Annotated in this window: 55 protein-coding genes and 2 pseudogenes (1 of these 57 only partly in view); 17 read left to right on the top strand and 40 right to left on the bottom strand. The window is 64.2% G+C overall.

Features of this window, described 5'->3' with window-relative positions; translation table 11 throughout:
- A protein-coding gene (locus tag GWG65_RS19330) for an amidohydrolase family protein (protein WP_275197123.1) crosses the window boundary here: on the top strand, positions 1-1161 show its 3' portion. Its footprint begins 114 nt before the window's first position; only the last 1161 of its 1275 coding nucleotides appear in the window; the start codon falls outside the window, past its left edge; the stop codon is at positions 1159-1161.
- Here GWG65_RS19330 and GWG65_RS19325 read toward each other — a convergent pair.
- From GWG65_RS19325 to GWG65_RS19295, 7 genes are all read right to left on the bottom strand, one after another.
- A complete protein-coding gene (locus GWG65_RS19325) occupies positions 1145-2068 on the bottom strand; it encodes a DUF1932 domain-containing protein (RefSeq protein ID WP_275197239.1) in 924 nt (307 codons plus the stop codon). The genes GWG65_RS19330 and GWG65_RS19325 overlap by 17 nt on opposite strands.
- Positions 2065-2934, bottom strand: coding sequence for a hypothetical protein (locus tag GWG65_RS19320; protein ID WP_275197122.1), 870 nt, complete (start codon positions 2932-2934; stop codon positions 2065-2067). The genes GWG65_RS19325 and GWG65_RS19320 overlap by 4 nt, the downstream gene beginning before the upstream one ends.
- A gap of 27 nt (positions 2935-2961) precedes the next feature.
- A complete protein-coding gene (locus GWG65_RS19315) occupies positions 2962-3645 on the bottom strand; it encodes a 4-carboxy-4-hydroxy-2-oxoadipate aldolase/oxaloacetate decarboxylase (RefSeq protein WP_275197121.1) in 684 nt (227 codons plus the stop codon).
- Positions 3642-4355 carry a PIG-L deacetylase family protein gene (locus tag GWG65_RS19310; protein ID WP_275197120.1) on the bottom strand — a complete coding sequence of 238 codons (714 nt, stop codon included), beginning with the start codon at positions 4353-4355 and terminating at the stop codon, positions 3642-3644. The genes GWG65_RS19315 and GWG65_RS19310 overlap by 4 nt, the downstream gene beginning before the upstream one ends.
- Positions 4356-4422: 67 nt before the next feature.
- A complete protein-coding gene (gene dctA, locus GWG65_RS19305; protein WP_275197119.1) occupies positions 4423-5724 on the bottom strand; it encodes a C4-dicarboxylate transporter DctA in 1302 nt (433 codons plus the stop codon).
- Positions 5721-6599: an amidohydrolase family protein gene (locus tag GWG65_RS19300; protein WP_275197118.1), complete on the bottom strand. Its 879-nt coding sequence runs from the start codon at positions 6597-6599 to the stop codon at positions 5721-5723. Before GWG65_RS19300 ends, dctA begins: the two co-directional genes overlap by 4 nt.
- A gap of 152 nt (positions 6600-6751) precedes the next feature.
- Positions 6752-7462, bottom strand: a complete 711-nt coding sequence (locus GWG65_RS19295) for a TetR/AcrR family transcriptional regulator (protein ID WP_275197117.1) — start codon at positions 7460-7462, stop codon at positions 6752-6754.
- Between the two features lie 113 nt (positions 7463-7575).
- Between GWG65_RS19295 and GWG65_RS19290 the strand changes: the two are divergent.
- Both GWG65_RS19290 and GWG65_RS19285 read left to right on the top strand, forming a co-directional pair.
- Positions 7576-7773 (top strand): annotated as a pseudogene (locus tag GWG65_RS19290) (tripartite tricarboxylate transporter substrate binding protein); the annotation flags it as partial.
- A gap of 110 nt (positions 7774-7883) precedes the next feature.
- A complete protein-coding gene (locus GWG65_RS19285) occupies positions 7884-9128 on the top strand; it encodes a DUF763 domain-containing protein (RefSeq protein WP_275197116.1) in 1245 nt (414 codons plus the stop codon).
- A gap of 35 nt (positions 9129-9163) precedes the next feature.
- On the opposite strand, the gene GWG65_RS19280 is transcribed toward GWG65_RS19285, so the two are convergent.
- The 8 genes from GWG65_RS19280 to GWG65_RS19245 form a co-directional block, all read right to left on the bottom strand.
- A complete protein-coding gene (locus GWG65_RS19280) occupies positions 9164-9409 on the bottom strand; it encodes a hypothetical protein (RefSeq protein WP_275197115.1) in 246 nt (81 codons plus the stop codon).
- 31 nt (positions 9410-9440) lie between these two features.
- Positions 9441-9704: a hypothetical protein gene (locus GWG65_RS19275; RefSeq protein ID WP_275197114.1), complete on the bottom strand. Its 264-nt coding sequence runs from the start codon at positions 9702-9704 to the stop codon at positions 9441-9443.
- A 1-nt stretch (position 9705) separates the two neighbouring features.
- On the bottom strand, positions 9706-10041 hold the full coding sequence (locus GWG65_RS19270) for a hypothetical protein (RefSeq protein ID WP_275197247.1): 336 nt from the start codon (positions 10039-10041) through the stop codon (positions 9706-9708).
- Positions 9947-10144, bottom strand: a complete 198-nt coding sequence (locus GWG65_RS19265; RefSeq protein ID WP_275197113.1) for a hypothetical protein — start codon at positions 10142-10144, stop codon at positions 9947-9949. The genes GWG65_RS19270 and GWG65_RS19265 overlap by 95 nt, the downstream gene beginning before the upstream one ends.
- Positions 10145-10154: 10 nt before the next feature.
- A complete protein-coding gene (locus tag GWG65_RS19260) occupies positions 10155-10340 on the bottom strand; it encodes a hypothetical protein (protein ID WP_275197112.1) in 186 nt (61 codons plus the stop codon).
- 136 nt (positions 10341-10476) lie between these two features.
- Complete coding sequence (locus GWG65_RS19255) at positions 10477-11748, bottom strand: cytochrome P450 (RefSeq protein ID WP_275197111.1); 1272 nt, start codon at positions 11746-11748, stop codon at positions 10477-10479.
- Positions 11749-11862: 114 nt separating this feature from the next.
- A complete protein-coding gene (locus tag GWG65_RS19250; protein ID WP_275197110.1) occupies positions 11863-12189 on the bottom strand; it encodes a hypothetical protein in 327 nt (108 codons plus the stop codon).
- Positions 12190-12373: 184 nt separating this feature from the next.
- Positions 12374-13147 carry a ferredoxin--NADP reductase gene (locus GWG65_RS19245; RefSeq protein WP_275197109.1) on the bottom strand — a complete coding sequence of 258 codons (774 nt, stop codon included), beginning with the start codon at positions 13145-13147 and terminating at the stop codon, positions 12374-12376.
- 158 nt (positions 13148-13305) lie between these two features.
- Here GWG65_RS19245 and GWG65_RS19240 point away from each other — a divergent pair, with 158 nt between their 5' ends.
- A complete protein-coding gene (locus GWG65_RS19240) occupies positions 13306-14502 on the top strand; it encodes an amidohydrolase family protein (protein ID WP_275197108.1) in 1197 nt (398 codons plus the stop codon).
- A 184-nt stretch (positions 14503-14686) separates the two neighbouring features.
- Here the strand turns inward: GWG65_RS19240 and GWG65_RS19235 are convergent, their stop codons facing one another.
- The 8 genes from GWG65_RS19235 to GWG65_RS19200 all read right to left on the bottom strand — a co-directional run bounded on the left by GWG65_RS19235 (position 14687) and on the right by GWG65_RS19200 (position 22922).
- Positions 14687-15142 carry a MarR family winged helix-turn-helix transcriptional regulator gene (locus tag GWG65_RS19235; RefSeq protein WP_275197107.1) on the bottom strand — a complete coding sequence of 152 codons (456 nt, stop codon included), beginning with the start codon at positions 15140-15142 and terminating at the stop codon, positions 14687-14689.
- Positions 15143-15158: 16 nt separating this feature from the next.
- Positions 15159-15863 carry an ABC transporter ATP-binding protein gene (locus tag GWG65_RS19230; protein ID WP_275197106.1) on the bottom strand — a complete coding sequence of 235 codons (705 nt, stop codon included), beginning with the start codon at positions 15861-15863 and terminating at the stop codon, positions 15159-15161.
- On the bottom strand, positions 15860-16651 hold the full coding sequence (locus GWG65_RS19225; RefSeq protein ID WP_275197105.1) for an ABC transporter ATP-binding protein: 792 nt from the start codon (positions 16649-16651) through the stop codon (positions 15860-15862). Before GWG65_RS19225 ends, GWG65_RS19230 begins: the two co-directional genes overlap by 4 nt.
- The gene (locus tag GWG65_RS19220) at positions 16648-18537 is read right to left on the bottom strand and encodes an ABC transporter permease (protein ID WP_275197104.1); all 1890 of its coding nucleotides are present in this window, start codon (positions 18535-18537) and stop codon (positions 16648-16650) included. The genes GWG65_RS19225 and GWG65_RS19220 overlap by 4 nt, the downstream gene beginning before the upstream one ends.
- A 178-nt stretch (positions 18538-18715) precedes the next feature.
- A complete protein-coding gene (locus GWG65_RS19215; RefSeq protein ID WP_275197103.1) occupies positions 18716-19918 on the bottom strand; it encodes an ABC transporter substrate-binding protein in 1203 nt (400 codons plus the stop codon).
- A gap of 39 nt (positions 19919-19957) precedes the next feature.
- Positions 19958-20542: an amino acid synthesis family protein gene (locus tag GWG65_RS19210; RefSeq protein ID WP_275197102.1), complete on the bottom strand. Its 585-nt coding sequence runs from the start codon at positions 20540-20542 to the stop codon at positions 19958-19960.
- Positions 20543-20568: 26 nt separating this feature from the next.
- Complete coding sequence (locus GWG65_RS19205) at positions 20569-21468, bottom strand: UPF0280 family protein (protein WP_275197101.1); 900 nt, start codon at positions 21466-21468, stop codon at positions 20569-20571.
- Complete coding sequence (locus GWG65_RS19200) at positions 21465-22922, bottom strand: 6-hydroxynicotinate reductase (RefSeq protein ID WP_275197100.1); 1458 nt, start codon at positions 22920-22922, stop codon at positions 21465-21467. Before GWG65_RS19200 ends, GWG65_RS19205 begins: the two co-directional genes overlap by 4 nt.
- A gap of 266 nt (positions 22923-23188) precedes the next feature.
- Between GWG65_RS19200 and GWG65_RS19195 the strand changes: the two genes are divergently transcribed.
- Positions 23189-23671, top strand: a complete 483-nt coding sequence (locus GWG65_RS19195) for a (2Fe-2S)-binding protein (protein ID WP_275197099.1) — start codon at positions 23189-23191, stop codon at positions 23669-23671.
- Positions 23671-27198 (top strand): molybdopterin cofactor-binding domain-containing protein, encoded by a 3528-nt coding sequence (locus GWG65_RS19190; protein ID WP_275197098.1) that lies wholly within the window; start codon positions 23671-23673, stop codon positions 27196-27198. Before GWG65_RS19195 ends, GWG65_RS19190 begins: the two co-directional genes overlap by 1 nt.
- Here the strand turns inward: GWG65_RS19190 and GWG65_RS19185 are convergent.
- Positions 27195-28163: a catechol 2,3-dioxygenase gene (locus GWG65_RS19185; protein WP_275197097.1), complete on the bottom strand. Its 969-nt coding sequence runs from the start codon at positions 28161-28163 to the stop codon at positions 27195-27197. The two genes, GWG65_RS19190 and GWG65_RS19185, sit on opposite strands and share 4 nt — an antisense overlap.
- A gap of 445 nt (positions 28164-28608) precedes the next feature.
- Here GWG65_RS19185 and GWG65_RS19180 point away from each other — a divergent pair, with 445 nt between their 5' ends.
- The 3 genes from GWG65_RS19180 (at position 28609) to GWG65_RS19170 (ending at position 32268) form a co-directional block, all read left to right on the top strand.
- A complete protein-coding gene (locus tag GWG65_RS19180; protein WP_275197096.1) occupies positions 28609-30348 on the top strand; it encodes a DUF87 domain-containing protein in 1740 nt (579 codons plus the stop codon).
- A gap of 206 nt (positions 30349-30554) precedes the next feature.
- On the top strand, positions 30555-31136 hold the full coding sequence (locus GWG65_RS19175; protein WP_275197238.1) for a peroxidase-related enzyme: 582 nt from the start codon (positions 30555-30557) through the stop codon (positions 31134-31136).
- A gap of 199 nt (positions 31137-31335) precedes the next feature.
- Entirely contained in the window at positions 31336-32268 is a 933-nt protein-coding gene (locus GWG65_RS19170; RefSeq protein ID WP_275197095.1) for a hypothetical protein, read from the top strand.
- Between the two features lie 80 nt (positions 32269-32348).
- On the opposite strand, the gene GWG65_RS19165 is transcribed toward GWG65_RS19170, so the two are convergent.
- Together GWG65_RS19165 and GWG65_RS19160 are read right to left on the bottom strand one after the other, a co-directional pair.
- The gene (locus tag GWG65_RS19165; RefSeq protein ID WP_275197094.1) at positions 32349-32516 is read right to left on the bottom strand and encodes a hypothetical protein; all 168 of its coding nucleotides are present in this window, start codon (positions 32514-32516) and stop codon (positions 32349-32351) included.
- 267 nt (positions 32517-32783) lie between these two features.
- Positions 32784-33407 (bottom strand): ParB-like protein, encoded by a 624-nt coding sequence (locus GWG65_RS19160; RefSeq protein WP_275197093.1) that lies wholly within the window; start codon positions 33405-33407, stop codon positions 32784-32786.
- Between the two features lie 314 nt (positions 33408-33721).
- Here GWG65_RS19160 and GWG65_RS19155 point away from each other — a divergent pair, with 314 nt between their 5' ends.
- The 6 genes from GWG65_RS19155 (at position 33722) to GWG65_RS19130 (ending at position 38493) form a co-directional block, all read left to right on the top strand.
- On the top strand, positions 33722-34063 hold the full coding sequence (locus GWG65_RS19155; protein ID WP_275197092.1) for a hypothetical protein: 342 nt from the start codon (positions 33722-33724) through the stop codon (positions 34061-34063).
- Between the two features lie 222 nt (positions 34064-34285).
- The gene (locus GWG65_RS19150; RefSeq protein ID WP_007592476.1) at positions 34286-34573 is read left to right on the top strand and encodes an acyl carrier protein; all 288 of its coding nucleotides are present in this window, start codon (positions 34286-34288) and stop codon (positions 34571-34573) included.
- Positions 34574-34583: 10 nt separating this feature from the next.
- Complete coding sequence (locus GWG65_RS19145; RefSeq protein ID WP_275197091.1) at positions 34584-35054, top strand: 3-hydroxyacyl-ACP dehydratase FabZ family protein; 471 nt, start codon at positions 34584-34586, stop codon at positions 35052-35054.
- Complete coding sequence (locus GWG65_RS19140) at positions 35051-36259, top strand: beta-ketoacyl-ACP synthase (protein WP_275197090.1); 1209 nt, start codon at positions 35051-35053, stop codon at positions 36257-36259. The genes GWG65_RS19145 and GWG65_RS19140 overlap by 4 nt, the downstream gene beginning before the upstream one ends.
- Before the next feature lie 15 nt (positions 36260-36274).
- Positions 36275-37552 carry a beta-ketoacyl-ACP synthase gene (locus tag GWG65_RS19135; RefSeq protein ID WP_148743204.1) on the top strand — a complete coding sequence of 426 codons (1278 nt, stop codon included), beginning with the start codon at positions 36275-36277 and terminating at the stop codon, positions 37550-37552.
- Positions 37553-37560: 8 nt separating this feature from the next.
- A complete protein-coding gene (locus GWG65_RS19130; protein WP_275197089.1) occupies positions 37561-38493 on the top strand; it encodes a lipid A biosynthesis lauroyl acyltransferase in 933 nt (310 codons plus the stop codon).
- A gap of 99 nt (positions 38494-38592) precedes the next feature.
- Here the strand turns inward: GWG65_RS19130 and GWG65_RS19125 are convergent, their stop codons facing one another.
- The 8 genes from GWG65_RS19125 to GWG65_RS19090 all read right to left on the bottom strand — a co-directional run bounded on the left by GWG65_RS19125 (position 38593) and on the right by GWG65_RS19090 (position 48599).
- Complete coding sequence (locus GWG65_RS19125) at positions 38593-39705, bottom strand: polyamine ABC transporter substrate-binding protein (RefSeq protein ID WP_275197088.1); 1113 nt, start codon at positions 39703-39705, stop codon at positions 38593-38595.
- 3 nt (positions 39706-39708) lie between these two features.
- Entirely contained in the window at positions 39709-40905 is a 1197-nt protein-coding gene (locus GWG65_RS19120; protein ID WP_275197087.1) for an aminotransferase, read from the bottom strand.
- An 8-nt stretch (positions 40906-40913) separates the two neighbouring features.
- The gene (locus tag GWG65_RS19115; RefSeq protein ID WP_008139644.1) at positions 40914-41240 is read right to left on the bottom strand and encodes a rhodanese-like domain-containing protein; all 327 of its coding nucleotides are present in this window, start codon (positions 41238-41240) and stop codon (positions 40914-40916) included.
- A 356-nt stretch (positions 41241-41596) separates the two neighbouring features.
- Positions 41597-43525 (bottom strand): potassium transporter Kup, encoded by a 1929-nt coding sequence (locus tag GWG65_RS19110; protein ID WP_275197086.1) that lies wholly within the window; start codon positions 43523-43525, stop codon positions 41597-41599.
- 140 nt (positions 43526-43665) lie between these two features.
- Complete coding sequence (locus tag GWG65_RS19105) at positions 43666-45564, bottom strand: potassium transporter Kup (RefSeq protein ID WP_275197237.1); 1899 nt, start codon at positions 45562-45564, stop codon at positions 43666-43668.
- Between the two features lie 270 nt (positions 45565-45834).
- Positions 45835-46665 (bottom strand): flagellar motor protein MotB, encoded by an 831-nt coding sequence (locus GWG65_RS19100; protein WP_148743199.1) that lies wholly within the window; start codon positions 46663-46665, stop codon positions 45835-45837.
- A 23-nt stretch (positions 46666-46688) separates the two neighbouring features.
- On the bottom strand, positions 46689-47462 hold the full coding sequence (locus GWG65_RS19095) for a MotA/TolQ/ExbB proton channel family protein (RefSeq protein ID WP_148743198.1): 774 nt from the start codon (positions 47460-47462) through the stop codon (positions 46689-46691).
- Between the two features lie 312 nt (positions 47463-47774).
- On the bottom strand, positions 47775-48599 hold the full coding sequence (locus GWG65_RS19090) for an SDR family NAD(P)-dependent oxidoreductase (RefSeq protein WP_275197085.1): 825 nt from the start codon (positions 48597-48599) through the stop codon (positions 47775-47777).
- 95 nt (positions 48600-48694) lie between these two features.
- On the opposite strand from GWG65_RS19090, the gene GWG65_RS19085 reads away from it, so the two are divergent.
- A complete protein-coding gene (locus tag GWG65_RS19085) occupies positions 48695-48988 on the top strand; it encodes a hypothetical protein (protein WP_275197084.1) in 294 nt (97 codons plus the stop codon).
- A gap of 13 nt (positions 48989-49001) precedes the next feature.
- On the opposite strand, the gene GWG65_RS19080 is transcribed toward GWG65_RS19085, so the two are convergent.
- The 4 genes and pseudogenes from GWG65_RS19080 to GWG65_RS19065 form a co-directional block, all read right to left on the bottom strand.
- Entirely contained in the window at positions 49002-49721 is a 720-nt protein-coding gene (locus GWG65_RS19080; protein ID WP_275197083.1) for an RraA family protein, read from the bottom strand.
- A gap of 126 nt (positions 49722-49847) precedes the next feature.
- Complete coding sequence (locus tag GWG65_RS19075; RefSeq protein WP_275197082.1) at positions 49848-50729, bottom strand: phosphatidylcholine/phosphatidylserine synthase; 882 nt, start codon at positions 50727-50729, stop codon at positions 49848-49850.
- Between the two features lie 87 nt (positions 50730-50816).
- Positions 50817-51542: pseudogene (locus GWG65_RS19070) on the bottom strand (phosphatidylserine decarboxylase); the annotation flags it as partial.
- Positions 51543-51599: 57 nt separating this feature from the next.
- On the bottom strand, positions 51600-53555 hold the full coding sequence (locus GWG65_RS19065) for an ABC transporter ATP-binding protein/permease (protein WP_275197081.1): 1956 nt from the start codon (positions 53553-53555) through the stop codon (positions 51600-51602).
- Between the two features lie 202 nt (positions 53556-53757).
- Here GWG65_RS19065 and GWG65_RS19060 point away from each other — a divergent pair, with 202 nt between their 5' ends.
- Positions 53758-54363 carry a TIGR00730 family Rossman fold protein gene (locus tag GWG65_RS19060; RefSeq protein ID WP_275197080.1) on the top strand — a complete coding sequence of 202 codons (606 nt, stop codon included), beginning with the start codon at positions 53758-53760 and terminating at the stop codon, positions 54361-54363.
- Positions 54364-54367: 4 nt separating this feature from the next.
- On the opposite strand, the gene GWG65_RS19055 is transcribed toward GWG65_RS19060, so the two are convergent.
- Both GWG65_RS19055 and cimA read right to left on the bottom strand, forming a co-directional pair.
- Complete coding sequence (locus tag GWG65_RS19055) at positions 54368-54745, bottom strand: VOC family protein (protein ID WP_275197079.1); 378 nt, start codon at positions 54743-54745, stop codon at positions 54368-54370.
- A 185-nt stretch (positions 54746-54930) separates the two neighbouring features.
- Positions 54931-56538 carry a citramalate synthase gene (cimA, locus tag GWG65_RS19050; RefSeq protein WP_275197078.1) on the bottom strand — a complete coding sequence of 536 codons (1608 nt, stop codon included), beginning with the start codon at positions 56536-56538 and terminating at the stop codon, positions 54931-54933.
- Between the last annotated feature and the right edge of the window lie 69 nt (positions 56539-56607).

Genomic DNA, 56607 nt, shown 5'->3' with positions numbered 1-56607 from the left:
CTCGCCTGCGAGGCTGTCGAAGTCGATATCGGCGGCCGGCTGGCCCTGCCCGGGTTCGTCGACAGCCATATCCATCTCGACAAGGCCTGCCTGCTCGGCCGCTGCGGGCACAATCTCGGCAGCGTCTCGGAAGCCATCCGCGCCGTCGCCGGGATGAAGCGGGATTTCACCGTTGAGGACGTCTACACACGCGGCGCCAAAGTGCTCGAGCGTGCTATCGTGCACGGCACGACGCGCATGCGCACCCATGTCGAGATCGATCCGCGGATCGGCTTGCGCGGCTTCCAAGCGGTCAAGGCGCTCAAGCGCGACTACGCCTGGGCGATCGACCTGTCGCTCTGCGTCTTCCCGCAGGAGGGCCTGACCAACGATCCCGGCAGCGATGAGCTCCTGGTCCAGGCGCTGCGCGACGGTGGCGAGACGATCGGTGGCTGCCCCTACACGGACACCGATCCGAACGCCCATCTCGCGCGTGTCTTCGATCTTGCACAAGAATTCGACGTCGATGTCGATCTGCATCTCGACTTCGATCTCGATCCGTCATGGTGGCACCTCGACGAGGTCTGCCGGCAGACCGAGCGGCGCAACTATCAGGGGCGCGTCGCGATCGGCCACGCCACAAAACTTTCGGCGCTGCCACCGGAGCGGCTGAAAGCCGCCACCGCCCAATTGGCGAAAGCTGGCGTCGCCGTCACCGTGCTGCCCGCAACCGATCTCTATTTGATGGGACGCGAAGCCACCTACAATGCGCCGCGCGGGCTGACTCTCGCCCACAAGCTCGTCGATAACGGCGTGCTGTGCTCGGTCGCTACCAACAACGTGCTGAATCCCTTCACGCCGTTCGGCGATGCCTCGCTGCTGCGGATGGCGAACTTCTACGCCAATGTCGCGCATGCCTCGGTCCGCGATTTCGACACCTGCCTCGACCTCGTGACCGAGCTGCCGGCGCGGCTGATGAACCTGACAGATTACGGAATCGAGGTCGGAAAGCCCGCCGATCTCATCGTGCTCGATACCGAGGACAGCCGCTTCGCCATCGCGGCGCTGCCTGAAATCCTGATGGGGTTCAAGAGCGGCCGGAAGATCTTCGAGCGGCATCAAGCCGTGCTGTTTCCGCCGTCCGAGTCAGGTAAGGCGCGGGCCGTCATCCCTCACGCTTGATCCTGGCCAGGATCCGGTCCGCTTCGGTACGCCAATCGGCGCTGCGGGCAAACTCCTTTGTCCCCCTCACGCCGAACAGACCCTCGTCGGCGAGGTCGGCCACCCAGGCCTGCCGTTCGGCCGTGCCTTGCGCGGACCACGGCGTCAGCCCGGCCTCGCGAACAGTCTCCGCGACTTCGCGTACCTCTTCGGCACGGCGGCGGCCGTGCTCGATCACGCGCTGGAAGAAATAGGCGCCCTGCTTCTCCCAGTCGATCGCGGGAAAAGTTTCCGCGAGTGAGGCCAGCACCGCGTCCTCGACGCCGTACGCACGTGCGGTGGTGAAGCTTTCGATGACCATGGCCTCAAGGCCCTTGATCATGATGCTGCGGCACATCTTTACCGCAGATGATACGCCAAGCTTGTCACTGGCAACCTTGGCCGAGAAACCGATCGCGTTCAGAAACGGCTCGAGCTCCCGCGCGCCGGGACCGCCGAGCAGCAGCGGCACCTTGATGCGATATGGCGGCACGGACGTCAACACCGCGCCCTCGACATAGCGGCCGCCGGCATCGTCAACCAGCGCGGCGGCGCGCTGCTTGGCGCCGGGAGAGGCCGAGTTGAAATCGAGGAACCACGTGCCCTGGTTGATCGCCGCAGCGCAGGCCTTTGCCACCGGCACGGTCTGGCTGGCAGTGACGGCAGACACGATGCAATCGGATCTCGCGGTGAGCTCGGCATGAGACGCCGCCAGCGCCACGTCGAACTTCGCCGCATGATCCCTCAGCGGCGCGTCCTGCTCGCCGCCGAGCTTGATGTCATAGGCTGCGACCTTGATGTCCTGCTGCCGCAGATCCTCTGCCAGAATCCTGCCGACCTCGCCATAGCCGACCAATCCTATCTGCCATCGCCTGGGATCCGACATCAGTTCAGTCCTCGTGTCGTCTCGTCGAAGAGTTCTTCAACGTCATATCGGCGCGGAATCAGCGCCTGCTGGAACGCATATTGGACGATCAGCTCCAGCGGCTTCCTGTTTGCTTCGACGCCGAACGGGACGAGGTCGGGCGTTGCCGGGAGCCCGGCCTGCATCTTGTTCTGCTTGAGAAGATCATAAACATCTGCGACCACGTCGGGATGCGATTTCGCGAGTTGCTCGGTCACGACCACGAGATGGTTGACCGGAACGACGCCGCGGCGGGCGTACCATTTCGTCGCCTCCGCCGCCGGATCGGGAAACAACGGTTTCAGGCGTGCATCGTTCGAGGTCTCGCCAAGGACGGCGTCGAGCTCACCGTCGATCAGCATTTGCAGGATCTTCCTGTCCTTCGGCGCACGCTCGGTGGTGTCGACATATTCGGCGACATGCGGATCCTCGAACGTGACCCAGCGGATGTTGTCGAGATTGACGCCGTAGTCGTTGGCGAGGATGCCTCTGATCCAGGCACCCGTCGTCGTCGTGAACGAGCGAATGCCGACGCGCTTGCCTTCGAGATCTGACGGCCCGAGCGTTCCCTGCGCGGGATTGTAGAGCGCGTAAGCGTGCTGAAAGCGGCCGAGCATGGTCGCCGGCAGCAGCACCAGCGGCTTGCCGTGCGCCTTCGCCATCAGATAAGTGACGATTGCCATCTCGCAGACGTCGAAGGCCTGCTCGCGCACCATCGGCTTGAACGCGGTGTTGGTCGGCGTGTACTCGATGAAGTCGAGCTTGAAACGGTCGGAGCGGAGCTCGCCGCTCTTCACCGCCTGGACATGGGGGTGGCTGCCGAGCACGGTCTTCAGCTTGAGACGATCCATCCGCCCGCTCCGCTTCTGTTCTGTCGCTCAGACATCCTCGGGATTGTCGACATAGACGAGCCCGGCCTTCGCCAGCGCCTCGCGCATGCCGTACATGTCGAGGCCGAGTTCGCCCGAGCCAAGCCGCTTGCGCTTGCCGCCTTCGTCGGCATTGCGCTTTTTCGCCTTCTCGGCGACCTCGGCGGCATATCGCTTCGGCACTACCACGACGCCGTCATCATCGGCCACGATGATGTCTCCGGGATCGACGTTGACTCCGGCACAGACCACGGGAACGTTGACCGAGCCGAGCGTGGCCTTGACCGTGCCCTTGGCCGAGATCGCGCGCGACCATACCGGGAACTTCATCTCGTGCAGCGCTTTGACGTCGCGGCAGCCGGCATCGATGATCAGGCCCTGCACGCCGCGCGCCCTCAGCGAGGTCGCAAGCAATTCGCCGAACATGCCGTCGGTGTTGTCGGTGGTGCAGCCGACGACCAGAATGTCGCCCTTCCTGCACTGCTCGACCGCGACATGGATCATCCAGTTGTCACCGGGCTGCGCCAGCACGGTGACCGCGGGACCGGCAATCGCCGCGCCCGGCCAGACCGGCCGCAAGTACGGCTTCATCAGCCCGATGCGGCCATAGGCCTCATGCACGGTCGAGACGCCGTACTCCGCCATTCCGGCGGGATCGGCTCGCTCAATGTTGCGAACGACGACCGGCTTCATTTCAGGATCTCCTCGACGGTCGGGAACAGACGGTGATAGGCCTCGCCATAGGTCATGGGCACGCCGGTGTTGCGGCTGCCCTGGATGCCACGATTAAGCGCGACACGCTCGTAATAGCCCCAGAGATGCTTTTGCGCGGCCAGAATCTGGAACGCTTCGTATTTCTCCTTCCAGACCTCGTCGATCTTGAGGATCAGGTTCGGCTTGAAGTTGCACATCTCCGGCTGGTGCGGCTCGAACAGGAACACCGGGGGCGCGGAATATTTGTACTGCGCGCCAGGCTTGTGGCCCATCGCCTGCGCGACCACGCGGGTCTCCTGCGCGAAATGCGCTGCGTTCGGGTGGTCGAAATTGTAGGGATCTTCCAGCGCATGCGTCAGCACGAAGCTCGGATTGAGCTCGCGGTAGATATCGACCATGCGGTCGAAATGCGCCTCGTTCAGCTTCAACGGATAATCGCCGCAGTCGAAGAATTCGATCTCGGCGCCGAGCAGTTTTGCGGCCCGCTCCGCTTCGTCCTTGCGCCCGGCCTTGACCGACGCCGATGTCGCGCCCGCCTCCTTCCAGGCAAACTGGCTCTCGCCGCGCTCGCCGAAGGACATGCACACGATCTTCATGCGATAGCCCTTCTTCGCGTGCAGCGCGATGGCTCCTCCAGCGCGCCAGACGAAGTCACCCGGATGTGCCGTGATTACGAGACCGGTCTTCATGAGACAAACTCCCCTCTTTCGTTCGCAAGCATCATAGGCTGCCTGCGCCATGCAGGAAGCCAATTCATCAGGCCGCGGCTACCGCGGGTTCCTCGCCATCGAGCACGCGCTTCAAGCGCTCGCCGTCGAGCGCGCCTTCCCATTTGGCAATCGCAATCGTCGCCACCGCGTTCCCGATCAAATTGGTTGGCGTCAGTCCCTGCGACATCAGGCGGTGAATACCGAGCACCAGCGCAACGCTCGTCACCGGAATAGTGCCGGTGGCCGACAGCGTCGCCGCCAGCACAACAAAGGCGGCGCCTGCAATTCCTGCCGCGCCCTTGGAGGTCACCAGCAGGATCAGCAGCAATTCGATCTGCTCGGCGAACCCGAGCGGCGTGTTGGTCGCCTGCGCCAGGAACACCGAGGCCGCAGCAAGATATAGGCAGGTGCCGTCGAGATTGAAGGAATAGCCGGTCGGAATCACCAGCCCGACCACACTCTTCTCGCAGCCGGCCTTCTCCAGCTTGGTCAGCATGCGCGGCAGCACGGTTTCCGACGACGTTGTGGCGATGCAGATCAGAAGCTCTTCCCAGATATAGCGGATCAACTTGAGCAGGCTGAAGCCACACAACCGCGCGACCGGGCCGAGTGCCACGATGATGAAGATCATGCAGGTGAGATAGAAGCCGCCCAGCAGCTTGCCGAGCGAGGCCAGAGAGCCGACGCCGAACTTGCCGACCGTAAACGCAATGGCGCCGAACGCGCCGATCGGCGCCGCCCACATCACGAAGCCGACGACGGCGAACACCATCCTGGCGGCGATGTCGATTAGATTGACCAGCGGCGCCGCGCGTTCGCCGAGCTGTACCAGCGCAAAGCCGCACAGCACCGAGATGAACAGGACCTGGAGGATGTTGCCTTCAGCGAAGGCGCCGACGAAGGTGGCGGGAACGATGTTCATCAAGAATGGCACGAAGCCGATGGCGCCGGTCTGCTTGACGTAGGGCTCGATCGCGCTGGCGTTGATGCTGGCGGGATCGATGTTCATGCCGACGCCGGGCTTCAGCACGTTGACAGCGACAAGGCCGATCACCAGCGCGATCGCGGTCATGATTTCGAAATAGATGATCGCCTTGACCGCGACGCGGCCCACCCGCGCCATGTCGGCCATATGCGCAATGCCGTGCACGACGGTGCAGAAGATGATCGGCGCGATCAGCATCCGGATCGACTTGATGAAGGCGTCGCCGAGCGGCTGCATCCTGGCGCCTGTCTCGGGACTGGCGATCCCAAGCACGATGCCGGCTGCCATGGCGATGAGCACCTGGATCCAGAGCTCCTTCCACCAGGCGCGGCCGCGCGGCTTGTCGATCGCGAGCGCCGTCATCGGTCGAACTCGAACAGGTGCGCCGGATTATCGACGAGGATCTTCTGCTGGAATTCAGGCTCCGGCGCGAACAGCGGAATCAGGTCGACGAGATCGCCGTCATTCGGCATCGCCTTGACGTTGGGATGCGGCCAGTCGGTGCCCCAGATGACGCGATCGACCGCGGTCTCTATGATTTTGCGGGCAAACGGCACCGCATCCGTGAAGGGCGGACCGGCCGAGGACACGCGCTCGGAGCCGCAGATCTTGACCCAGCACTTCTCGTCGCGCCGCATCAGTTCGATCAGGATCTTGAACGGAAGCTGATCGAGCCCTTCAGATGCTTTCACCCGCCCCATATGGTCGATCGTGTAGCTCAGCGGCAGCTTGGCCAGCATGTCGGCATAATCAGGCAGATCGATCGCATCGAAATGCAGGTCGATGTGCCAGCCGAGCGGAGCGACCATCGCGATCACCCGGTCGAACACGCCCTTGTCGGGCACGCCGCCGAGGTGACGGACGAAATTGAAGCGGCAGCCGCGGAAACCACCCTCGTGCAGATCGCGAAGCCCGCGCTCGGTGATGGTGTCGTCGATATTGGCGACCGCGCGGTAGGCGCCGTAGCTCTGCGCGATGGCATCGAGCGCCACGGTATTGTCGGTGCCATGCACGCTGGCATTGACGATGACGGCGCGCTCCACGCCCAGCTTTGCGTGCAGCGCCCTGAAATCCTCGAGCGGCGCGTCGGGCGGCGTGTAGGAGCGATCCGGTGCATAGGGATATTTCGCGCCTGGCCCGAAGATATGGCAATGCGCGTCGCAGGACAGTTTTGGCAGCTTGAATCTCGGCCTGCGCGTGTTCGGGTCGGGCGGTGGAATGGTGGGCGTGTACATCATTTGGACGCCTGCCCGCACGCGTCCATTACCCATGCGGCTCCGGCCAACCCGGTCAAGAGATGCAAGCACGCCCGCCTGTTCATTTCCTCAACACCCCGTCACATGGACCGTTTGCGAGCGGAAACGCTGACGCGCCCCCTCGACGGTTTCTTTCAAGTCTTCGTGGTTGCGACCGTGCGCCGGCGCGTTGGCGCGGCCTGATCGAGCGCCGGCGCCTGGAACGCAGCGACGGTTGCCTGCACCAACTGCTCGATGGCATTGGCGGGATCGCCGCCATCGGCCTCGCCGCGCGACAGGCGCGAGACGCGCTCCGGCGTCACCAGCGAATAATAGAGCGCGCCAAGCAAGAAATGGCTGCGCCAGACGATGTCGGTGCGCGGAACATGCGGCAGACTGTCGTGGATCGCATCGATGAAGGCGTGGCTGGTGTCGTCAAAAGTCTGCGCGATGATTTTCCGCGCGACCTCGTTGCCTTCCGCCGACATCACCGCGCGAAGCCGCGTGAAGCGCGCCCCACCGCCGGCAAGATCGCTGCCCGAGGTGAATGCCGGCACCACATAGGCTCGCACGATCGCTTCCAGTCGATCCTGGAGATCGCGCACACGCCTGGCGGCGGTGAGAAGCTCCGAGCGGCGGAGATTCATCGGCCCGCAATGGCGGCGATAGATCTCCAGCAGCAGGCCGTCCTTGGTCTTGAAGTGATAGGTGACGCTGCCGGGATTGGCGCCGGCGGCGTGCGCGATATCGCGTACCGACACCGCGTTGAAGCCGTTGGTCGCGAACAACTCTTCGGCCGCGGCGAGGATCGCCTCGCGCATGTTCGGCTTGCGGGCCGTTTCCTTGCTGGTGGGCTTGCGTACCATGAGATTTGTACCATCGTACAAAAGATCAGGTCTCGTCAACAAAAACCATGGGCAGCGTCCGGAGCAGCTTGGAATTCGCCGCAGGGACCCGAATGCCTCAGGAGTGCAGAAAAATGCTGGGTTCGAACAAGAAGATCGGCGGTTTGTTGCTCGGTGCCGGTCTGCTGCTGGCGGGCAGCGCCGCGCAGGCTGACAATTATCCGAGCAAGCCGGTTCACATCCTCGTGCCCTACGCGGCCGGCGGCGCGGTCGACGTGCCCGCACGCACGCTGGGCCAGGCCCTGGCGAAGACCTGGGGCCAGCAGCCCGTGAAAGTGGCGTCCGCGCTCAACGCGTTCACAGCGACTTCGCTCCCGCGCCTAGTGCAATGCACCATCCCTCTGGTGCAATGGCCGGCGAACTGCGCTATTTCTAGGCAATCATGACTCGACGTACCGGCAGTGCCGATCTTCCCCTGCACACAGGCCGGGTTCCACCCTGGCTCGCGAGCCGTATGGCTTCGCTCGGGGCGATCGTCACGCAGGCCATCGTGCATCATTACGGACGCGACGCGTTCCTCCAGCGGCTATCGCATCCGTTCTGGTTCCAGTCGTTCGGCGCTGTGATGGGGATGGACTGGCACTCCTCCGGCATCACGACATCGGTCATTGGCGCGCTGAAGCGGGGGCTCGGTCCACTCCAGGATGAGCTTGGAATTTACGTTTGCGGAGGGCGCGGCCAGCACTCGCGCAAGACACCGGACGAACTGATGCAACTCGGCGACCGCGTCGGCTTCGACGGCGCGAAACTCACCCGCGTCAGCCGCCTTGTGGCAAAGGTCGACAGCGCGGCGGTGCAGGACGGTTTTGACCTTTACCTGCACGGCTTCTTCGTCACCGCCGATGCCAAATGGACTGTGGTGCAGCAGGGCATGAACGGCGACAAGCGGCAGGCCCGCCGCTATCACTGGCATTCCGAGGCGCTGAAGAGTTTTGTCGACACGCCGCATAGCGCGATCGACGGTCCCGAGCAGGGCGAGATCGTCAATCTCACCGACCATCGTGCTGACGTCTCGCGCACCGCCCAGCTGGAGTTGCTATCCAACCTTGGCCCCGACCGCATCATCACCGAATTCGAGCGGCTGAATGGGACAGAGCCCGCGCAGGCCATGCTGCCGCATCTGATCATGCCTGCCCATCACGACGTGCGGCCGAAGGATGTATTCGCGCGGCGCCTGCACGGCACGCTTGCCGCGGCGGCCGAGCGCGGCCCGGTCGACTTTCCGGAGCTGCTGCTCACGCCCGGCGTCGGCGCACGCACCGTGCGCTCGCTCGCCATGGTCGCCGAAGTCGTGCATGGCGCGCCCTATCGCTTTGCGGATCCCGCACGCTTCTCGCTCGCGCACGGCGGCAAGGACCGACATCCCTACCCCGTTCCGATCAAGGTCTATGACGACACCATCCGTGTGCTGAAGGACGCAATCCAGAGCGCAAAGCTCGGGCGCGAGGAGGAGATGCAGGCGATCAGGCGGCTCGACGATCAGGCGCGGCGGCTGGAACGCAGCGCGTGCGGGCCATCGGTCGAGTCCTACATTGCCGGCGAGCGCGCGGCCTCGCCCGATCTTGACGGCCGCTCCGTGTTCGGCTGGGAGCGCGATCTCGCATCGACAAAAAAGTGGACCGCCTGAACATCGGTCCGCGAGTTGGTCGGGAGGAACAGCTCTCAGGTCTCGTCGCCTTCATTATCCTCGTGCAAGATCCGGTTGGCCGAGTGATCCTGGTATTGCTCGGTCTGGATGAACTTGCCGTCCATGCCGCGAATGTCCGAATGCTGCGCCTTGTCCCGGTTGGACAGCACCATGTTGTCGCCGATCTTGTCCTTGGGAATTTCGGCCATGGCGCCGGTGCCATCGCCCTTGCCATGCATGCCGGATCTGAAGTGCGTCTTGCTGCCGTGCCCGCCTGGCATCAATCTCTCCTCTGCAGTGCCCCTTGAAGGTTCAGCGTTTCTGTTGCGCCGGCGTTGGCTTCGGCCGCATGTGGCCACTCTGGCCAGCACGGTTGTGCTTGTTGTGGTCGCTTTCCTGGTTGAGGCCACCGCGGCTCACAGGGAATTCGCTATGCCGCGCCTCGCTTTGCGCGTGGTGCGCGCGGCGGTCCTCGGGATCGCGGCCAAGAGCTCGGTCGAGCTCTCGCGCATCAGGTTCATCCGGTTTGCGCTCGAGGATGCGCACCAGCTGTTCGTGTGTTTTCTTGCCTTGCATTCTACGGTCTCCGGCCTCGTCGGGGAGCTCCGCTGTGCGCGACGTCCTTGTCGATGCCGCCGGCGAAGTTCACGTCGTTCTCGAGGTCGCCTTCGATGGTATTCTCGCCGAGTGCATCCTCGATATCATCGGGCGACGCGCCGGCCATGTTCGCTCCCTTTGATCCGCCGATCAGCGGATTGTCGCGGAGATCCTTGCTTGTCGGGATATACAGTTTTGGCTGTTTACTGCTCATGACCGGATTACCCTCCGCTCTTATCTCTGGGGTCGTGCCTGTGATGGGAGTCGCGTTCGCCTCCACCACCGGAAACGCGGCTATGCCTGCGCCGCGGATCATCGGCCGGCGGCTTCTTGACTTCCAGCGGCGCCTTGGCGTTCTCGTGGGATGCGCCGGGTCCGCCCTGACGAATGCTGTTGGGTGTCTTGGTGGATGTCGACATAAGGCCCTCCTCAGCGGTCTTGCTGGTAGCCCTGATTCGTCGTGTTCTGCTTGATGTTGCCCTGCTGACCCTGCTGATCCGGATTCTGCACGCGCTGCTGGCCGTGCAGCGCCTGGTCCACGGACATCTGCTTGTTGTCCCCGGTTCCCTTTGGGCTCTGATTTTGAGGGGGAACAGGTGGCTTCTTACTGGTCATGATCCTGTCTCCTGCAAAGACGAAGCGAGCGGAAAGAAACTCGTCGCTGCTTCAAGGTCTTGATGACAACAGGAAGCGCCGCAGACCGTTCCTGGCTGATGCCGCTCAGGGACAATTTTCCGAAGGAACGCGCATGTCAGTTCGCCGCACTGAGGGAACGACCGGCCATGCTGTGTTCGCACGTCGTTTCCTGCGTTCCCCGGCCGGCCGCCACGACTGGAAGCTGCCGGATCGCGCGCAGGCCCGGGCGCCTGCGCCAACGGACCTGCACGGGATCGATGGCCAGGCCAAGTTCAGGCCATCGTACGAAGAGCGCCTCGAGCGCGCAGGCGGCTTCGATCCGCGCGAGCTGATGACCAAGGCAGAAATGGATGCCCGTGCCAAACGAGATGTGCCGATTTGGCTTCCGCGCGAGATCGAGCCGTTCGGGCTGGTCGTGGATCGCTGGATCGATGTTCGCGGCGGCGAGCATGACCATGACGCGGTCGCCCTTCTTCAGCGGCACGCCCTCGATCTCGACGTCTCGTCGCACATAGCGCGGCTTGGAGAACTGCACCGGCGAGACGAAGCGCAGGAACTCCTCGACGGCGAGACCGACACGGCTCCAGTCCTGTTCCAGCCAATCGCGCAGACCAGGATTTCTGAGGAGTTCGTAGACCGAACCGCTGATGAGGTGCGTCGTGGTTTCCGAGCCCGCGGCGAGCAGCAGAAAGACCATCGATACCATTTCGTCCGGCGTGATCTGGCCGCCTTCGCGTTCGACCTGGATCAGTTCGGCGATCAGGCCTTCACCGCCCTGCACGCGAGCAATCCGCAACTGCTCTTCGAGATAGTCTCGCATCTTTCGGAATGCGAACAGCAGCCGGAAGAAGCTCAATACGTTCGTCAGCGACGACATTGCATTGGCCCAGGCGATGAACCTCGGGCGATCCGCCGCCGGCAGCCCCAGGAGTTCGGAGATCACCGACAGCGGCAGGATGCGCGCATAGCGCTGGACGAGATCGGCGGGGCTGCCGTCCGCAAACAGGTCGGCTGCAAGACCATCGGCAATGGCGCGAATACGCGGCTGCATATCCATGATCGCACGGCGGCGGAAAGCCTCGTCCACGATGCTGCGCAGCCTGGTATGATCCGGCTCGTCCATGGTCAGCATATTGTTGGCGATGGTGGTGACGAGTTTTGGCATCCACCAGCGCAACCCCGCGACTTCCCCATCCTCCTTGCGCAGCGTGAACGTCGCCCCGTCCTTCAGCACCTGAGCCGTCGCGTCATGCGTGGTGGTGACCCAGACGTCGCCGACCAGGGGAAAGCGTGTCGCGACCACAGGGCCGGACGCCCGCAGCGTCGCAATGGCCTTGGACGGATCGCGAAAGAAGGCCTCGCTGGTAAAGTCGATACGCGGCGTCACGGATCACCGGCGTGGTTAGTGGCGCCCAACCAGATGGTATGCATGCAGCGGCGCGCAAGGACCGGAACAAGAGCCGGAACCTGCGTTGGCCGCGGCGAAAGGGCCGAGACGAAACTATCCACGCCCTGGCGAGCGCTGGCCGGTCTTGCGCTGCTGCTGACTGGTATAGGCGTCCCAATGGCTCCAGCTGCCATTGCTGAGACTTTGCAAATCGGTGCCAAGCGGACGGCGTGTCCGCTTGTCATAGTCGGCGATCGAACGCTCCGACTGTGCGATCTTGCGCTTCAGTTCCCCGATCGCCTTCTGGGCCTGGCCGGCGCGTTTCGAGGAGGCGATCTCGCCCATCGTGAAGCGCGCGGTCTCGAGCGCCTTCAACTCGGCACGGTTCTTTTTCAACTGGACCCGGTGCCAGGCGATGTTGCTGTCGCTGTCCGCAACCATGTGGGATCTCCGCTGATTCGCACCCACATAGTATCGCGCGCCGAATCGGCACCGCAACGCCCGCGCGAGGGCGAAAATACGGCCTTATTGGGCAGAGGGCATGGACAGGACCCGTATCGCCGCCTTAGCGCCAAGTGTGAAGCGGTCTTCCGAACAGACCATGCCCCCCATAGGGAGCCCGCGTTCACCGCTCGGCAAAGGCCTTTTCGACCACGAACTGGGCCGGCTCGCCATGGTTGCCCTCGACGAAGCCGCGCTCGGTCAGGAGCACGCGGGTGTCCGCAACCAGCGCCGGGCTGCCGCAGATCATGATGCGGTCGTGGGCCGCTTCCAGCGACGGCAGGCCGATATCGGCGAAGAGTTTGCCGGAAGTGATGAGGTCGGTGATGCGGCCTCGATTGCGGAAGGGATCGCGCGTCACGGTCGGGTAGTAGATGAGCTGGTTGCGGATGTAATCGCCGAGCAATTCATCCTTCGGCAGCGTCTCGGTAATCATCTCGCCGTAGGCGAGCTCCTTGACGTGACGGCAGCCGTGCAGCAGCACGACCTTCTCAAAACGCTCATAGGTCTCGGGATCCTTGATCACGCTGAGGAACGGCGCAAGCCCCGTACCGGTGCCGATCAGGTAGAGGTTGCGGCCCTCTTCCAGATTGTCGATCACGAGCGTGCCGGTCGCCTTGCGGCTGACGATGATCTCGTCGCCCTCCTTCAGGTGCTGGAGTCGCGATGTCAGCGGACCATCCGGCACCTTGATCGAAAAGAACTCGAGCGTGTCCTCGTAATTGGCGCTGGCGACGCTGTAGGCCCTCAGCAGCGGCTTCTCGCCGACCTTGAGCCCGATCATGGTGAATTCGCCGTTGCGGAAGCGGAAGGTCGGACTACGGGTGGTCTTGAAGCTGAACAGCGTATCGGTCCAGTGGTGGACGCTCAAAACGCTTTCCTGGTTGAAATTGCTCATCTCACCTTCCCTATCGCGGCCTTGCGGTTCCGGGGCGAATGTCAGCCATGCGTCGTTTGTATACGATCATTCGTATACTAATGAATAATCCGGCTTGATCCCGCGGTCAAGGCTGCCCAAGATCGACAGCGTTGCAGTTAAGGACAAGGACCCCTTCCATGGCGCATGACGCACCCCAGGCCACCGGACCCTCGAAGCTCGTGATCCGCAATATCGGCCTGATCCTGTCCGGCGCGCTGGAAAAGCCGATCCTGGACGGCGACACCATCGTCGCCGACAACGGCAAGATCACTGCGATCGGCCGCTTCAAGAACCTCGACACGGAAGGCGCGACCACCATCGTCGATGCCAACGGCACGACCGTTGCGCCGGGCCTGATCGACAGCCACGTCCACCCCGTTGCCGGCGACTGGACGCCGCGCCAGAACCAGACCAACTGGATCGACAGTTATCTCCATGGCGGTGTCACCACCATGATCTCGGCCGGCGAGGTGCACATGCCCGGCCGCCCGCGCGACGTTGTCGGGCTGAAGGCCATGGCGATCTTCGCCCAACGCGCGTTCTGGACCTTGCGTCCGGGCGGCGTGAAGGTTCATGCCGGAGCGCCAGTGATCGAATGCGAGATGGTCGAAGAAGATTTCAAGGAATTGGCCGCGGCCGGCGTCAAGCTGCTCGGCGAGGTCGGGCTCGGCGGCGTCAAGGACGGCCCCACCGCGCGCAAAATGGTCGGCTGGGCGCGCAAATACGGCATCCAGAGCACGATCCACACCGGCGGCCCCTCAATCCCCGGCTCCGGCTTGATCGACAAGGACGTGGTGCTGGAGGCCGATACCGACGTGGTCGGGCACATCAATGGCGGCCACACCGCGCTCCCCGACGACCAGATCCGATGCATCTGCGAGGGTTGCAAGCGCGGCCTCGAGCTCGTTCACAACGGCAACGAACGCTCCGCCCTGTTCACGCTGCGCACCGCGCGCGAGATGGGCGATCTGCACCGCGTCATCCTCGGCACCGACGCACCGGCCGGCTCCGGCGTGCAGCCGCTCGGCATTTTGCGGATGGTCTCGATGCTGTCCTCGCTCGGCGAGCTGCCGGCCGAACTCGCCTTTTGTCTTGCCACCGGCAACACCGCGCGGATGCGCGAACTCGATTGCGGCCTGATCGAGGTCGGCCGCTCCGCGGACTTCGTCATCATGGACAAGGCGCAGCACTCACCGGGCAAGAACATCCTCGAGAGCGTCCAGCTCGGCGACCTCCCCGGCATCGGCATGACCATCATCGACGGCATCGTGCGGACGCAACGCAGCCGCAACACGCCGCCGGCGGGCAAGGTACCGGAGGTGGTGGCGAAGTAGCGGCGGCCGAAGCTCGAGACCCGTCATCCCTGCGCAACGGCGAAGCCGTTGTCGCTGGAGGTGCGCGGCGCAATGCGCTGCGTGCGAGCCTCGAAGGATGAACGGCTGAGATGCAGCTGGGCCATCGCCCTTCGAGGGCCGCTGAAGAAGCGGCCACCTCAGGGTGACGGCGACACAGCTGAGTTCACCGCAGCTTGTCCAACAGGGCGATCAGCATCTCGCGCTCCTTGGGCTCGAGCGGCGCGAGGGTTTCGCGGGTGATCGCGAGCGCGTTCGGCGCCACTTTTTCCGCAAGCTGCTGGCCAGCGCGCGTCAGGCTCACCAGCAGCCGTCGACCATCTTCGGGATCCTGACTTGTCTCGGTCAGGCCACGCGCCGTCAGCCGGTCGATCACGCCCTTGATCGTCGCGACGTCCATCGCCGTCAACCGCCCGAGCTGGTTCTGCGAGCACGGCCCGGTCTCGGCGAGCTTCGAGAGCGCCGCCCATTGCGTCGGCGTGATGTTGGTGCCGATGTCGCGGGCGAAGATCGAGCTGTGGCGCTGCCAGACCAGGCGCAGGATGAATCCGACCTGTTCGTCGAGCACATAGGCGGGCTTCGCCTGCTTGACGCCCTTCTTCACCGCGACGCTTCTTGCCATCGACTACCCGTCCCCCTCACAACGACAGATGCGCATCGCGGATATCCGGGCGCGCGTCGAGCTCGGCCATGGTGCCGCCGAAGCAGATGCGGCCGCGCTCGATGATGTAGGCGCGATCGGAGATCAATCGCGCAAAGTGCAAATTCTGCTCGGAGACGACGATGCTGACGCCCTCCTTCTTCATGGTCAGGATGGCATCGACCATCTGCTCCACGATCTTCGGCGACAGGCCCTCGGACGGCTCGTCGAGCAGCACCAGCGACGGATTGCCCATCAGCGTGCGCGCGATGGTGAGCATCTGCTGCTCGCCACCGCTCATGCGGCCGCCCGGGCGATTGCGCATCTCGCTCAGGTTCGGAAACAACGCAAACAGCTTTTCGCGGGTCCATGATGGCGCATTCGGACGCTTCGGCTGGCGGCCGACCTCGAGATTCTCCTCAACCGTGAGATCAGTGAAGATGCGGCGCTCTTCCGGCACATAACCGAGACCGCCGCGGACGATCTCATGCGTCGGTCGCACCGAGACATCCTTGCCCTCGAATACGATGCGGCCGGAGCGCTGCGCCACGAGGCCGACGATCGAGCGGAACGTCGTCGACTTGCCGGCGCCGTTGCGCCCGAGCAGCGCCACCACCTCGCCCTCGCCGACCTCGAAGCCGATGTCGAACAGGATATGCGCGGGACCGTAATGGCTGTCGAGCGCCTCGACCGTCAGCTTCATGCCGGGGCTCCCTCGCGATGGCGGGAATCGTAGACAAGGCCTTCGCCGAGATAGACCGCCTGCACCTGCGGATTGCCGCGCACCTCGGCCGGCGAGCCCTCGGCGATCAGCGTACCGCGGTTGAGCACGATGATGCGGTCGGCATGCTCGAATACCACGTCCATGTCGTGCTCGGTGAAGAGCACGCCGATCGACTTTTCCCGCGCGATCTGCGCGGTCAGGCGCATCAGGTCGACACGCTCGCGCGGCGCCATGCCGGCCGTCGGCTCGTCCATCAGCAGCAGTTTCGGCTGGTTGGCGAGCGCAACCGCGAGCTCGAGCCGCTTGAGGTCGCCATAGGCAAGCTCGCCGCAGGGTCGATCCGCGTAGCCGCCCATGCCGACCAGCTCGAGCAAACGGCCGGCCTCGCCGCGGTCGAAGCTCGGCGTCGAGCCCCAGAGATTGAACAATTGCTTTCCGTGCGAGATCAGCGCGACCTGCACGTTCTCGCGCACCGTCATGGTCGCGAACGTCGCGGTGATCTGGAACGTGCGCCCCACCCCCAAGCGCCAAATCTCGCGCGGCTTCTTGCCCGTGGTGTCCTCGCCGAGAAGACGGACATGCCCCGTGTCCGGCCTGTTCTGGCCGTTGAGCATGTCGAAGCAGGTGCTTTTTCCCGCACCGTTCGGGCCGATCAGCGCCAGAATTTCGCCGGCGCGCAGTGAGAACGAGACGCCGCGCACGGCATGGATGCCGCCGTAGGATTTGGTCAGGCCTTCGACCACGAGAAGCGGGGGTGCGACACTCATTCGGCGGACTCGATCGGCTTGGCAAGCAGGGTTCCCCCCGGCGGCGACGTGCTTTTGCGCCGTTGCGCGAGCATCTCCAGCATGCCGACGATGCCCTTGGGGAAGACGACCACGATCAGCACGATGAAGCCGCCGAGCACCAGTTTCGACAGATCGGTCTGGCTGACCAGCCAGATATTGAGCGCCTTGTAGACGATCGCCCCGATCACCCCGCCCGAGACCGTCTCGACGCCGCCGAGCAGCACCATGACCAGCGCGTCGACCGAAAGCGAGATACCGAGATTGTCCGGAAAGACGCTGCCCTTCAGGTACGCGAACAGCGCGCCACCGATGCCGGCTGTCGTTCCTGCGATGACGAACGCCGTCCACTGCATGCGCTTGACGTTGACGCCAATGGCTTCGCTGCGCAGCGCCGAATCCCGCGTGGCGCGCAAGCCGTAGCCGAACGGAGAGAACACCGCCAGGCGCAGCGCGACCGTCACCAGCGCGGCGACACCGAGCGCCAGCCAATAGAAATGCGACGGGCTCGCGGCCCATTTCTCCGGCCACACACCCAGGATGCCGTTGTCTCCGCCGGTCACGCTCACCCACTGGAACGCGATCGACCAGACGATCTGCGCAAAGGCCAGCGTCAGCATCGCAAAGTAGACGCCGGAGAGCTGCACCGCGAAGAAGCCGAACACGGCAGCACCCATGCAGCCAAGCAAAGGCCCGAGCAGCAGGCACACGATCATCGGCAGTCCCGCCATCTTGGCAAGGAAGGCGACGCCGTAGGCGCCGAGGCCGAAATAGGCGGCATGGCCAAATGACGCGAGCCCGCCGACCGCCATCAGGAAATGCAGGCTGACGGCGAAGATCACAAAAATCGCGATTTCCGAGCCGACCGTCAGCGCATAATTGCCGGCGAACAGCGGCAGCGTCGCGGCGATGACGAGTGCTGCAAGCGCAGCCAGCCGCTCGTTCGACGTCAGCGGCCGCCACGGATTGACGGTGAGGCCCGGCGTCTTGCGGGCGGGCGCCTCGGGCCTGCCGAACAGGCCCCAGGGCCGCACGATCAGCACCACCGCCATCACCAGGAAGACCAGGATGATGGAGATTTTCGGAAAGATCAGGATGCCGAAGGCGTTGAGCTCGGACACCAGCACCGCCGCGACGAAGGCGCCGATGATGCTGCCGAGGCCGCCGATCACGACGACGACGAAGACCTCGACGATGATGCGTAGGTCCATCGCGTGATGCACGGCATCGCGCGGGATCTGGAGCGCGCCGCCGAGCGCGGCGAGGAACACGCCGACCGCAAACACGCTCGTGAACAGCCATTTCTGATTGACGCCGAGCGCCGCCACCATGTCGCGGTCCTGCGTCGCTGCGCGCACCAGCACGCCCCAGCGCGTGCGTTGGAACAGGAGCCAGAGAATGCCGAGCACGACCGGCCCGAGCACGATCAGGAACAAATCGTAGCTCGGGATGTTCTGGCCGAAGAAATCGACGGCACCCTTGAAGCCCGGAGCGCGGCGGCCGACGAGATCGTCAGGCCCCCAGATCAGGACCACGAGATCCTCGACCATCAGGGTCAGACCGAAGGTCGCGAGCAGCTGGAACAGCTCGGGTGCGTGATAGATGCGGCGGAGCAGCACCATCTCGACGATGACGCCGATCAGAGCCACGGCAAGCGCGGCGGCAACAATACTGCCCCAGAAGCCGAACGTTCCCGAAAAACGCTCCGTCAGGGTGAAGGCAACGTAGGCGCCGATCATGTAGAAGGCGCCGTGCGCAAAGTTCACGATCCGCGTCACGCCGAAGATAATCGACAGGCCCGACGCCACCAGGAACAGCGACGCTGCACTGGCGAGACCGGTCAGAAACTGTACGACATAAAAGGCCATCGGCGGTCCGGGTTAGTGTTGGATCACCTCTCCCCGCTTCCGGGGAGAGAGCTTCGTAGGGTGGGTTAGCTGAGCGATTGCGCGGAGCGCAGTTCGCTCGACGTAACCCACCATCTCTCGTGTGGCACCGAAAGTGGTGGGTTACGCCTACGGCTAACCCACCCTACGGCCGCGGAGATCAATCCTTCGGGCGCAGCTTCTCGACTTCGGCGTCGCTCGGCAGATAGTCCGAGCCCTTCTTGTAGACGGAATCCACCATGACTCCCTTGCCGTCCTTCAGTGCGGTCTTGCCGACATAGGCCCCTAACGTCGACTGGTGGTCGATCTTGCGGAAGGTGATCTCGCCCAGCGGCGACGACATCGACAGCCCTTCCGCCGCGGCAATCAGCTTCTCCGGATCGGTGGAGCCGGCCTTCGCCAGAATCGCCGCCGCCGACTTGATGGTCTGATAGCCGACGATCGAGCCGAGACGCGGATAGTCGTTGTACTTGGCCTGATAGGCCTTCAGGAACGCGTCATGCTCGGGCGTCTTGATCGAGTACCAGGGATAGCCGGTGACGATCCAGCCCTCGGGCGTCTCCTCCTTGAGCGGATCGAGATATTCGGGCTCGCCGGTCAGGAACGAGACGACCTCGCGCCCCTTGAACAGGCCGCGGGTGTTGCCTTCGCGCACGAGCTTGACGAGGTCGGCGCCGAAGGTGACGTTGAGGATCGCTTCGGGATTCGCCGCGGCAACAGCCTGCACCACCGGGCCTGCGTCGATCTTGCCCTGCGGCGGCCACTGCTCGTCGACCCACTGGATGTCGGGCCGCTTTTCCGACATCAGCTTCTTGAACACCGCGACCGCAGACTGCCCGTATTCATAGTTCGGCGCGATCGTCGCCCAGCGTTTTGCGGGCAGCTTGCTGGCGGCTTCCACCAGCATCGCCGCCTGCATGTAGTTGGAGGGCCGCAGGCGGAAGGTGTATTTGTTGCCCTTCGACCAGGTGACGGCGTCTGTCAGCGGCTCGGCCGCGAGAAAGAACACCTTCTTCTGGTTGGCGAAGTCGCTGACGGCAAGGCCGATGTTCGACAGGAACGTGCCCGTGAGCATCGCGACGCCCTCGCTCGAAACCAGCTCGTTGGCCGCGGTCTGCGCGTCGGCCGGCTTGCCGCCGTCGTCCTTGGAGACGACGACAAGCTTCTTGCCGTTGATGCCGCCGGCCGCGTTGATCTGCTCGACCGCGAGCTGCCATCCCTTGCGATAGGGCTCGGTGAAAGCCGGCAGCAGCGAGTAGCTGTTGATCTCGCCGATCTTGATCTCCTGCGCCAGGGCCGAATGAGCCATGCCGCCCGCCAGAAGCGCGAAGGCCGCGCCGACAAAATAGTTTCTTGCTCGCATCCCAACCTCCAGTTTTAAATTCGCTATTCCAGACCGTCTCTATCTCAGACCGTCTTCGCCCTTGATCTCCGCAACCGTGAGCCCGCCGACGCGCGGCAGCGGACGGCCGCTGTCGGTGACGGCGACCGCAACCATGATCTCGTTGGCGCGCGGCGCGTCATTGATCTGTACTTCCATGCCATCGAAATGACTACGCACGAAGGCTGCGTCCTTGTGACCGAGGGGAATGTCGAGCGTCGTACCGGGCCCGCTGCGCTTCTTCGACGAGGGGATCAGCGCAGCGCCCTTGGTCAGCACCTTCCGCACCGGCGCCCCCATTTTGGGGTGAAGAATCGCGGCCGCATGCTCCAGCTCGCCATTCTCGCCAACGGCTGCCGCCTTGCCATAGCTCTGCACCTTGGAGCCATCGATCCCGAGCGCGGCAACTGCGCGCTTGGACAGGAGATCGCCAAGCTCCTCCCCGATCGCAATCAGCGGCGCGAGATCCTCGACATATTTTCCAGCAAAGGGATTTTCGATCACGGCGATCGCCGCGGCGCGCCGGGTTGGCGGCGACACGGGCCTGCCCATCTCCATCTGCGTCTCTTCGACGACGGTGACGATCTTGCGGATGATCGCGCTCATGATTGTTTCCTTAGGCTCTTCCCTGCTCAGGCATGAACCGCGTTCTCCAGCACGGGCATGCGCGATCGTTGCCGTTCAATATCTTTGGTTCCGATGACAAGCATATCACCACACAGCCGCAACACGGCACCCTCGATCAGCCCGCGATCGAACAATTGCCGTGCACATTCCGCGCCAGATTCGAGCGCCGTTGCGATTTCGGCCCGCGACAACTCACCAACATCGTGGGTCACGAGATGCGCGCCGAGGTCGCTGTCAGGCTGAAGCTCATTGGCCGGCCGCCGGACGATGGCGGGATGCCCGGGCAGATCGACCGCGTTGGCGATAACCGTCGCCGCCGCATCGGCCTTCGACGCAGTCGCCGCAAGCACGGTCACGGCATCAGCAATTCCGAGCGAAAAACTGCGGCCGTGGCGACCACTGGTGGCGATCCCTCGCACGGCATCGCTCGCATCGACCCTTATCGTCTGCATTACGCCGTCGCGATCGGGCCGGTCCATCAGGCCCACCGAAAAATGCGCGCCCTCGCCGAGATGGAGGGCAATATCGCCGCCATTGTTGACATAGGCCTGATCGAGCGATGCAGCGTTCAGCATCGCCCCCAGAATCTCCTCGGCGACGCTGCCCGCCACCGCAGCCATCGGCGTGATGAAGCAATCGGCGGCATAGGGCGCGACGGCGGCATACATGCGGCGCACAACAACGCCGTTCAGCGCGCACTTTCCGCGTTGCGCGGCTTTGCGGAGTTCCGGCAGCTCCGCACAAAGTTCGTCGAGCAACCCGGTGAACCGGCGCGACGCCCCCTTATAGGCCGCCCGGACCTCACCTGCATCTCCCCTCGCTTCCACGATCAGATCAATCGGACCATCCTGCAAATGCAGCCGCCGGCCATCAGACAGCATTGCGATTTGCGGGAGCCTTGTCATACCCGATGTCCCGGAATCGGATTCTGCCAGGGCAACTGACGAACATCATCGCCACCCCTCACCTCGGCGAGCGGCTTCACATAGTCCATGTGCCCGCCCAGCGCGGCATAGTCGGACAGCTTCATCGTGAACTCGATCGGCGCGACCAGCGCGGGCGTCGGCACATAGCCGAACGCGCCTGAAGGCATCTGCGTCACGTCCACCATGTAGGTGATGCCGCCGCCGGGCCAGACATAGACCGGGGCGCCGCCGCTGCTGACGCGGGTCAGCGCGTCCTTCACCGAGCGCGTCAGCCGCACCGGATTGTCGGTCACGCCCGCTCGCAGCGAGCCGCCGGCACCGGCCATGAACAGCACCGTGCACAGCGCCGGTTCGCAATTCTCCTGGATGCGCTCGACCGAAAATTTCAAATCGGCAGGCATCTCGGTCTCGACCGGCTTCAAGGCCTCGTCGAGCACGTAGTAGGACGAATGCTCGCCGGTCGTGGAGACCATCAGCATGGTCAGACCGGGCCTGGCTTGCTTGGCATCGAACGGACCGAGGATCGCCAGCGGATCGGAAATGTTGGTGCCGCCCCAGCCCGTGCCGGGATCGGCGACCTGGAAATAGCGGCCCGGCGTCGAGCGGCGCCCTTTCATCTTGATACCGGTGTCGGCGATATCAAGCAGCTTGCCGGCCTGGTGCTCGCTGAGCACGCCGGTAATGTGATCGTCGACTACGACGACCTCGTCGACCTTGCCGTGCCATTGCTTGGCGAACATGCCGATGGTCGCCGAGCCGCAGCCGACGCGCATGCGCTCTTCCCTGACACCGTTGACGATCGGCGACTGGCCGGCCTGCACCACCACGCTTGCGCCGCCGTCGATGGTGAGCTCGACCGCCTTGCAGTTGGCGAGATCCATCAGCGTGTCACAGGTGACGCGGCCCTCCTTCTTGGATCCGCCGGTCAGATGATGCACGCCGCCGAGCGACAGCATCTGCGAGCCGTATTCGCTGGTCGTGACGTGGCCGACCGCCTCGCCCTGCGCACGGACGGTCGCGGTCTCCGGCCCGAGATAGCGGTCGGTGTCGATCTTCACCTTGACGCCGCAATAGGAGAAGATCCCCTCGGTGACGACCGTCACCATATCGACGCCGTCGACTTCTGCTGAGACGATGAACGGCGCCGGCTTGTAGTCGGGATAGGTGGTGCCGGCACCGATCGCGGTCACGAAGGTCGAGGGCTCGTGGACGATCTTGCCGTCCCAATCCTCGGTGCGACTGAACGGCACCAGCTTGCCGCCCTGGGACACCGTGCGCTCGAGGATCACGTGCGGATCGACGCGGACGAGCTTGCCGTCATGATTGGCGTAGCGGTCGCAGGCGCCCGCCGCACCCGGCTTGATGTAGCACATCACCGGACAGGCATCGCAGCGGATCTTGTCGGTGGCGGCGCTCGTCGTTTCAGTCACCATGTGCAAGCCAGCGGATCACGGGGCTTATCATTCGTATACGAACGATGTTGCGCGCGCTCCGGATGGCTGTCAAGCGGCGGTGCCGGTGAAAAGACGCCGCTGCCGAATAAACTCTCATTTGCCTCCCGCCTTTGTCCACAAAGCGAGCAGTTGCGCTGCACTGCGGCATGCCGACTTGCACGTTTGTGTACAAACGGTATCGTCACGACCGACAGTTTTTGCGACCGTGTCGTCGCGGGGCCTGACGAGCCGACTTGGGAACGAGGATGACGCAGCCACCGATCCGCCTCACAGTGAATGGCAGCATCCACGACGTCGCGGCCGCGCCGCAGACGCCGTTGCTCTACGTGCTGCGCAACGATCTGGCGCTCAACGGTCCGAAATATGGCTGCGGCCTTGGCGAATGCGGCACCTGTACCGTCCTGATCGACGGCGCCGCGGCACGTGCCTGTGTCATTCCGATCAGCGGTTGCGAAGGACGCAACATCGTGACGCTCGAAGGACTCGGCACGCGTGACAAGCCGGATGCGGTCCAGCAGGCCTTCATCGACGAACAGGCGGCGCAATGCGGCTATTGTCTGAGCGGCATGATCATGACCGCCAAGGCGCTGCTCGCGATCAATCCGCGACCGACCGAGCAGGAGGTACTGGCGGCGCTACGCTACAATCTCTGCCGCTGCGGCACGCATGTCGAGATTGTTCGTGCGGTGATGCGGGCGTCCGGCCAGCTTGCCGAGGCCGGTGATTGATGGCCTCCCCGCATCCGACCGGAGCTGAGCGGCCATCGGGTTCGGTTGTCGTCGTCCGCACCATAGACGAGATCACATCCGAGACTTTCGTCCGGATCAGCGCGGATGGCGCCGTCACCGCCTATAATGGCCATGTCGATCTCGGCACGGGCATCCGCACCGCGCTGGGCCAGATCGTGGCCGAAGAGCTCGATGTGTCCTTTGCGCGCGTCGTCGTCGTGCTCGGCGACACCGCTATCGTGCCGAACCAGGGCGCGACAATCGCGAGCGAAACCATCCAGATCACCGCCGTGCCGCTGCGCAAAGCGGCTGCGCAGGCGCGGCACTTTTTGGTCGCACGCGCGGCGGAGCGGCTCGAGCTGCCGGCTGCCGAACTCACGATCGAGGACGGCCTCGTCCGTGGGCATAATCGCAGCGTCAGCTATGGCGAGTTGATCGGCGGCGAGACTATTCGCCTCGAACTTGCCGACGACGTCGCCGTCAAGCCCGTTGGCGATTACGCCATCGTCGGCCAGTCGATGCCACGCGTCGACCTGCCCGCCAAGGCCACGGGGGGGTTGACCTTCGTGCACGACATCCGCGTGCCCGGCATGCTGCACGGCCGCGTCATCCGTCCGCCCTATGCAGGCGTCGATGCCGGACCGTTCGTCGGCACCAGCCTAGTGGCTGTCGACGAATCCTCGGTCCGCGACATCCCCGGCCTCGTCGCCGTCGTGCGCATCGGCGATTTCGTCGGCGTGGTCGCCGAGCGCGAGGAGAACGCAATTCTGGCCGCCATGCAGCTCAAGCTGAGCTGGAAGCCGACGCCTACCCTGCCAGATCTCGCCGATCTCGAAAGAGCGCTGCGCGCCAATCCATCGACACCGCGCACACTGATCGACAAGGGCGACGTGACCGCGGCGATCGCCGGCGCGGCCAAGCCGATGCCGCGGACCTATGTGTGGCCGTACCAGATGCACGCCTCGATCGGTCCCTCCTGCGCGGTCGCTGATTTTCAAGTTGGCAACATCCGGGTCTGGTCGGGCACGCAGAACCCGCATTTGCTGCGCGGCGACCTTGCTCTGCTGGTCGAGCGACCCGAAAGCGAGATCGAGGTGAACCGGTTGGAGGCGGCCGGGTGCTACGGCCGCAACTGCGCCGATGACGTCACCGCCGACGCGCTGCTGTTGTCGCGCGCGGTCGGCAGGCCCGTACGCGTGCAGTTGACGCGTGAGCAGGAGCACGCCTGGGAGCCGAAGGGCACCGCGCAGCTCATCGACGTCAATGGCGGCCTGAACGCCGATGGCAGCGTCGCCGGCTACGATCTCGCCACGCGTTACCCCTCGAACGCCGCGCCGACGCTGGCGCTGTTGCTGACGGGACGGATTTCGCCGGATCCTGCCGTGCTCCAGATGGGCGACCGCACCGCGATCCCGCCTTACGACTACGACCACATGCGCGTCGTCGCGCATGACATGGCGCCGATCGTGCGCGCGGCCTGGTTCCGCGGAGTTTCGGCGCTGCCGAACACCTTTGCCCATGAATCCTACATCGACGAGCTCGCGACCGAGGCCGGCGTCGATCCGGTCGAATACCGCCTGCGTTATCTGAAGGACCAGCGCGCCGTCGATCTCGTCAACGCGGTCGCCGAGCGGGCGGGCTGGACGCCGCGGCCGGTGCGTGAAGAGAAAGATGGCGAGGTCGTGCACGGGCGCGGCTTTGCCTACGCGCTCTACGTCCACAGCAAGTTTCCCGGCTATGGCGCGGCATGGTCGGCCTGGGTTGCCGATGTCGCCGTGAACAAGACGACGGGCGAAGTCAGCGTGACGCGGGTCGTCGCGGGCCAGGATTCCGGCTTGATGATCAATCCGGACGGCGTCCGCCACCAGATCCACGGCAACGTCATCCAGTCCACCAGCCGCGCGCTGATGGAAGAGGTCCCGTTCGAGCGCGGCGCGGTGGCGGCGCGGGAATGGGGCGCCTACCCGATCATTCCCTTCCCCGACGTGCCCAAGATCGACGTGTTGATGCTGCCGCGGCCGGACCAGCCGCCGCTCGGCGTCGGCGAATCCGCGTCGGTGCCGAGCGCAGCGGCGATTGCCAATGCGATCTTCGATGCCACCGGCGTGCGCTTTCGCGAGCCGCCGTTTACGCCCGAGCGCATTCTCAAGGGGCTGCACGGCGATACGGCAGCCACACCGCAGGCGCTGCCCGCGCCCGCCACTCCGCAGTCGTCTCGCGTCTGGCAAAATCCGCTCGCTGGGCGAACCGGCATCTTCGCGACGATTGCGGCAGTCGTCATGGCTGCGATCGGCATCGGTGCGGCGTGTCTTCCGGGCCGCGCCATCGCGCCGATCGCGCGGCCAGATGCGTCGGTCTATTCCGCCGCGACCATCGCGCGCGGTCAGCAATTGGCGGCGCTCGGCAATTGTGCGGAGTGCCACACCACGCTCGGCGGTGCGCTCAACGCAGGCGGCCGGGCGCTGGAGACGCCGTTCGGCATCATCTACTCGACCAACATCACGCCCGACGTCGAGACCGGTATCGGCGCCTGGTCCTATCCCGCCTTCGAGCGCTCGATGCGCGACGGGCTTCATCGCGACGGCCGCCAGCTCTACCCCGCCTTCCCCTACACGCATTTTTCCAGGACGAACGACGCCGACATGCAGGCGCTCTATGCCTATCTGATGGCACAGCCTTCAGTGGGTGCGACGGCACCGGCTAACGCGCTCGCCTTCCCGTTCAATCTGCGCCCGCTGCTTGCGGGCTGGAACGCCTTGTTCCACCAGACGAAGGAGTTCAAGCCCGATCCCGCGAAGTCGGAAGCTTGGAATCGCGGCGCCTATCTGGTCGAGAGCCTCGGCCATTGCAGCGGCTGCCATTCACCGCGCAACGCGCTCGGCGCCGAACAGCGCGATGCCTATCTCGCCGGCGGTTTTGCCGAGGGCTGGGAGGCGCCGCCGCTCACCTCGCTCTCGCATGCGCCGATCTCTTGGAGCCAGGACGACCTCTTCGCCTATCTGCGCACCGGCCATTCGCGCTATCACGGCGTCGCCGCCGGACCGATGGCACCGGTCGTCAGGGATCTTGCCGCCCTCCCCGACCAGGACATTCGCGCGATGGCGGTCTATCTTGGCTCGTTCAACGATGCCGCGAGCAATGCGCAGACGCAGGATACGCTCGCCGCCAGCCTCGAAGCCGCCACGCAAGTCACCTTCGCCTCGTCCACCGGCGCGCGGCTCTATCAGGGCGCCTGCGCCGTCTGCCACGAGGTCGGCGGTCTGCCGCTGTTCGGCAGCCGGCCCTCGCTCGCGCTCAACAGCAATCTGCACAGCAATACACCGGACAATCTCGTTCAGGTGATCCTGCACGGCATCAGCGAGCCTGCCTCCAGCGACCTCGGCTACATGCCGGCCTTCAGGCACAGCATGAGCGACGCGCAGGTCGAAGAGCTCGTCACTTTCCTGCGCGGGCAGTTCGCGCCGGACAAGCCTGCCTGGACCGGCGTGCGCGAGACGATCACACGCGTGCGCGCATCCGCTGATTAGCCGTGCTTCTTAACCTCCACCGGCGGCGTGCCATGGGTGTGGAAGGATTCGATCGTCTTCAACCCCCACGCCTGCCCCTTCTTGCGCTCCTCCTCCGTCCATACGATCGGCTTCCAGTCCGGCGCGAGGATCAGGCGCGCGCCGGCATTGGCGACTTCGACGCGGTTGCCGCCGGGCTCGTAGACGTAGAGGAAGAAGGTCTGCTGGATCGCGTGCTTGTGCGGCCCAGTCTCGATATGGACGCCGTTCTCCAGGAAGATATCTGCAGCGCGAAGAATCTCCTCGCGACTGTCGAGCGCGTAGGTGACGTGGTGGAAACGTCCGGGCAAACCGGAATGGTCGAGTGAATAGGCGAAGTCGTAGCTCTTGTTTGACATCGTCAGCCACATCGCGGCTTCCCGTCCGTCATTAAGGACGATCTGCTCGGTGAGGCGGCAGCCGAGATAATTCTCGAAGAATTCTCGATTGGCCTTGATGTCGACGGCGAGGCAGTTGAGGTGGTCGAGGCGCCGCACATTGACGCCGCGCGCGGGAAAGCGCTGCGCCTGGTTCTTCAGCGCAGGCTTCAACTCCGGCGGCGCCTGATACCATTCGGTCTCGTAATAGAGCTCGACGATGTGGCCATCGGGATCGCGGCAGCGGAAGGTCGGTCCCTGCCCCATGTCGCCCTCGATCCAGCCGATGTCGAAGCCCGACCCCTTGAGTGCCGCGACGCGACGCTCCAGCGCCTGCTGACTGCGCGCGCGCAGCGCCATGTGCTCCATGCCGGAGGTTTTCGACGCCGTCAGCTTGAGCGAATAGCGCTCGTAATCGTCCCAGCCACGCAGATAGACCGACTCGCCCTTCTGCCCGCTGATCGTCATGCCCATGACGTCGACGAAGAATGTCAGGCTCTCATCCGGCTTCGGCGTCAGCAGTTCCATGTGGCCGAGATGAGCGAGATCCAGGATCGGTTCGGGCTGCATGGTCTCCTCCAAGGCGTAGCTGCGATCCAGGCACCGGATCGCGCAATCGGGCACGGCGCGCAACGGCAATGCGTGCGCAGGTATCCAGGCACGACTGACGGTCGCTATTATTTGTACTAATGTACAAATGATTAGGTCCCGTCAACAAACCAAAACGATCCTGTACCGCAACCGGCGCCGCGGCCGGCAGCCGCTTTGCAGCACGAAAGCCCGGCCAGCTGCCCGAATGGTAAAGTCTTCCTTAAGAGCGGTTTCGGTCAACTGACCTGAAAATGCAGCTTTTTCCCGCCATTTCTGCCCGCAAATATGTATCGGGTACAAATCCTACCGGCGGAATTGTCGCGGATTTAACGAAGCACCCGCGCTTGCCGTTTAACCGTTTGTGCAGCGACGGCCGGGCATAGTCTGGGAGCAAATCTCCTCGTTCTTGCCAGGTTCATCCATCGTGACATCCTTTGGACGCGTGATTTCGGTTCGCGGATCGCTCGCCCGGGTCGGGCTTTTGGCGGAAAGCCAAATGCCGATCTCGGAGGTGCGGGCGACCGTAGGCCGTTTCGTCAGCATCCGCTGCGCCAGTTCGGTCATCGTCGCCATGATCACCGAGGTGTCCTGTGAGAATCTTTCGAGCGCCGACAACTACATCGCCATCGCGTCTGTCGATCTGCTCGGCGAAATCCTCAATGCGTCGGACAAGGCCAAATTCCAGCGTGGCGTCACCAATTATCCGACCATCGGAGATTCGGTCGACCTGATCACGAGCCAGGAGCTGCGCACGATCTATGCGCCGACCGGATCGGACCAGATCAATGTCGGCTTCCTGCAGCAGGACCGCTCCGTTATCGCCTATGTCGACGTCGAGGAAATGCTGTCCAAGCATTTCGCGGTGCTGGGATCGACCGGCGTCGGCAAATCGACCGGCGTCTCGTTGCTGCTCAATGAGATCCTCAAGGCACGCCCGAACCTGCGCATCTTCCTGCTCGACGTGCACAACGAATATGGCCGCTGCTTCGGCGACCGCGCGCTGGTGCTGAACCCGCGAAACCTCAAGCTGCCGTTCTGGCTGTTCAACTTTGAGGAAATCGTCGACGTGCTGTTCGCCGGCCGCGCCGGCGTGCCCGAGGAGCTCGACGTGCTCGCCGAGGTCATCCCGATCGCCAAGGGCGTCTACACGCAGTACCAGAACGCCGACCGCATCGGCTTGAAGCGCATCGATCCCAAGCAGATCGGGTTCACCATCGACACGCCGGTGCCGTACCGCCTCGTCGACCTGATCTCGCTGATCGACGAGCGCATGGGCAAGCTGGAAAACCGCTCGTCGCGCATCATCTATCACAAACTGATCTCCCGCATCGAGGCAGTCCGCAACGACCCCCGCTACGCTTTCATGTTCGATAACGCCAATGTCGGCGGCGACACCATGGCCGAAGTGATCAGCCATCTGTTCCGTCTGCCCGCCAACGGCAAGCCGATGACGGTGATGCAGCTCGCCGGCTTCCCGGCCGAAGTCATCGATTCCGTCGTCTCGGTGCTCTGCCGTATGGCCTTCGACTTCGGCCTGTGGAGCGACGGCGTCTCGCCGATGCTGTTCGTCTGCGAGGAGGCCCACCGCTACGCCTCCGCCGACCGCAATGTCGGCTTCGGGCCGACCCGCAAGGCGGTGTCGCGCATCGCCAAGGAAGGCCGTAAATACGGCGTCTATCTCGGCCTCATCACCCAGCGTCCGGCCGAGCTCGACGCCACCATCATCTCCCAATGCAACACGCTGTTCACGATGCGTCTTGCCAACGAACGCGACCAGGCGCTGCTGCGCGCCGCGGTGTCGGATGCGGCCGCGAATTTGCTGTCCTTCGTGCCCTCGCTCGGCACCCGCGAGGTGCTGGCGTTCGGCGAAGGCGTCGCGCTGCCGACGCGGCTGCGCTTCAAGGAGGTGCCGCCGCACCAATTGCCGCGCGGCGAAGCCACAATCAGCAGCGTTCCGTCCGTGACCGCTGGTCACGACATGCATTTCGTCGGTGCCGTGCTCGAACGCTGGCGCGGCGCCACCTCGCAGCGCGACGTGCCGAACGATCCGGTGTTCTCGGCGCCGCCGGCGAAGACGCTGGCGAGCGCCGAAGCGCCGATGCTGCAGCCCTCGATGGGGCTCGATCCGGACCGCTTCTCGCTGCTGAAGAAGCCGCTGCGGTAAGGGCGCGCGAGTCCCCCCAACCTCGTCATTGCGAGCAGCGAAGCAATCCAGAATCCCTCCGCGGGGACGCTGGATTGCTTCGCTGCGCTCGCAATGACGGGGCAAGGGCCACGGTGCCGTTTCTTCAATTTGGCCTTGTAGCGGGCACATTGAGGCGGCCACCCGCATGGATTATGCTTGCCGCCTCAGTACGAGAAAGCATGTCCATGACAAAGCCCACCACGCAACGCTTCCCCGCCCCCGCTCTCGACACGCTGCCGGAGGACATCCGCACGCGGCTCCTCGCCGTGCAGGAGAAGAGCGGCTTCGTGCCGAACGTGTTCTTGACGCTGGCCTACCGTCCCGACGAATTCCGCGCATTCTTTGCCTATCACGACGCGCTGATGGAGAAGGACGGCGGCCTCACCAAGGCCGAGCGCGAGATGATCGTGGTGGCGACCTCGGCCGCCAATCAATGCCAGTATTGCGTGATCGCGCACGGTGCGATCCTGCGCATCCGCGCCAAGAACCCGCTGATCGCCGACCAGGTTGCGGTGAACTACCGCAAGGCCGACATCACGCCGCGGCAGAAGGCGATGCTCGACTTCGCGATGAAGATCTCGGCGGATGCACAGCGGATCTCGGAGGAGGATTTCGCCGCGCTTGGGCCGCACGGCTTCAGCGACGACGACATTTGGGACATCGCCGCAATCTCCGCCTTCTTCGCGCTGTCGAACCGGCTGGCGAATTTCACCGGCATGCGCCCGAACGACGAATTCTATCTGATGGGACGCCTGCCGAAGAAATGACCGACCGTCTCCAGCGCGGTAAAGGCGTCGCCGGCAACGCCGGGGGACGGGTTCCCGTTTGACGGGAACTCTAGGTTTTCGCAATCGCACACGTTTTATTAAGAAACTCACCCTCAACTAGCACAAACGTTTCGGCACAACTTGCGTAGTTTCCGTCACCGGAGACGCGGATTAGTCGTGCCTGCAGAGGGGCCGTCTCATGAACGTGCGGGCATTTGTTACCGCGACCTGCGTTGGCGCAACGTTCTTCGCGGCCGGATACGCATGGAACTATCAGCCCGACGTCATCAACGCCAACGAAATATGGAGCATGTTGGAATCGGAACATGGCAAGGCGCGGGCCGCCGTCTCACGTGTTCTCATTGCGCCGAATTCAGCTCACTTCAACGGCCTACGAACGGTCGAAGCAGACCAAGCAAGATACGTGTGCGGCTCCGTGAAGGCGATGGATAAAGAGAGGCAGTATGTCGAGACCGCCTTCGTTTACACTGTCGCGATCGATTTTGCCCGTATCGACGACGACGGTCGGATCACGTCGCAGCGCTCTGCATACAAGCCCTGCCCCACCGCGGCCGACGATAGAATTGCCGACCAGAAGACGCTGATATCGCCAGGCGCGCTGTCGATGGTCAAGACCGTCGAAAAAATCATCCCCAAGTCCAGCGGCGGGACAATGGAACAACAGCTTGGCCAGCTGGCCGGACAGACAGCAGCAGTCACGCCAGGTTCGGCAGCCGCGCCGAAATCGGCCGGCTCATCAGCTTCGGCAGGGGCAGGATGGGCGCCAGCAGCGCAGCATTCACGTTCGGGCGCGGAGGCATTCCAGGGAGACGAACTGAATTGGCGTGTCGACCAGCCGCCGGCCGCATGGCCAACGTTCCCTTCCGGCCACGCGCTGGCGAAATCAACGCAGAAGTGGACGAGCGCCGAGGCCCTGGCTTTCGCGAGAGATATCGAGGCTCGCTGGGAGGAAGCGAAATCAACCGGCGCTCCGACCAAGCGTCCTTCGCCCGAGGAGATCAAGGAAGCATGCCGCGCGCTGCTTGCGATTGATCCCACGGACAGGGAATATCCGCGGGCCTGGGCCGCCTTCGTGCGCTTACGGAAAATCGATCGCGACGCGGCTGCTTGAAGCGGACGCGCAATCGATCCGTGGCGCCGGAACGGCCAATATCCCGACGAGGACGATGGACGCGAGGCGCTGAGTGTCGCTCAGGTCTTCCGCCACTGGCTCCAGAAACTGCCGAGACCGACGATGGCGGTGACGAGCAGAACGGCGACGAAGGTCTGGATGATCGTGAAGTTCAGGGCATCGCGCGCAACGAACAGCGCGGTAATGGCGCCGGCAACGATAAAGACAATGCGAAAGACGGCGCTCATGGTAAGGTCTCCGGGGCCCGCACGACTTGGAGCCCACCTGAGCAATCTGTCTGGCATTTCGACGACAGGCGCACGCTGGTTCAGCAATCATGCCGGCAGACCTTAGCGGTCCGCACCGGAGAGAATTTGCGGCAGATCAAGCGTGTCCGCGCCGGCGTCGGCGCCGATGCCCACGCTACTGCCAAGAAGCGGCCCCCCGCTTATCACCCTTCCCAGGCCGGAACCCTTCTCGCACCGCAGCCCGAAGGTCCCCGCGGCAAGCACGCCCTAGTCGTCCTGCGCGGGTCCGCACCAGCCGGGCAGATAGATCGCATCCTTGCTCTTGGCAGCCGACATCGCCTTCTCCAGCGCCTTGTCGAAATTGGCGTCGACCGCTTTGCGCGGCAGCTTGCGGCGCAGATAGTCGGCCCACAGGAATTCGGAGAACGGCGTGGTGTCCTTGGCGAAGCCGCCCATGCGGCGGAGCTCGCCGGCGAGGCTGCGGAACGGATCGTCCTTGAGATCGGTGACCGATTTCGGCAGCTCGCGGAACGGCCGCCGCTCGCCCTTGGCATCGTAAGGATAGACCCAGCGCTTGTTGTCCATCACGCCCCAGAACGCCTCGCGCTCGACCATCCTGAGGTCGCCGACCACCGTCACCAGCACCTCCTTGATGCCCTCGTCGTGCAGCGCGCGGCCGAGATGATGATGGTCGATCACGTAATAGCGCTCGTCGGGGCCGTGCACGACCGGGATCATGTGGGTTCCGAGCAGCTCGGACTGCTTCTTCTTGCCATGCTCACGCCAGCGTTGGCGCTTCTCCTTGACCTCGCGCATGCCGACCGTCATCTGCGTCGGCCGGAGCGACAGGATCGGCACCGGATGCACTCTCGGCTCGCGCATATTGGTCATGGTCGAAGGGCTCCTCAAATGATTGCGACAGGCGGTCCCGATTTCGCTGATTATGGCATGAGCGCTGCGACCGCAAAATCCGAGCGGCCCGCGGATGTTCGCCGGCGGGACGCGCATATTCCGCGGCGACTGTTGTTGCAACGCAACCCGCCGATGACACCAGGACGCGACCCATTCCGCGATCCGTCGCCGCGTCACCTGCAAGATCAAGATAGTGTGAAACCGCAATGCACGTGCGCGTTGAGAAGATTTTCTGCAACGCCTGTGTGACGTGTGCTATCTAAAAATCGCTGCTTCGGAGTGATCCCCGCGCCATGAAGACCCAGCGGCCCATAACCTCGGACGAGGAGCACCGGGTGCTCCAGTTCAGGCCGCGCACGGCATCCCCTACGCCAATCCGGCGGAGCGGCGGAACGGTGCAGCCGCTGCACGCGACACCCGAGCCGCTCGACCTGTCGCGCTACGAGCAGCCCCGCGCGGAGCGGGACGATTTCCGTCGCCGCATGCTCGCCAACATCGCCGCGCTCGCCTTCACCATCGCGCTGACTGCGATCGGGATCTGGCTCGCAGTCAGCATCGCCGACTTGCGCCGGACCCAGGATTGCGTGTTGATGGGCCGGCGCGACTGCGTCAAGATCACGACGCCGCATATCTAGGCATACCCCCGCCCCGACGACTCGCTTCGCAGCCCCGATAACAGGCATCCCCAGGCTACCTCCAGCCGCGCCAGGCTCCATTGAACTCGGGGCGGCGCTCCGATATACGGGCTTTCGACCCGGCCAGAGGGGGATTTGAGGGCGTCACTCGGGGCGCGATGCCCACCCACCGTTCCGCTCTGGAACATCTGCAAATATATACAATATATCAAAGGCTTAGTGATGTCCTCCACATTCGATCAGGTCGCTACGATCATCGCTGAAACCTGCGACATCCCTCGCGACACGATCACGCCGGATAGCCACGCCATCGATGACCTCGGCATCGACAGCCTCGATTTCCTGGACATCGCGTTCGCGATCGACAAGCAGTTCGGCATCAAGCTGCCGCTGGAAAAATGGACCCAGGAGGTCAACGACGGCAAGGCGACCACCGAGCAGTATTTCGTGCTGAAGAATCTTTGCGCTCGCATCGACGAACTGGTTGCGGCCAAGGGCGCGAGCGCCTAAGCGCGCGGTCATGCAACTCGAATACTTTCACATGATCGATCGCATCGTCGACCTCAACGTCGACGAGAAGAAGATCGCTGTCGAAGCGCAGGTCCCGAAGGAGAGCACCGTCTTCGAAGGGCACTTCCCGGGTTATCCGCTGATGCCCGGCGTGCTCCTGATCGAATCGATGGCGCAGGCTTCGGGCTGGCTCTTGCTTGGCGTGCTGAAGTTCGAGCGCATGCCGATCCTCGCGGCCGTGAAGGAAGCCAAGGTGCGCGGCTCGGTCCTCCCCGGCGAGCTCATGAGCATCGAGGCGAGTCTCGTCCACGAGGGCTCGGGCTACGCCATGACCGAAGCCAAGATCAGGGTCGGCGGCAAGCTGCGCGCGAATTCGACGCTCACCTTCACACTGATCCCCTTCCCCAACGCGGATATGCGCTCCCACATGGACGCGATCGCCAAGCGCGTCGGCTTTCCGCAGCAGACTGTGTCGCCATGACCGAGACCCCCGTTTCGAAGCCCGGCCAGACCGAAGTCTGGATCACCGGCATTGGGCTTGCCACCTCCCTCGGTGAAGGGCTGGACGCCAACTGGGCCGCGCTCCAAGACAAGCGCATCAATGTCGACGAGAACGGCTTTGCGCCCTACGTCGTGCATCCGCTGATGCCGGTCAGCTTCGACAGCCAGATCCCGAAGAAGGGTGACCAGCGGCAGATGGAGGCCTGGCAGCGCATCGGCACCTATGCCGCGGGGCTGGCGCTGGATTCCGCAGGGATCAAGGGCAACAAGGACATTCTGTCGAAGATCGACATGGTGGTCGCCGCCGGCGGCGGCGAGCGCGATCTCAATGTCGATACCGGCGTGCTCACGGCCGAGGCCAAGGGCGCCAATGCGCCCGGCTTCCTCAACGAGCGGCTGATGAGTGATCTGCGGCCGACGCTATTTTTGGCCCAGCTCTCCAACCTGCTTGCCGGCAACATCGCCATCGTGCACGGCTTAGGCGGCACCTCGCGCACCTTCATGGGCGAAGAGGTCGCGGGCGCCGATGCCGCGCGCATCGCGCTGGCGCGGATCGCCTCGGGCGAGAGTGACATTGCGCTGGTCGGCGGCTCGCATAATGGCGAGCGCAAGGACTTGCTGGTCCTCTACGAATTCGGCGACTTCAATCTGAAGGACAAGTTCGCGCCTGTCTGGGCGCGCAAGGACCACGCCGGCTTCGCGCTCGGCTCGGCCGGCGCGTTCCTGGTGCTGGAATCCAGGACTCACGCCGAAGCGCGCGGCGCAAAACCATTCGCCAAGCTCGCGAGCGTCGTCGCCGATCTCGCCCGGCGCAAGCAACCCGGCGACATGGCTGCAACGCTCGAGAAGCTGTGGGCGCAACTGCCCAAGCGCGAGGGCAAGGGCGCGATCATCACGGGTGCAACCGGCGCAGAGCCGGCCACTTCCGAAGAACGCGGATTTCTGAAGCGCCATACCGACTTTCCGGTGCGCTCGACCGGTACGATGTTCGGCCACACCATGGAGACACAATTCCCGCTGGGGTTGGCGCTCGCCGCGCTGTCGATCTCGCGCGGCGCGCTGTTTCCGCCGAACGATTCGACCGGGACCGAGATTGAAATGCAGGGCGCCCCCACCCAGATCGTGGTGGTGGGAGCCGGACACTGGCGCGGCGAAGGCATGGCGCTGGTCGAAGCGGCCAGCTAACGCAAGCGGGGATACATGACTGCACCACGCGACAAACTCGGACGTCCCGTCGTCGTCGTCACCGGCATGGGCATCATGACCTCGCTCGGCGCCGGCAAGGCCGACAATTGGTCGAAGCTCGTCGCCGGCGAATCCGGCATCCGCACCATCACGCGCTTTCCGGTCGACGGGCTGAGGACCACCATGGCCGGCACCGTCGATTTCGTCAGTGTCGATCCGTTCTCCTCCACCGCCCTGTCCGAGCGGATGGCCGAGCTGGTCACGCAGGAAGCGCTCGACCAGGCCGGCATCGGCGCCAAGGGCGATTTCCCGGGCCCACTGTTCCTGGCAGTTGCGCCGGTCGAGGTCGAATGGCCGCAGCGCCGCGAACTCGGGCGCGTCGTCGGCAAGCTCGACTTCAACTACGACGATCTCCTGCGCATTTCCGGCGGCGGCAAGTTCACGGCCTATCATCACCGCTTCATGTTCGGCTCGGTGGCCGCCCACCTCGCCGAAGCCTTCGGCACCAAAGGCTCGCCGATCTCGCTATCGACCGCCTGCGCCTCGGGCGCGACCTCGATCCAGCTCGGCGTCGAGGCGATCCGCCGCGGCGAGACTGATGCCGCGCTGTGCGTGGCAACCGACGGCACGGTGAACCCTGAAGCGCTGGTGCGTTTCTCGCTGCTCTCGGCGCTGTCGACCCAGAACGAGCCGCCGCAAGCCGCTTCCCGCCCCTTCTCCAAGAACCGCGACGGTTTTGTCATGGCCGAAGGCGCCGGCGCCCTCGTGCTCGAAAGCTACGAAGCCGCAACCGCGCGCGGCGCAAAGATCCTCGGCGTGATCGCCGGCTGCGGCGAGCTCACCGATTCCTTCCATCGCACCCGCTCCTCGCCCGACGGCAAGCCGATCATCGGCTGCATGAAGAAGACGCTGGCCGATGCCGGCATGGAGCCGGGCCAGATCGACCATATCAACGCGCACGGCACCGCGACGCCCGAAAACGACAAGATGGAATTCAACACGACATCGGCCGTGTTCGGTGAGCTCGTGCAGAAGATTCCGGTGACCTCGAACAAGTCGATGGTCGGCCACACCATCTCGGCCGCCGGCGCGGTGGAGGCGATCTTCTCGCTGCTCACCCTGGAGCATCAGCGCATTCCGCCCACGATCAACTACGAGACTCCGGATCCCACGATCCTGTTCGACGTCGTCGCCAACACGGCGCGCGATGCCCGCGTCACCGCGGTCATGTCGAACTCGTTCGGCTTCGGCGGCCAGAACGCCTCGCTGATCCTGACCCGCGAACCGGCCTGACCGGTCGCATGGCGCTGTTACCTGCGAGCATCAAGGCCCGCGCGCGGGAGGCTGCCAAATCAATCGGCGGAAGTCTGGTCGGGGCTGCCACCGTCGGCATGCTGCGCACGACGCGCTATTTCGATCCGGCCAAGACCTCGGATTTCTTCTCGCGCGTCACGAAACTGATCGGCCCGCGCTTGCGTGAGCACCGGATCGGCCGCGCCAACCTCAGCGCCGCGTTTCCGGAAAAGTCACCGGAGGAGATCGAAACCATCCTGATGGGCGTCTGGGACAATCTCGGCCGCGTCGGCGCCGAGTTCGCCCACATGGACCACGTCTGGGATTACGATCGCGATCATCCGGAGACGAGCCGGATCGAATTGCCGGCGCGCAGCGTCGAATTGTTCGATCAGATCAAGGACGACGGCAAGCCGGCGCTGATCTTCGCCGCGCATCTGGCCAATTGGGAATTGCCGGCGCTCGCCGCCGTGGCGCATGGGCTGGACGCCGCGATCCTCTATCGTCGGCCGAACATCGCATCCGCCGACCGCATCATCCAGGAGATGCGCCAGGTCAAAATGGGCACGCTGATCCCGGCGGGGCGCGACGCGCCGCTACGGCTCGCGCAGGCGCTCAAGGACGGCAAGCACGTCGCCATGCTGATCGACCAGTATCTGACCGGCGGCGTCGAGGTCACCTTCTTCGGCCGCAAGACCCGCGCCAATCCGATGCTGGCGCGCCTCTTGCGCCAGGTCGAATGCCCCATCCACGGAGTCCGCATCATTCGCCTGCCCGGCGGCCGCTTCCGCGGCGAGCTGACCGAGGAGGTCAAGCCGGTACGCGATGCCGACGGCAAGATCGACATCCAGGGCACGACCCAGGCGATCACGAACGTGGTGGAAGGCTGGGTTCGCGAGCATCCCGAGCAGTGGCTGTGGCTGCATCGGAGATGGCGGTAATTTGCCCTGTCATTGCGAGCGACGCGAAGCAATCCAGGCTGCATCCGCGGAGAGATTCTGGATTGCTTCGCTTCGCTCGCAATGACGCAACGTAGTTTGTCACCTTCCCGTCTTCACCCTGGTCCAAAGCCTGTTGATGACGCGCTGCGTCGCCGGCTCACGCGCCGTGATGACGAACAGCTTTGAGAGCGTCGCCTCGTCCGGATAGATGTTCTTGTCGTTCAGAATCTTCGGATCGACCAGCTTCTGGCTGGCGAGATTGCCGTTGGCGTAGGACAAAAAATCCGAGTTCTTGGCGGCGACATCGGGGCGGTAGAGATAGTTGATCAGCTCGTAGGCTTCCTTGACGTTCCTGGCGTCCGCCGGGATCGCGAGATTGTCGAAGAACATCTGCGCGCCCTCCTTAGGGATCGCGTAGCCGATCTCGATGCCGCCTTTGGCTTCCGCCGCGCGGGCGCGGGCCTGCATGATGTCGCCGGACCAGCCGACCACGAGGCAGATCTCGCCGGTGGCAAGCGCGCTGAGATATTCGGACGAGTGAAACTTGCGCACGTAGGGGCGGACCTTGGCCACGACGTCAGTGGCTTTCTCCAGGTCGGCCTGCTTGGTCGAGTTCGGATCGAGCCCGAGATAGTTCAGCGCCGCCGGAAATATATCGTCGGCGGAATCGAGCATGTGGACGCCGCAGTCTTTGAACTTGGCCAGGTTCTCCGGCTTGAAGACGATGTCCCAGCTGTCGATCTTGGCGTCCGGCCCGAGGATCTGCTTCACCTTGGCGACGTTGTAGCCGATGCCGGTCGTGCCCCACATGTAGTTCGCGGCAAACTCATTGCCGGGATCGTAGGTTGCGAGATTCTTGGTCACCATCGGCCAGGCGTTGGCCAGATTCGGCAGCTTCGACTTGTCGAGCTTCTGGAAGATGTTGGCCTTGATCTGGCGCTGGAGAAAATAGGCGGTCGGCACCACGACGTCGTAGCCGGACTTGCCGGCCATCAGGCGCGTCTCCAGCGTCTCGTTGGCGTCGAAGGTGTCGTAGACCACCTTGATGCCGGTCTCCTTGGTGAAGGCCTCAAGGACGTCCGGCGCCATGTAATTGGACCAGTTGTAGAAGTTGACGACGCGCCCGTCGGCGGCGGCCCCTTGCGAGAGCAGCGTCAGCGCCGCGGCGGTCGCAAGACCAAGGAAAACGCCGAGACGGCTGACCTTCTTCATCATCTACCCCTTGCGCCGGCGCACGGCGTCCGACAGCCGCTCCAATGCGGTGTCGAGCGTCTCGTCCTTCTTGGCAAAGCAGAAGCGGACCACCGAGGTCACCGGATCCTGCTCGTAGAAGGCCGAGACCGGGATTGCCGCCACCTTGTAGTCCTTCACGATCCGCCAGCAGAATTCGGCATCGCTCTCGTTGAGCCCGAGCGGCGACAGGTCGACGGTCAGGAAGTAGGTGCCCTGCGACTTCAACACGGGGAAGCCGAGGCTCTCGAGGCCCTTGGTCAGACGATCCCTGCTCCGGGTCAGGTCCTTGCGCATTGACAGGAAATACTCGTCCGGCTTGCCGAGGCCGTAGGCGACGGCGGCCTGCAGGTTCGGCGCGGTCGTGAAGGTCAGGAACTGGTGCACCTTGGCGGCGACGCGCAACAGCTGTGGCGCGGCGCAGACGAAGCCGATCTTCCAGCCCGTCAGCGAGAAGATCTTGCCGGCCGAGCCGACCTTGATGGTGCGCTCGCGCATGCCGGGGATGGTGATCAGCGGGATGTGCTTGTGCTCGTCGAAGGTGACGTGCTCCCAGACCTCGTCGCAGATCGCGATGACGTCGAACTCCTGGCAGTAGCGCGCCAGGAGATCGAGGTCCTCGCGCGGATAGACCACCGCGGATGGGTTCAAGGGATTGTTGAAGAGCACCGCCTTGGTCTTTGAATTGAAGACGCTTTTCAGCATGTCCTCATTCAGCCGCCAGCCCGGCGGCTCGAGCCGCACGAGACGCGGAATGCCGCCAGCCTGGCGGATGATCGGCAGGTAGGAATCATAGACCGGCTGAAAGCAGACCACCTCGTCGCCGGGCTGGACCACCGCCAGGATGGCCGAGGTCAGGGCCTCGGTGCCGCCCGAGGTCACCATCACCTCGCTCATCGGGTCGAGCTTGAGGCCATGCCAGTGGCCGTAATGGGTCGCGATCGCCTGGCGCAGCTCCGGCAGGCCCATCATCGACGGATATTGGTTGTAGCCGTTGAGCGAGGCGTCGGCCGCGGCGCGGCGGATGTCCTCGGGACCGGGATCGTCGGGAAAGCCCTGGCCGAGATTGATGGCGGCGTTGTCGCGCGCGGCCTGCGACATCGCCTCGAAGATGGTGACGGGAAGGTCGGCGAAGACCTTGTTCAGGGAGGAGCTCTTGTTCAGGGAAGGATTGTCGGACATCGGCCGGGTCAGCCGCCGACCTTGCTGGGAAGACCCGCCGCCTTCCAACCCAGCATGCCGCCGGCGAGATGCTTGTCGTAGGGAAGGCCAGCCGCCTGCGCTGCGAGCGAGGCCGTCACCGAGCGCTTGCCGGATCGGCAGGCGAACACGACTTCCTTGCCTTGCGGATCGGGGATCGCCTTTGGGTCGAAGGTCGAGAGCGGAACCACGACACCGTAGGGATAGGCCTCGGCTTCGACCTCGTTCGGCTCGCGAACGTCGACCAGCAGATAGCGCCCTTCCGCGACACCCTTGGAGACCTCGTCCGGGGTCAGATCCTGTACCTGGTTTGCCACATCATCCTCCAACATTCGAGCTCGCGCCGGGACGATGCCGGCCGGCGGCAACCTCGCCTCTCGGCTCACGAAAATCAAGCGCTACAAAGGCTTGAGCGATACGCTGCAAGTTAAAGCTAAATCGCAGCGACTTGAAGTGCGCTTTCAGGCCCATGCCTGGAGAGCCTGCGTCACCTCTCAGGCTCGGCTGGGAGGTCGCTCATCAAATTCGGTGTCATTCCCCGCGAAGGCGGGGAATCCAGTACGCCGTGGCCTCACTATATCCCCCGCACTGTCTCTGGAATACTGGATCGCCCGCCTGCGCGGGCGATGACAGCGGACGGTATGGAAGCGGGGCGGCCGCCTCGATCGTCAGCTTAGATCGTCACCTGCGTGCCGACTTCAACCACGCGGCCGCTGGGGATCTGGAAATAGTCGGTGGCATCGTTCGCCGAGCGGCTGAGCGAGATGAACAGCCGGTCCTGCCAGCGCGGCATGCCGGAATGGACCGCGGGCTTGAGCGCCCGGCGCGACAGGAAGAACGACGTCGACATGATGTCGAATTGCCAGCCGAGCTTGCGGGCGATCGCCAGCGCCTTCGGCACGTTGGGCGATTCCATGAAGCCGAACTTGAGCGTCACCTTGGAGAAGGTCGGGCTGATCTGCTCCAGCTTGACGCGCTCGGCCGGATCGATCCGCGGCGTATGCGCGGTCTCGATGGTGAGAATGACGTTCTTCTCGTGCAGCACTTTGTAGTGTTTCAGACTGTGCATCAGCGCGGTCGGCGCGCTGAGGGGATCGCTGGTCAGGAACACGGCGGTACCCGGCACCCGGGTTGGCGGGCGCTTCTCCAGCATTGCCACGAGATCAGCGAGCGGGAACTCGAGCTTGCGCGACTTCTCGAACAGCAGCCGGCTGCCACGCCGCCACGTGTACATCAGGAGGATCATAACAGCGCCGAGCGCGAGCGGCACCCAGCCGCCCTCGAAGACCTTGAGCAGGTTTGCCGCCAGGAAGGTCAGGTCGAGGAACAGGAAGGGCGCAATCAGCGCGGCGGCAGCAAACGCAGACCACCGCCATACTTTCCAGATCACGACAAAACCCATCATGGCCGTAACCACCATGGTTCCGGTGACCGAGATGCCATAGGCCGAGGCCAGCGCGCTGGACGAGCGGAACATCAGCACGAGCAATAACACGAACACCAGGAGCAGCGTATTGACGCGCGGGATGAAGATCTGCCCCGAATGGGCTTCAGAGGTATGGCGAATTTCAAAGCGCGGCAAAAGTCCAAGCTGGATTGCCTGGCGCGTCAGTGAATAGGCGCCGGTGATAACGGCCTGGCTCGCGATGACGGTGGCGGCGGTGGCGAGAAGCACCATCGCGCCGCGGATCCACCCTTGAGGGTACAACTGAAAGAAGGGACTCTCGATCGCCTTGGGGTCGGCAATCACAAGCGCGGCCTGTCCGATGTAGTTAAGCGCCAGCGCCGGGAGCACGATGAACAGCCAGGCGGTCTGGATCGGCCGCTTGCCGAAATGGCCGAGATCGGCATAGAGCGCTTCCGCGCCAGTCACGGCCAGAAACACCGCGCCGAGCGTGACGAAGCCAATGATGCCATGATGGAGCATGAAGGACACGGCATAAAGCGGGTTCAGTGCGAGCAGCACCTGCGGCTGGTTCAGGATCGGACCGATCGCCGCCACTGCAATGGCCGCGAACCAGATGCATGTGATTGGGCCGAAAAGGGCCGCAACACGCGCCGTGCCGCGCGATTGTGCGGCAAACAGCACAAGCAGGATCAGAACTGTCAGCGGGACGATATAGGGCTCGAAACTCTCGGTGAGGTCCTTGGTCCCTTCCACTGCCGACAGCACCGACAGCGCTGGCGTGATCACCGCGTCACCGTAGAACAGCGCACCCGAGATGATACCGAGAAGGACAATCGCGCCCCCCTTCTTTCCGACCGCGCGCTGGGCAAGCGCCATGAGGGCTAGCGTGCCGCCCTCGCCATTGTTGTCGGCACGAAGCAGAATCACGACGTATTTGAGCGTCACCACGATGATGAGCGCCCATAGGATCAGCGAGAGCACGCCCAGCACGGCGGCCGTCGTCGGCACACCGCCTGCGCCCGAGGCAGCGACCACCGCCTCGCGAAAAGCGTAAAGCGGGCTGGTCCCGATGTCGCCGTAGACGACACCGATGCTGCCAAGCGTCAGTGCGCCGAAACCGGCCGTGGTGTGGGCTTCGCCATGCCCATTGGCAGCCGCCGTTTCCGGGGCGGGAGCAGCTACTTCACTCGTCATGGGAGAGACTGATGGCCTCTAAAAAAAAGCTTCACTGCACGGCAGCAGAGCGCGCGGGCTTATAGTCTTGCGCTGCCGGCATAGCCTAGCGCGATTTTAGGCTCTTGCCATGCAAAAATCGCATACATCCGCCCATCCGGTCAAATGGTGACTTGGGTCCCGACTTCAACCACCCGTCCGGTGGGAATCTGGAAATAGTCGGTGGCATCGTTGGCGGACCGGCTCAGCGCGATGAACAGGTGGTCCTGCCACAGCGGCATGCCGGACTGCGCCGAGGCCTTCAGCGAGCGGCGCGACACGAAGAACGAGGTCGACATGATGTCGAACTGCCAGCCCTGCTTGCGCGCGATTGCGAGCGCCTTGGGAACGTTCGGCTGCTCCATGTAGCCAAAGCGCAGGCGGACCTTGAAGAACTTGTCGCTGATCTTCTCCATATGGAACCGCTCCGACAGGTCGACCCGCGGCGTATGCGCAGTCTCGATGGTCAGGACCACGTTGTGCTCGTGCAGCACCTTGTTGTGCTTGAGGTTGTGCAACAGCGCGGTGGGTACGAAGGCGGGATCGCTGGTCAGGAACACCGCCGTGCCCTTGACGACGTGCGGTGGCCGCTTCTCCAGGCTCCGGAGCAGATCGTCGAGCGGGACCTCGATCCGGCGGGTTTTCTGGGTCAGGATTCCCGAGCCCCTACGCCAGGTCCAGATCGTCGCCGCCATCGTCGCGCCAAACAACAGCGGCACCCAGGCGCCTTCGAGCAGCTTCAACAGATTGGCGCTGAAGAAGGTCATGTCGACCACGACGAACGGCAAGATCACGACCGCGGCCGTCGCAGCGCGCCAGTTCCACAATTTCCAGATCACGATGAAGCCCATGATGCCGTCGGCAACCATGGTGGTGGAGACCGCGATGCCGTACGCCGAGGCAAGGTTGCTCGGGGTGCGGAACAACAGCACCAGCAACATCACGCCGATCAGGAGCAGCCGGTTCACGCGCGGCAGATAGATTTGGCCTGCATGGGTTTCGGAGGTGTAGCGCACCTCAAAGCGCGGCAAGAGGCCGAGCTGCACCGCCTGATAGACCAGCGAATAAGCGCCGGTGATCACCGCCTGGCTGGCGATCACGGTGGCCGCGGTCGCAAGCCCGACCAGCGGCAGCACCAGATACTCGGGCACCATGCGATAGAAGGAGTGTTCGATCGCGCTGGGATCGGACAGCACCAGCGCGCCCTGTCCGAAATAGTTGATCAGCAGCGAGGGCAGCACGAGGAACATCCAGGCCGACTGGATCGGCTTGCGGCCGAAATGGCCGAGATCGGCATAGAGCGCCTCGCCGCCGGTCACGGCCAGGAATACGGCGCCCAGTGTCACCAGGCCGATCGTGCCGTGCGACAGCAGGAAGTGCACCGCGTAATAGGGATTGATGGCCACAAGCACCGAGGGATCGTCGGCGATGTGGACCATGCCCATCACCGCCAGACAGGTAAACCAGACCACCATGACCGGCCCGAAGGCGGACGCCACCAGCGCCGTGCCCTTGCTCTGGACCGCGAACAGCAGCACCAGGATGAGAACGGTGAGCGGCACCACGTAATGCTCGAAGGCAGGCGTGGCGAGCTTGAGACCTTCGACCGCCGACAGCACCGAGATCGCCGGCGTGATCATGGAATCGCCGATGAACATGGAGGCGCCAACCACGCCAAGCGCCATCAGGAACCAGCTCCGCCGCCCCAGCGCGCGCTGTCCGAGCGCCATGAGGGAGAGCGTCCCGCCTTCCCCGTTGTTGTCGGCGCGCAGCAGCAACAGGACGTATTTGGCGGTGACGACGACAAAGAGCGCCCAGAGGATCAGCGAGAGCACGCCGAGCACGATGACCCGCGACACCGGCTCGCCGTGGGCCGCGCCCCTGACCGCCTCGTGAAACGCGTAGAGCGGCGAGGTCCCGATGTCACCGAAGACGACGCCGATGCTCCCAAGCGTGAGGGACCAAAAACCCGAGGTGACCGGCCCTTCCTGGGTCTCGGTCGATGTGATGCTCGCCGTCATGAGGGTGGAGAACGCTTCGTCCACTGGAATTGATCCGGCGCCTTTTGACGCTTCCGGCGCGCCTGTCAATTGGCCCACCATAGCAGGCACCGCAGCGGATGCTGTGACGGCGCGGCCACGTTCATCGCCATAGCGACGATATGCTTCAGGTAAAATGGTAGCGCAAGTGCACTGGGGAGCCGCTTCCGTCGCGTCGAATCGGAACGGCTCTCGATCCCTGTCTTGACGCTTTTTCTTGGCGCGAACTCGTCCACTTCGCTGGAAAACGCCCTAGGGCTTCAAATTCGGCGGCAGCGGTGGATCCTCGCGCATCAGCGTGATGGTCACCCGCCGGTTGGCCGCGAGCGAAGGATCGTCCGGAAACAGCGGCTGCGTATCCGACTTGCCGGTGACAGCGAAGATGTGCGACGGCGGCAGGCCCTCGCGCTCGAGGATCTGGCGCACGGCATTGGCACGATCGGCCGACAGGTCGAAGGCGCCGTAATCGCCGCGGGCTGGTACGAAGCCGGCAGCAGTGTGGCCGGCGATGGAGACACGCAGCGGCGTCGCCTTGAGCGGAATCGCGAGCTTCTCGATCAGGCGACGGGTGCGGTCGTAGGGCACCTTTGAGCCGTCGGCAAACATCGAGCGGCCGTCCTGATCGACGATCTCGAGGTTGAGGCCCTGCTTGGTCTCCTCGAACATGATGTGCTTGGACATCTCGGTCAGTTCAGGCATGTCCTGCAAGGCCTGGCGCAGCGAGGCGGCGGCGAGCGCGAAGTTGCGGTCGACCTTGATCTTCGCACCCGAGGTGCGGTCACGATCCTCCTGATCCGGCGTCGGTGTATTGGAGGCGTCTTCGGGCTGGATGTGATCGACGTTTTTCAGCCGCGGCCGGGTCGGCAGGCCGTCGGACTCGACGATGCCGGCGTAGCGCGCCTCGGTCTGCACGCCGAAGGCATCGCGCATCGAGCCTGCGACGACCTTCAGCTTGTTGGCATCCTGGGTGGAGAACGCGACGAGCATCACGAAGAAGCTCATCATCAGGCCCATCAGATCGGCGAACGTCACGAACCAGCCGTGACCGCCTCCGTGTGAATCGCCACGCTTCTTCTTGGCCATTGGTCAGCCCCCGGCGTCCGGCGCTACGCCGGAACCGGCTCGCCTTCGGCGTGGCGGTGCTTCTCGGGCAAATAGGCCAGCAGCATTTCGCGCACCAGCGTCGGGCTCTTGGAGTCGCGGATCATGAGGATGCCGTCGATGATCAGCGTACGGTTGGTCTCTTCGTCCAGGAGCTTGCCGTGCAGCTTGTCGGCGATCGGTATGCAGAAGAGGTTCGCGACCAGCGCGCCGTACAGCGTCGCGAGCAGCGCGGTGGCCATGAACGGACCGAGCTTGGAGGGGTCGGTCATGTTGGCGAACATCTGCACCATGCCGATCAGCGTGCCGACCATGCCGAAGGCCGGGGCGCAGTCGCCGATGGCGCGGTAGATCTTGCTACCCTCGTCCAGATGCATGAGGAAGTTGTCGCGGTCGCGCTCGAGATTGTCGCGGATGAAATCGAGGTCGTAGCCGTCGGCGACGAAGCGGATGCCCTTGGCCAGGAACGGCTCGTCGGTTTCGACCTTCTCCAGGCCCACCGGGCCCTGCTTGCGGGCGATCTCGGCGATGCGGGCGAGCTCGTCGACGAGGTCGTGCGCCGACAGACGGCTCATCGTGAAGGCAAATTTGGCGCCGAGCGGCAGGCCATGAATCAGCGTCGAGAGAGGAAAGCGGATCATGGTCGCTGCGGTCGACCCGCCGAAGATGATGATCATGGCATGTTCGGAGATGAACATGTGAAGATCGCCGCCCAGCAGCATCATCGTCGCAATGACGATAATGCCCACCACGAGGCCGACGCTCGTCATGATATCCATGGGAGACTCCAACGCGAACGCAACAACGGCCGTCCTGGCCGATGGCGCAGTCCAACCCCGAACCGCATCGAAAACCCTAGTGGGCCGCGATTAAAGACGCGTAAAGGTTAAGTCGGAACAGCGTGGGGCGAACGCAACGCGCGCGCCGCAGCGGCACAGTTGCCCGCCGCCGACAGCAATCTCAACGCTTTGCTAACCATGATGGAGCCGCGCTAGCATGATCCGGAAAAGTGCGAAGCGGTTTTCCGAAAAGATCATGCTCCAACAACAACCTAAAGCGCGATGATGATTCATCCCCCCTCTCATCGCGCTTTAGGCCGACAGGCCCGTCAGATCCAGGCTGAGCGCGCGCAGGCGCCTGCGTGCATCGGCATCATAGGCCTGCGGGTTGGCGCGCGCCTCGTTCATGCCGTTGAAGAACAGGCCGCTCTTGCCCGCGACGTCGTCGCCTTGGACCAGGTGCAGGATCGCCGCGCCGCCCTGCTCCACCGTCGAGATCGGCGCGATGCCGCCGGCACGGACCATCGTGGTGTTCATGTAAGTCGCCGGGTGCAGCGCGTTCACGGTGATGCCGGCGGCCCTGAGCTCTTCGGCAAGATCGATCGTGAACATGATCTGCGCGAGCTTGCTTTGCGCATAGGCGCGCGAGCCGCTGTAGCCCTTCGTAATCATGACATCATCGAAATCGATGGGGTGCTGGCCGAGCGAGGCGACGTTGACGATGCGCGACGGCGCAGCGGCCTGCAGCAGCGGCAGCAACAGATGGGCGAGCAGGAAGCCCGGGAGATAGTTCACGGCAAAGCGCAGCTCGTGACCGTCGCCGCTGACCTGCCGCTGCGGACCGTCGTTTTGCGAACCGATGCCCGCATTGCTGACGAAGACATCGAGACGCCGGTGATCGCGGATCACGGCCGCGGCGAGCGCGCGCGTGCCCGACATCGACGACAGGTCAGCTTGATAGAAGGAAGGCGCGGCGTGGCCAGCCTCCACGATTTCGTCGATCAGCGTCTTAGCGCGCGCGGCGTCGCGGCCATGGATCAGAACCCTTGCACCGTCTTCGGCCAGCCGGCGAGCGACGTAGCGGCCGACGCCGTCGGTCGAGCCGGTTATCAGGACGGTCTTGTCTTGCATCTTCATTGCGCGCCTCCCGCTGCGGCCCTGCGCCACATCCGCGACGAGGGATCAGGTAGTATTGTATAACCCTGCGGCATGCTCATGGCGGAGCCATCGCAATGATCACACTGTTCAGCCTGCTCACAGCGCTTCCCGCGGTTCTGGCCCTGCACCTGCTTGGGCCGGAGCTCGTCCTGCCGGCGTTCAGCATCCTGCTCTTTGCCGAGGCTGCCCTCGCCGTGATCGCAGCGCGCTTGCTTCAGGTCCCCGACAATGCGGAACGCATCACGCTGTGGGATCTTGCCGGCGGCTTCGCCTTGATCGGATGCGCGGCCGCAGTGTTCGGCGAGCCGGATCAGGCCGCCCTGTCCTTGACGGAACAGGGCGGCCCACGACCGGCGTCGCGGCCGTAGATCTTTCGCGCCGTCAGTGGATCTCCGACGAGCGCTTCAGCGCGGCCTTCAGCTTCTCCAGCGAGAAGTCGGGGCTGCGGGCGATCTCCAGGATCGGCGTCTCGCGGCGGCCACAGAGCTCGGCCGCCTCGGGAAGTTTTGCCGCAACGTCGAGCGGGATCACGATGGCGCCGTGCTGGTCGGCGTGGATGAGATCGTCGGACCTGACGGTCATACCGGCGACGCGGACCTCGCCGCCGAAGCTCTCGGCATGCACCCATGCATGCGACGGGCCGATCGAGCCGGCGAGCGCCTGGAAACCGGGAGCCCATTGCGGGATGTCGCGGATCGAGCCGTCGGTGATGACGCCGAGGCAACCGAGCGCCTTGTGCACGTTGCTCTGCACCTCGCCCCAGAACGCGCCGTAGCCGACGTCGGGGCCGTCGATGTCCTGGATCACCGAGATGCGCGGTCCGTGGCCGGTGCCGACATATTCGTAATAGTCGATGCGGCGCCTGGACTGCTCCTCCGGTGCCAGCGAGGATTTCAGCACCGAGCGGATCGCAACAGTGCGGGCATAGCCGACGATCGGCGGCAGGTCGGGGAACGGGCAGACCAGCTGCTTGGTCGTGTAGCCGATCAGCCGCCGCTCGGGCGCCACGATCTCCATGGCGTTGCAGATCGTCGGCGTGTCATAGCGGCCCAGCGCTTCGAGGACGGAAGCGGGCAGCGGCCCGGTCGCGGTATCAGTCACGGCGTTCTCTCCCAGATTGGCGGCGGCTGTTTGTTGCGATGCCGCCGGCACTGGGCGGATATAGCCGAGATCGGGCGTTTACCCAACTCAGCACGCCCTCATGGCAGATATCTCGAGTGTCGCTGCTCAGTGCAGCCGATCGGGCCGGTCGTCGTGCAGCGGCTCCGGCGGGCTTGCCGTCAGGGCCGAAGATGATGGCGGCGCCGCGACATCGGCTCCGGACGGCGCGACAGCTTGCGTGGCGCGCGCCTGGTCACGATAGGATTTGTAGCCGAGCGGCAAGCCCAGCAGATACAGCACCGTGCCGATCGAGAGCACGTGCCAGGGATAGGCGATCAGGATCGCGATGAAGACGATCACCGCAACAAACGCCGGCAGCACCAGCTCGGGCGGCACGCGCATGCGCTTGGTCTTGCCGGAGAACACCGGCAGGCGCGATACCATCAGGAAGGCGATCAGCAGCGTATAGCCGGCCGTCAGCGCCGCCGGCCAACGGCCGAGATCGAGGAACGCGACATAGATCGGCAGCAGCACCGTGATCGCGCCGGCGGGCGCCGGCACGCCGGTGAAGAAATTGGCGGCGAAGGCCGGCTTGTTGGGATCGTCCATGGTGGCGTTGAAGCGCGCGAGCCGCAGGCCGCCGGAGATCGCGAACACCATGGCAGCGATCCAGCCGGCATTGCCCAGCTCGTGCAACTGCCAGAAATACAGCATCAAGCCGGGCGCAACGCCGAAATTGACGAAGTCGGCGAGGCTGTCGAGCTCGGCCCCGAACTTCGACTGGCCCTTGATCAGGCGCGCGACGCGGCCGTCGATGCCGTCGAGCGCGGCGGCGAACACGATGGCGTAGACCGCGAGCGACATCCGCCCCTCGATCGACAGCCGGATCGAGGTCAGGCCGGCGCAGATCGCCAGCAGGGTGATGACGTTGGGCACCAGCATGCGCACCGGAATCGGGCGGAACCGCCGGCGGCGCACGTCAGGATCTTTGAAGTCATAGGGCGTCATTGGCTCGTCCTCACCTCAGGCGAGATATAGCAAGCCGCGTTCCCCTCCGCCATTGCGGCGGAAGGCCCCGATGCCCCGACTTAATGGTTAATTGGCGCGGTAAGTGCGGCTCGGGTCGTCACCGGCAAGATCGGCCAGGATGGTCTCGCCGGCGATCGCGGTTTGCCCTTCCGAGACCAGCGCCTTGGTGCCGATCGGCAGATAGACGTCAAGCCGCGAGCCGAATCGGATCAGACCGAACCGCTCGCCGACGCCGATCGCCTGCCCTTCCTTGACGAAGCAGACGATACGCTTGGCGACCAGGCCCGCGATCTGGATCACGCCGATCCGCGCCGTGGGCGTCGAGATCACCAGCGAATTGCGCTCATTGTCCTCGCTCGCCTTGTCGAGCTCGGCATTGATAAAGAGACCAGGCCGGTAGGCGATGCGATCCACCCTGCCCGCTACCGGACTGCGATTCACGTGGCAATTGAACACACTCATGAAGACCGAGATACGCGGCAGCGGCCGATCGCCGAGCCCAAGCTCGGCCGGCGGCAGCGCCATGGTGATCATCGATACCCGCCCGTCGGCCGGCGACACCACGAGCCCCTCGCGCACCGGTGTCACCCTGACGGGGTCGCGGAAGAACAGCGCGCACCACACCGTCAGCGCGGTGCCGATCCACCCGAGCGGCGACCACAGCCAGAACAGGAGAAGGCTTGCCAGCGCAAAGCCACCGATGAAGGGATAGCCCTCCTTGTGGATCGGCGGGATCTGACGCTGGATCGAATCGAGAATGGACATCGCAATCTGCCGCTCAGGGGTTGATGGCGCGGGTCGTCTCGCGCGGTGGAGTTGTTTAGGCCAGAGTTGGGACCGGAGACAAGCTCACTCCGCGGCCGCAGGCGTCGTCAGGACGTCGTCGACCGGCGGCGGCGCCCGGTTCGGCGCCTCGCCGCTGTCGGCCATCCTGGCCAGTTTCTCGCGCGCGGCCTCCGCCTCGCGCTGCCTGTTCCACATGCTGGCATAGAGGCCGCCCTGCGCCAGCAAATCGGCGTGGGTGCCGCGCTCGGCGATCCGGCCCTGGTCCAGCACGATGATCTCGTCGGCGCCGACGATGGTCGAGAGCCGGTGCGCGATCACGAGCGAGGTGCGGTTTTTCGCCACGCGGTCGAGCGCGCCCTGGATCTCGTGCTCGGTATGGGTGTCGAGCGCCGAGGTGGCCTCGTCCAGCACCAGGATCGGCGGCGCCTTCAGCACGGTGCGCGCGATGGCGACGCGCTGCTTCTCACCACCGGACAGTTTCAAGCCGCGCTCGCCGACCTGAGTCTCGTAGCCCTTCGGCGCCATGCGGATGAAATGGTCGATCTGCGCCAGCCGCGCAGCCTGCTCAACCTCGGCATCGCTGGCGTCCCAGCGGCCATAGCGGATGTTGTAGCGGATGGTGTCATTGAACAGCACGGTGTCCTGCGGCACCATGCCGATGGAGGCGCGCAAGCTGGCCTGCGTGACCTCGCGGATGTCCTGGCCGTCGATCGAAATGCTTCCGCCGGAGATGTCGTAAAGGCGGAACAGGAGCCGCGAGATGGTCGACTTGCCGGCGCCGGAGGGGCCGACGATCGCAACGGTCTTGCCGGCCGGCACCTCGAAGCTGATGCCCTTGAGGATCGGCCGCGCCGGCTCATAGGCAAAGCGCACGTCCTCGAAACGCAGATGGCCTGTGGCGACCACCAGCGGCTGCGCATCGGGCGCGTCCTTGATCTCGGCCTCGCGGCCGAGAACATTGAACATCTTTTCGATGTCGATAATCGCCTGCTTGATCTCGCGATAGACCATGCCCATGAAATTCAGGGGCTGGTACAGCTGGATCATCATTGCGTTGACCAGCACGAAATCGCCGACCGTATTGGTGCCGTTGCGCACGCCCATCGCGCACATCAGCATGGTCGCGGTCAGCCCCAGCGTGAAGATCACGGCCTGCCCGGTGTTGAGCACGGCCAGCGAAGTATAGGCGTTGACGCTCGATTCTTCGTAGCGCGCAACCGATCGGTCGTAGCGCTGTGCCTCGCGGGCCTCGGCGCTGAAATATTTGACGGTCTCGTAGTTGAGCAGCGAGTCGATCGCCTTGGTGTTCGCCTCGGTATCGGAATCGTTCATCTTGCGGCGGATGCCGATCCGCCACTCGGTCGCGATGTAGGTGTAATACATGTAGACGGCGACCGTGATCAGGGTCGCGAGCACGTAGCGCCAGTCGAACTGCCACAGCAGCACCGCGAGCAGCAGCGAGACCTCGACGATGGTCGGGATCAGCTGCAGGATCACCATGCGCACGATGACCTCGATGCCCTCGCGGCCGCGCTCGAGCACGCGCGTCAGGCCGCCGGTCTTACGCTCGAGGTGAAAGCGCAGCGAGAGCTCGTGCATGTGAATGAAGGTGATGGTGGCGAGCTTGCGCACCGCGTGCATGGCGACGCGCGCGAAGATGCCGTCGCGCCATTGCGTCAGGACCGCCATCACGATGCGCATCGCGCCGTAGCTCGCCGTCAAAAGCAGCGGCGATGCGATCACCCAGAGCTGCCAATTGTCCGCCTGCACCGGCGCAGTGTTGGCGCCCGTCAGCGCGTCCGTCGCCCATTTGAAGCTGAACGGCACCGTCAGCGTGATCAGCTTGGCGGCGAGCAACAGCACCATCGACCAGACCACGCGCATCTTCAGGTCGAAACGGTCGCCGGGCCAGATATAGGGCCACAGATGCGCCAGCGTGCCCATCAAGGTGGCCCGCTCCAGCGGTCCGCCGGCAGGATCAGGAACGTCGGCGCCGCCGAGCGATTGAGGTTGGTCCATCAAAAAGCCTGAAGGCCCGCCGGATGCGGGCAGCGTTGCGATTTTAAGATTTTCGCCCGTCATATAGAGACTTCCGGATGCCAGCGCACCCCGCCAGATGGCGAATCTTCGATTGTTTGTCGCCATTTACCGGTAGATTTCCGGTAGGTCCGAATCACCGATTGGGCTTGACGCCTCTTCGCTGCAATGCATCATGGCACCAATGAGCACGATCAAAACCGTCTGTGTCTATTGCGGCTCCGGCCCCGGAACCAATCCCAACTTCACCGAAGGCGCCAAGGCGTTCGGCAAGTCGCTCGCCGAGAGCAACATCCGCCTCGTCTATGGCGGCGGTTCGCTCGGCCTGATGGGCGCGGTCGCGACCTCCGTGCTCGATCACGGCGGCACCGTCACCGGCATCATCCCCGACTTCCTGCGGCTGCGCGAGAACGCGCTGACCCGGGTGCAGGAGATGATCGTCACCCCCGACATGCACGAGCGCAAGCGACTGATGTTCGAACGCTCCGATGCCTTCGTGGCGCTGCCGGGCGGCGTCGGCACGCTGGAGGAGTTGGTCGAGCAGTTGACCTGGAAGCAGCTGGGGCGTCACGCCAAGCCGGTGCTGCTCGCCAATATCGACAATTTCTGGGAGCCGCTGTTCTCGCTACTGTCGCATATGCGCCAGACCGAGTTCATCCGCGCCGGCCTTTCGGTCGACATCCTCAAGGCCGACCGGATCGAGGAGATCTTGCCGAAGCTGAAGACGGCTGCGGCCCAGATCGGCGAAGCCGAGAAGGAAATGGCGCCGGAAGTGGCGCGTAGGCTGTAACGCTCTACTCTGCCGGAAACGTCACCGCCTCGATGCGGTTGCCGTCGGGATCGACGACGAAGGCGGCGTAGTAGCGCACGCGGTCGTGCGGGCGGATGCCCGGCGCGCCATCCGATACGCCGCCGGCCGCAAGCGCTGCGGCATGAAATGCATCGACCTCGCCCGTCGTCTTGGCGCGCAGGCAGATATGCACGCCGCTCTCCGGCGCTACCGCCGCCATGCCATCGCGCAGATTGATCCAGAATTCGGGATAGGCCTTGCCGAACCCGACCGTCCGCGGCCGCGTCACGAGGCGCGTGAGCCCAAGGGTGGCGAGCGTGACTTCGTAGAAGTTTGCGGAGCGACCGAGATCGCTCACGCCAACCGAGATGTGGTCGATCATTTGCTTCCCCCTTCCAGGCGCAGCAACAGTGCCAGCTCCTCACCCTGAGGAGCGCGCCCTTCGCGCGCGTCTCGATGGGCGAGGCCAACAGCCGGGCCTTCATCCTTCGAGACGCTTGCTTCGCAAGCTCCTCAGGATGAGGGATCAGCGGTCCGAATGACGGCGTTTGTGGCGCCGCCGTCGTCCTACGCCGGTGCGCCCGATTTCACGAGCTTGTAGATCACCGAATCCATCAGCGCCTGGAACGAGGCGTCGATGATGTTCGGGGACACGCCGACCGTGGTCCAGCTGTCGCCGTTCTCGTCCTCGCTCTCGATCAGCACACGCGTGACCGCGCCGGTGCCGCCGTTGAGGATACGCACGCGGTAGTCGATCAGCGTCAGCCCCTCGATGTATTTCTGGTACTTGCCGAGGTCCTTGCGCAAGGCGACGTCGAGCGCGTTGACCGGGCCGTTGCCTTCGGCGGCCGAGATCAAATGTTCGCCGGCGACGTCGACCTTGACCACGGCCAGCGCGACGGTGACGCGCTCGCCGAGCGCGTTGTAGCGCTGCTCGACATTGACGTCGAACTGCTCGACCTCGAAATAGTGCGGCACCTTGCCGAGCGTGCGGCGCGCCAGAAGCTCGAACGAAGCATTGGCGGATTCGTAGGCGTAGCCTTGCGCCTCGCGCTCCTTCAACTCCTCGACCAGCCGCGTCAGCTTCGGATCGCTCTTCTCGTAGGCGATGCCGGCGCGGTCGAGTTCGGCAATGACATTGGAGCGGCCGGCCTGGTCCGACACCAGCACCCTGCGACGATTGCCGACCAGCTCCGGCAACACATGCTCGTAGGTCTGCGGATCCTTCATCACGGCGGAGGCGTGGATTCCGGTCTTGGTGACGAAGGCGCTCTCGCCGACATAGGCCGCGTGCCGGTTCGGCACGCGGTTGAGCATGTCGTCCAGCGTGCGCGAGACCTTGACCAGGGTCGCCAGCTTCTCCGCTGTGATGCTGATCTCGAAGGCGTCGGCAAATTCCGTTTTCAGCTTCAGGGTCGGGATCAGCGAGCAGAGATTGGCATTGCCGCAACGCTCGCCAAGGCCGTTCAGCGTGCCCTGGATCTGCCGCGCGCCGGCCCGCACCGCGGCGAGCGAATTCGCCACTGCCTGCTCGGTATCATTATGGGCGTGGATGCCGAGATGATCGCCGGGAATATGTTTCGTCACCTCGGTGACGATGGTCTCGACCTCGTTCGGCATGGTGCCGCCATTGGTGTCGCACAGCACCACCCAGCGCGCGCCGGATTCATAAGCGGCTTTGGCGCAGGCGAGCGCGAAGCTGGCGTCCTCCTTGTAGCCGTCGAAAAAATGCTCGCAATCGAGCATGACCTCGCGGCCGGCAGCCTTCGCGGCTGCGACGCTGTCGCGGATCGAGGCGAGGTTTTCCTCCTTGGTGGTCTCCAGCGCGACGCGCACCTGATAGGCGGAGGATTTTGCGACGAAACAGATCGCATCGGCCTTCGCTTCCAAAAGCCCGGCAACGCCCGGATCGTTGGAGACCGAGCGCCCTGCCCGCCGCGTCATGCCGAACGCGGCAAAGCGCGCATGCGCAAGCTTCGGCCTGGTGCCGAAAAACTCGGTGTCGAGCGGATTGGCGCCGGGATAGCCGCCCTCGACATAATCGATGCCGAGCTCGTCCAGCATCGCGGCGATGACCTGCTTGTCGGCGAGCGTGAAATCGACCCCATTGGTCTGCGCCCCATCGCGCAGCGTGGTGTCGAACAGATAGAGACGCTCTTTTGATTGCGTGCTCATGAGCGCTGCCAATTGTTGCTACCTCCCCCCTTGTGGGGGAGGTCGACGATGCGCAGCATCGTCGGGAGG

The sequence above is a fragment of the Bradyrhizobium sp. CSA207 genome (assembly GCF_029051685.1).
Classification (GTDB): Bacteria; Pseudomonadota; Alphaproteobacteria; order Rhizobiales; family Xanthobacteraceae; genus Bradyrhizobium.
This window is presented reverse-complemented; position numbering and strand designations above follow the sequence as displayed.

Coding starts and splice junctions, on each gene's coding strand:
- GWG65_RS19320 (WP_275197122.1), bottom strand. CDS start 2,934: ATGGATCGTCTCAAGCTGAAGACCGTGCTCGGCAGCCACCCCCATGTC.
- GWG65_RS19315 (WP_275197121.1), bottom strand. CDS start 3,645: ATGAAGCCGGTCGTCGTTCGCAACATTGAGCGAGCCGATCCCGCCGGA.
- GWG65_RS19310 (WP_275197120.1), bottom strand. CDS start 4,355: ATGAAGACCGGTCTCGTAATCACGGCACATCCGGGTGACTTCGTCTGG.
- dctA (WP_275197119.1), bottom strand. CDS start 5,724: ATGACGGCGCTCGCGATCGACAAGCCGCGCGGCCGCGCCTGGTGGAAG.
- GWG65_RS19300 (WP_275197118.1), bottom strand. CDS start 6,599: ATGATGTACACGCCCACCATTCCACCGCCCGACCCGAACACGCGCAGG.
- GWG65_RS19295 (WP_275197117.1), bottom strand. CDS start 7,462: ATGGTACGCAAGCCCACCAGCAAGGAAACGGCCCGCAAGCCGAACATG.
- GWG65_RS19285 (WP_275197116.1), top strand. CDS start 7,884: ATGACTCGACGTACCGGCAGTGCCGATCTTCCCCTGCACACAGGCCGG.
- GWG65_RS19280 (WP_275197115.1), bottom strand. CDS start 9,409: ATGCCAGGCGGGCACGGCAGCAAGACGCACTTCAGATCCGGCATGCAT.
- GWG65_RS19275 (WP_275197114.1), bottom strand. CDS start 9,704: ATGCAAGGCAAGAAAACACACGAACAGCTGGTGCGCATCCTCGAGCGC.
- GWG65_RS19270 (WP_275197247.1), bottom strand. CDS start 10,041: ATGATCCGCGGCGCAGGCATAGCCGCGTTTCCGGTGGTGGAGGCGAAC.
- GWG65_RS19265 (WP_275197113.1), bottom strand. CDS start 10,144: ATGTCGACATCCACCAAGACACCCAACAGCATTCGTCAGGGCGGACCC.
- GWG65_RS19260 (WP_275197112.1), bottom strand. CDS start 10,340: ATGACCAGTAAGAAGCCACCTGTTCCCCCTCAAAATCAGAGCCCAAAG.
- GWG65_RS19250 (WP_275197110.1), bottom strand. CDS start 12,189: ATGGTTGCGGACAGCGACAGCAACATCGCCTGGCACCGGGTCCAGTTG.
- GWG65_RS19245 (WP_275197109.1), bottom strand. CDS start 13,147: ATGAGCAATTTCAACCAGGAAAGCGTTTTGAGCGTCCACCACTGGACC.
- GWG65_RS19240 (WP_275197108.1), top strand. CDS start 13,306: ATGGCGCATGACGCACCCCAGGCCACCGGACCCTCGAAGCTCGTGATC.
- GWG65_RS19235 (WP_275197107.1), bottom strand. CDS start 15,142: ATGGCAAGAAGCGTCGCGGTGAAGAAGGGCGTCAAGCAGGCGAAGCCC.
- GWG65_RS19230 (WP_275197106.1), bottom strand. CDS start 15,863: ATGAAGCTGACGGTCGAGGCGCTCGACAGCCATTACGGTCCCGCGCAT.
- GWG65_RS19225 (WP_275197105.1), bottom strand. CDS start 16,651: ATGAGTGTCGCACCCCCGCTTCTCGTGGTCGAAGGCCTGACCAAATCC.
- GWG65_RS19220 (WP_275197104.1), bottom strand. CDS start 18,537: ATGGCCTTTTATGTCGTACAGTTTCTGACCGGTCTCGCCAGTGCAGCG.
- GWG65_RS19215 (WP_275197103.1), bottom strand. CDS start 19,918: ATGCGAGCAAGAAACTATTTTGTCGGCGCGGCCTTCGCGCTTCTGGCG.
- GWG65_RS19210 (WP_275197102.1), bottom strand. CDS start 20,542: ATGAGCGCGATCATCCGCAAGATCGTCACCGTCGTCGAAGAGACGCAG.
- GWG65_RS19205 (WP_275197101.1), bottom strand. CDS start 21,468: ATGACAAGGCTCCCGCAAATCGCAATGCTGTCTGATGGCCGGCGGCTG.
- GWG65_RS19200 (WP_275197100.1), bottom strand. CDS start 22,922: ATGGTGACTGAAACGACGAGCGCCGCCACCGACAAGATCCGCTGCGAT.
- GWG65_RS19195 (WP_275197099.1), top strand. CDS start 23,189: ATGACGCAGCCACCGATCCGCCTCACAGTGAATGGCAGCATCCACGAC.
- GWG65_RS19190 (WP_275197098.1), top strand. CDS start 23,671: ATGGCCTCCCCGCATCCGACCGGAGCTGAGCGGCCATCGGGTTCGGTT.
- GWG65_RS19185 (WP_275197097.1), bottom strand. CDS start 28,163: ATGCAGCCCGAACCGATCCTGGATCTCGCTCATCTCGGCCACATGGAA.
- GWG65_RS19175 (WP_275197238.1), top strand. CDS start 30,555: ATGACAAAGCCCACCACGCAACGCTTCCCCGCCCCCGCTCTCGACACG.
- GWG65_RS19170 (WP_275197095.1), top strand. CDS start 31,336: ATGAACGTGCGGGCATTTGTTACCGCGACCTGCGTTGGCGCAACGTTC.
- GWG65_RS19165 (WP_275197094.1), bottom strand. CDS start 32,516: ATGAGCGCCGTCTTTCGCATTGTCTTTATCGTTGCCGGCGCCATTACC.
- GWG65_RS19160 (WP_275197093.1), bottom strand. CDS start 33,407: ATGACCAATATGCGCGAGCCGAGAGTGCATCCGGTGCCGATCCTGTCG.
- GWG65_RS19155 (WP_275197092.1), top strand. CDS start 33,722: ATGAAGACCCAGCGGCCCATAACCTCGGACGAGGAGCACCGGGTGCTC.
- GWG65_RS19150 (WP_007592476.1), top strand. CDS start 34,286: ATGTCCTCCACATTCGATCAGGTCGCTACGATCATCGCTGAAACCTGC.
- GWG65_RS19145 (WP_275197091.1), top strand. CDS start 34,584: ATGCAACTCGAATACTTTCACATGATCGATCGCATCGTCGACCTCAAC.
- GWG65_RS19140 (WP_275197090.1), top strand. CDS start 35,051: ATGACCGAGACCCCCGTTTCGAAGCCCGGCCAGACCGAAGTCTGGATC.
- GWG65_RS19135 (WP_148743204.1), top strand. CDS start 36,275: ATGACTGCACCACGCGACAAACTCGGACGTCCCGTCGTCGTCGTCACC.
- GWG65_RS19130 (WP_275197089.1), top strand. CDS start 37,561: ATGGCGCTGTTACCTGCGAGCATCAAGGCCCGCGCGCGGGAGGCTGCC.
- GWG65_RS19125 (WP_275197088.1), bottom strand. CDS start 39,705: ATGAAGAAGGTCAGCCGTCTCGGCGTTTTCCTTGGTCTTGCGACCGCC.
- GWG65_RS19120 (WP_275197087.1), bottom strand. CDS start 40,905: ATGTCCGACAATCCTTCCCTGAACAAGAGCTCCTCCCTGAACAAGGTC.
- GWG65_RS19110 (WP_275197086.1), bottom strand. CDS start 43,525: ATGACGAGTGAAGTAGCTGCTCCCGCCCCGGAAACGGCGGCTGCCAAT.
- GWG65_RS19105 (WP_275197237.1), bottom strand. CDS start 45,564: ATGACGGCGAGCATCACATCGACCGAGACCCAGGAAGGGCCGGTCACC.
- GWG65_RS19100 (WP_148743199.1), bottom strand. CDS start 46,665: ATGGCCAAGAAGAAGCGTGGCGATTCACACGGAGGCGGTCACGGCTGG.
- GWG65_RS19095 (WP_148743198.1), bottom strand. CDS start 47,462: ATGGATATCATGACGAGCGTCGGCCTCGTGGTGGGCATTATCGTCATT.
- GWG65_RS19090 (WP_275197085.1), bottom strand. CDS start 48,599: ATGAAGATGCAAGACAAGACCGTCCTGATAACCGGCTCGACCGACGGC.
- GWG65_RS19085 (WP_275197084.1), top strand. CDS start 48,695: ATGATCACACTGTTCAGCCTGCTCACAGCGCTTCCCGCGGTTCTGGCC.
- GWG65_RS19075 (WP_275197082.1), bottom strand. CDS start 50,729: ATGACGCCCTATGACTTCAAAGATCCTGACGTGCGCCGCCGGCGGTTC.
- GWG65_RS19065 (WP_275197081.1), bottom strand. CDS start 53,555: ATGGACCAACCTCAATCGCTCGGCGGCGCCGACGTTCCTGATCCTGCC.
- GWG65_RS19060 (WP_275197080.1), top strand. CDS start 53,758: ATGAGCACGATCAAAACCGTCTGTGTCTATTGCGGCTCCGGCCCCGGA.
- GWG65_RS19055 (WP_275197079.1), bottom strand. CDS start 54,745: ATGATCGACCACATCTCGGTTGGCGTGAGCGATCTCGGTCGCTCCGCA.
- cimA (WP_275197078.1), bottom strand. CDS start 56,538: ATGAGCACGCAATCAAAAGAGCGTCTCTATCTGTTCGACACCACGCTG.